Origin of the sequence: Streptomyces griseiscabiei, assembly GCF_020010925.1 — a bacterium.
GTDB lineage: Bacteria > Actinomycetota > Actinomycetes > Streptomycetales > Streptomycetaceae > Streptomyces > Streptomyces griseiscabiei.
Window position 1 is genome coordinate 1,318,462 of sequence record NZ_JAGJBZ010000002.1, and the last position, 57,671, is coordinate 1,376,132.

At 69.1% G+C, this 57,671-nt stretch carries 45 protein-coding genes (2 of these 45 only partly in view); 26 read left to right on the top strand and 19 right to left on the bottom strand.

The genetic code is table 11. The features are described 5' to 3' along the window. The 11 genes from J8M51_RS23285 to J8M51_RS23335 all read right to left on the bottom strand — a co-directional run. Positions 1 to 743: the 5' portion of an aminoglycoside phosphotransferase/kinase family protein gene (locus tag J8M51_RS23285; protein WP_086755114.1), read on the bottom strand. It extends 94 nt beyond the left edge of the window; 743 of the gene's 837 nt are visible here — the first part of the coding sequence; the start codon lies at positions 741 to 743; its stop codon lies beyond the left edge, outside the window. After that, positions 740 to 1,396: a histidine phosphatase family protein gene (locus J8M51_RS23290; protein WP_086755115.1), complete on the bottom strand. Its 657-nt coding sequence runs from the start codon at positions 1,394 to 1,396 to the stop codon at positions 740 to 742. Before J8M51_RS23290 ends, J8M51_RS23285 begins: the two co-directional genes overlap by 4 nt. Before the next feature lie 2 nt (positions 1,397 to 1,398). Next, positions 1,399 to 2,157, bottom strand: coding sequence for a phosphotransferase (locus J8M51_RS23295; RefSeq protein ID WP_086755116.1), 759 nt, complete (start codon positions 2,155 to 2,157; stop codon positions 1,399 to 1,401). Beyond that, entirely contained in the window at positions 2,154 to 2,999 is an 846-nt protein-coding gene (locus tag J8M51_RS23300; RefSeq protein WP_086755117.1) for a class I SAM-dependent methyltransferase, read from the bottom strand. The genes J8M51_RS23295 and J8M51_RS23300 overlap by 4 nt, the downstream gene beginning before the upstream one ends. 31 nt (positions 3,000 to 3,030) lie before the next feature. Further along, positions 3,031 to 3,543, bottom strand: coding sequence for a P-loop NTPase family protein (locus J8M51_RS23305; protein WP_086755118.1), 513 nt, complete (start codon positions 3,541 to 3,543; stop codon positions 3,031 to 3,033). A 96-nt stretch (positions 3,544 to 3,639) separates the two neighbouring features. Further along, positions 3,640 to 4,689, bottom strand: a complete 1,050-nt coding sequence (locus J8M51_RS23310; RefSeq protein WP_179203036.1) for a glycosyltransferase family protein — start codon at positions 4,687 to 4,689, stop codon at positions 3,640 to 3,642. Next, complete coding sequence (locus J8M51_RS23315; protein ID WP_086755120.1) at positions 4,686 to 6,404, bottom strand: carbamoyltransferase family protein; 1,719 nt, start codon at positions 6,402 to 6,404, stop codon at positions 4,686 to 4,688. The genes J8M51_RS23310 and J8M51_RS23315 overlap by 4 nt, the downstream gene beginning before the upstream one ends. Positions 6,405 to 6,412: 8 nt before the next feature. Continuing rightward, positions 6,413 to 7,363 carry a thymidylate synthase gene (locus J8M51_RS23320; RefSeq protein ID WP_086755121.1) on the bottom strand — a complete coding sequence of 317 codons (951 nt, stop codon included), beginning with the start codon at positions 7,361 to 7,363 and terminating at the stop codon, positions 6,413 to 6,415. Further along, positions 7,360 to 9,111, bottom strand: a complete 1,752-nt coding sequence (locus J8M51_RS23325) for a hypothetical protein (protein ID WP_256964384.1) — start codon at positions 9,109 to 9,111, stop codon at positions 7,360 to 7,362. Before J8M51_RS23325 ends, J8M51_RS23320 begins: the two co-directional genes overlap by 4 nt. Positions 9,112 to 9,203: 92 nt before the next feature. Continuing rightward, positions 9,204 to 9,938 carry an HAD family hydrolase gene (locus tag J8M51_RS23330; protein ID WP_256964385.1) on the bottom strand — a complete coding sequence of 245 codons (735 nt, stop codon included), beginning with the start codon at positions 9,936 to 9,938 and terminating at the stop codon, positions 9,204 to 9,206. A 23-nt stretch (positions 9,939 to 9,961) separates the two neighbouring features. After that, the gene (locus J8M51_RS23335; protein ID WP_086755123.1) at positions 9,962 to 10,453 is read right to left on the bottom strand and encodes an ATP-binding protein; all 492 of its coding nucleotides are present in this window, start codon (positions 10,451 to 10,453) and stop codon (positions 9,962 to 9,964) included. 275 nt (positions 10,454 to 10,728) lie between these two features. On the opposite strand from J8M51_RS23335, the gene J8M51_RS23340 reads away from it, so the two are divergent. From J8M51_RS23340 to J8M51_RS23350, 3 genes are all read left to right on the top strand, one after another. Further along, a complete protein-coding gene (locus J8M51_RS23340) occupies positions 10,729 to 12,114 on the top strand; it encodes a Tat pathway signal protein (protein ID WP_179203037.1) in 1,386 nt (461 codons plus the stop codon). 75 nt (positions 12,115 to 12,189) lie between these two features. After that, the gene (locus tag J8M51_RS23345) at positions 12,190 to 12,675 is read left to right on the top strand and encodes a TrmO family methyltransferase domain-containing protein (protein WP_086755141.1); all 486 of its coding nucleotides are present in this window, start codon (positions 12,190 to 12,192) and stop codon (positions 12,673 to 12,675) included. Positions 12,676 to 13,109: 434 nt separating this feature from the next. Then, positions 13,110 to 14,351: a helix-turn-helix transcriptional regulator gene (locus tag J8M51_RS23350; RefSeq protein WP_086755125.1), complete on the top strand. Its 1,242-nt coding sequence runs from the start codon at positions 13,110 to 13,112 to the stop codon at positions 14,349 to 14,351. Between the two features lie 69 nt (positions 14,352 to 14,420). On the opposite strand, the gene cutA is transcribed toward J8M51_RS23350, so the two are convergent. Beyond that, on the bottom strand, positions 14,421 to 14,744 hold the full coding sequence (gene cutA, locus J8M51_RS23355) for a divalent-cation tolerance protein CutA (RefSeq protein ID WP_086755126.1): 324 nt from the start codon (positions 14,742 to 14,744) through the stop codon (positions 14,421 to 14,423). Between the two features lie 1,062 nt (positions 14,745 to 15,806). On the opposite strand from cutA, the gene J8M51_RS23360 reads away from it, so the two are divergent. The 5 genes from J8M51_RS23360 to J8M51_RS23380 all read left to right on the top strand — a co-directional run bounded on the left by J8M51_RS23360 (position 15,807) and on the right by J8M51_RS23380 (position 20,455). Beyond that, positions 15,807 to 16,004 (top strand): helix-turn-helix transcriptional regulator, encoded by a 198-nt coding sequence (locus J8M51_RS23360; protein ID WP_086755127.1) that lies wholly within the window; start codon positions 15,807 to 15,809, stop codon positions 16,002 to 16,004. Next, complete coding sequence (locus tag J8M51_RS23365) at positions 16,001 to 17,395, top strand: tyrosine-type recombinase/integrase (RefSeq protein ID WP_267299439.1); 1,395 nt, start codon at positions 16,001 to 16,003, stop codon at positions 17,393 to 17,395. Before J8M51_RS23360 ends, J8M51_RS23365 begins: the two co-directional genes overlap by 4 nt. Before the next feature lie 628 nt (positions 17,396 to 18,023). Beyond that, on the top strand, positions 18,024 to 18,728 hold the full coding sequence (locus tag J8M51_RS23370) for a site-specific integrase (protein WP_086755128.1): 705 nt from the start codon (positions 18,024 to 18,026) through the stop codon (positions 18,726 to 18,728). Positions 18,729 to 18,851: 123 nt separating this feature from the next. Continuing rightward, the gene (locus J8M51_RS23375; RefSeq protein ID WP_086755129.1) at positions 18,852 to 19,154 is read left to right on the top strand and encodes a helix-turn-helix transcriptional regulator; all 303 of its coding nucleotides are present in this window, start codon (positions 18,852 to 18,854) and stop codon (positions 19,152 to 19,154) included. 80 nt (positions 19,155 to 19,234) lie between these two features. Then, positions 19,235 to 20,455, top strand: a complete 1,221-nt coding sequence (locus J8M51_RS23380; RefSeq protein WP_086755130.1) for a tyrosine-type recombinase/integrase — start codon at positions 19,235 to 19,237, stop codon at positions 20,453 to 20,455. Between the two features lie 143 nt (positions 20,456 to 20,598). Here J8M51_RS23380 and J8M51_RS23385 read toward each other — a convergent pair whose 3' ends face one another. From J8M51_RS23385 to J8M51_RS23395, 3 genes are all read right to left on the bottom strand, one after another. Beyond that, the gene (locus J8M51_RS23385; RefSeq protein ID WP_086755131.1) at positions 20,599 to 22,128 is read right to left on the bottom strand and encodes a helix-turn-helix domain-containing protein; all 1,530 of its coding nucleotides are present in this window, start codon (positions 22,126 to 22,128) and stop codon (positions 20,599 to 20,601) included. A 108-nt stretch (positions 22,129 to 22,236) separates the two neighbouring features. Further along, entirely contained in the window at positions 22,237 to 22,434 is a 198-nt protein-coding gene (locus J8M51_RS23390) for a DUF4236 domain-containing protein (RefSeq protein WP_086755132.1), read from the bottom strand. An 85-nt stretch (positions 22,435 to 22,519) separates the two neighbouring features. After that, the gene (locus tag J8M51_RS23395; RefSeq protein ID WP_086755133.1) at positions 22,520 to 23,251 is read right to left on the bottom strand and encodes a VOC family protein; all 732 of its coding nucleotides are present in this window, start codon (positions 23,249 to 23,251) and stop codon (positions 22,520 to 22,522) included. Between the two features lie 379 nt (positions 23,252 to 23,630). On the opposite strand from J8M51_RS23395, the gene acnA reads away from it, so the two are divergent. Next, the gene (acnA, locus tag J8M51_RS23400) at positions 23,631 to 26,348 is read left to right on the top strand and encodes an aconitate hydratase AcnA (protein WP_086755143.1); all 2,718 of its coding nucleotides are present in this window, start codon (positions 23,631 to 23,633) and stop codon (positions 26,346 to 26,348) included. 241 nt (positions 26,349 to 26,589) lie between these two features. Here the strand turns inward: acnA and J8M51_RS23405 are convergent, their stop codons facing one another. Next, entirely contained in the window at positions 26,590 to 27,330 is a 741-nt protein-coding gene (locus tag J8M51_RS23405; RefSeq protein ID WP_086755134.1) for a VOC family protein, read from the bottom strand. A 181-nt stretch (positions 27,331 to 27,511) separates the two neighbouring features. Between J8M51_RS23405 and J8M51_RS23410 the strand changes: the two genes are divergently transcribed. From J8M51_RS23410 to J8M51_RS23420, 3 genes are all read left to right on the top strand, one after another. After that, positions 27,512 to 28,018 (top strand): hypothetical protein, encoded by a 507-nt coding sequence (locus J8M51_RS23410; protein WP_398856714.1) that lies wholly within the window; start codon positions 27,512 to 27,514, stop codon positions 28,016 to 28,018. Further along, positions 28,015 to 29,598: a PQQ-binding-like beta-propeller repeat protein gene (locus J8M51_RS23415; protein ID WP_086755136.1), complete on the top strand. Its 1,584-nt coding sequence runs from the start codon at positions 28,015 to 28,017 to the stop codon at positions 29,596 to 29,598. The genes J8M51_RS23410 and J8M51_RS23415 overlap by 4 nt, the downstream gene beginning before the upstream one ends. 336 nt (positions 29,599 to 29,934) lie before the next feature. Then, complete coding sequence (locus J8M51_RS23420; RefSeq protein WP_179203144.1) at positions 29,935 to 30,981, top strand: lytic polysaccharide monooxygenase auxiliary activity family 9 protein; 1,047 nt, start codon at positions 29,935 to 29,937, stop codon at positions 30,979 to 30,981. 284 nt (positions 30,982 to 31,265) lie between these two features. Here J8M51_RS23420 and J8M51_RS23425 read toward each other — a convergent pair whose 3' ends face one another. Further along, the gene (locus tag J8M51_RS23425) at positions 31,266 to 35,063 is read right to left on the bottom strand and encodes a GH92 family glycosyl hydrolase (RefSeq protein WP_086756661.1); all 3,798 of its coding nucleotides are present in this window, start codon (positions 35,061 to 35,063) and stop codon (positions 31,266 to 31,268) included. A gap of 480 nt (positions 35,064 to 35,543) precedes the next feature. On the opposite strand from J8M51_RS23425, the gene ngcE reads away from it, so the two are divergent. The 9 genes from ngcE to J8M51_RS23470 all read left to right on the top strand — a co-directional run bounded on the left by ngcE (position 35,544) and on the right by J8M51_RS23470 (position 47,896). Continuing rightward, positions 35,544 to 37,016 (top strand): N-acetylglucosamine/diacetylchitobiose ABC transporter substrate-binding protein, encoded by a 1,473-nt coding sequence (gene ngcE, locus J8M51_RS23430; protein ID WP_086756659.1) that lies wholly within the window; start codon positions 35,544 to 35,546, stop codon positions 37,014 to 37,016. Between the two features lie 137 nt (positions 37,017 to 37,153). Then, entirely contained in the window at positions 37,154 to 38,083 is a 930-nt protein-coding gene (locus J8M51_RS23435; protein ID WP_086756658.1) for a carbohydrate ABC transporter permease, read from the top strand. A 19-nt stretch (positions 38,084 to 38,102) separates the two neighbouring features. Beyond that, on the top strand, positions 38,103 to 39,035 hold the full coding sequence (locus J8M51_RS23440) for a carbohydrate ABC transporter permease (RefSeq protein WP_086756656.1): 933 nt from the start codon (positions 38,103 to 38,105) through the stop codon (positions 39,033 to 39,035). A gap of 201 nt (positions 39,036 to 39,236) precedes the next feature. After that, entirely contained in the window at positions 39,237 to 40,436 is a 1,200-nt protein-coding gene (locus J8M51_RS23445) for an ROK family transcriptional regulator (RefSeq protein ID WP_086756654.1), read from the top strand. A 136-nt stretch (positions 40,437 to 40,572) separates the two neighbouring features. Beyond that, the gene (locus tag J8M51_RS23450) at positions 40,573 to 41,664 is read left to right on the top strand and encodes a sugar ABC transporter substrate-binding protein (protein WP_086756652.1); all 1,092 of its coding nucleotides are present in this window, start codon (positions 40,573 to 40,575) and stop codon (positions 41,662 to 41,664) included. A gap of 304 nt (positions 41,665 to 41,968) precedes the next feature. Continuing rightward, positions 41,969 to 42,760 (top strand): ATP-binding cassette domain-containing protein, encoded by a 792-nt coding sequence (locus J8M51_RS23455; protein ID WP_086756651.1) that lies wholly within the window; start codon positions 41,969 to 41,971, stop codon positions 42,758 to 42,760. Next, complete coding sequence (locus J8M51_RS23460) at positions 42,757 to 44,091, top strand: sugar ABC transporter permease (RefSeq protein WP_086756649.1); 1,335 nt, start codon at positions 42,757 to 42,759, stop codon at positions 44,089 to 44,091. Before J8M51_RS23455 ends, J8M51_RS23460 begins: the two co-directional genes overlap by 4 nt. Before the next feature lie 213 nt (positions 44,092 to 44,304). After that, positions 44,305 to 46,224 carry a 1-deoxy-D-xylulose-5-phosphate synthase gene (dxs, locus tag J8M51_RS23465; protein ID WP_086756648.1) on the top strand — a complete coding sequence of 640 codons (1,920 nt, stop codon included), beginning with the start codon at positions 44,305 to 44,307 and terminating at the stop codon, positions 46,222 to 46,224. Positions 46,225 to 46,369: 145 nt separating this feature from the next. Continuing rightward, on the top strand, positions 46,370 to 47,896 hold the full coding sequence (locus tag J8M51_RS23470) for an amino acid permease (RefSeq protein ID WP_086756646.1): 1,527 nt from the start codon (positions 46,370 to 46,372) through the stop codon (positions 47,894 to 47,896). A gap of 6 nt (positions 47,897 to 47,902) precedes the next feature. Here the strand turns inward: J8M51_RS23470 and J8M51_RS23475 are convergent, their stop codons facing one another. After that, a complete protein-coding gene (locus tag J8M51_RS23475; RefSeq protein WP_086756644.1) occupies positions 47,903 to 48,277 on the bottom strand; it encodes a PIN domain-containing protein in 375 nt (124 codons plus the stop codon). A gap of 143 nt (positions 48,278 to 48,420) precedes the next feature. Here J8M51_RS23475 and J8M51_RS23480 point away from each other — a divergent pair, with 143 nt between their 5' ends. After that, positions 48,421 to 49,536: a hypothetical protein gene (locus J8M51_RS23480; RefSeq protein WP_267299440.1), complete on the top strand. Its 1,116-nt coding sequence runs from the start codon at positions 48,421 to 48,423 to the stop codon at positions 49,534 to 49,536. Positions 49,537 to 49,722: 186 nt separating this feature from the next. Here the strand turns inward: J8M51_RS23480 and J8M51_RS23485 are convergent, their stop codons facing one another. Further along, positions 49,723 to 50,820 (bottom strand): LCP family protein, encoded by a 1,098-nt coding sequence (locus tag J8M51_RS23485; protein ID WP_267299441.1) that lies wholly within the window; start codon positions 50,818 to 50,820, stop codon positions 49,723 to 49,725. A gap of 455 nt (positions 50,821 to 51,275) precedes the next feature. On the opposite strand from J8M51_RS23485, the gene J8M51_RS23490 reads away from it, so the two are divergent. The 4 genes from J8M51_RS23490 to J8M51_RS23505 form a co-directional block, all read left to right on the top strand. Then, positions 51,276 to 52,823 (top strand): stealth family protein, encoded by a 1,548-nt coding sequence (locus J8M51_RS23490; RefSeq protein ID WP_398857391.1) that lies wholly within the window; start codon positions 51,276 to 51,278, stop codon positions 52,821 to 52,823. Positions 52,824 to 52,952: 129 nt separating this feature from the next. Continuing rightward, complete coding sequence (locus J8M51_RS23495; RefSeq protein ID WP_086763474.1) at positions 52,953 to 54,566, top strand: sugar phosphotransferase; 1,614 nt, start codon at positions 52,953 to 52,955, stop codon at positions 54,564 to 54,566. Continuing rightward, positions 54,563 to 56,326, top strand: coding sequence for a stealth family protein (locus tag J8M51_RS23500; RefSeq protein WP_086763476.1), 1,764 nt, complete (start codon positions 54,563 to 54,565; stop codon positions 56,324 to 56,326). The genes J8M51_RS23495 and J8M51_RS23500 overlap by 4 nt, the downstream gene beginning before the upstream one ends. Then, positions 56,323 to 57,671, top strand: partial view of a glycosyltransferase family 4 protein gene (locus J8M51_RS23505; protein ID WP_086763478.1) — the 5' portion only. It continues 748 nt past the right edge of the window; the window shows 1,349 of its 2,097 coding nt (coding positions 1–1,349); it begins with the start codon at positions 56,323 to 56,325; its stop codon lies off the right edge, out of view. Before J8M51_RS23500 ends, J8M51_RS23505 begins: the two co-directional genes overlap by 4 nt.

A 57,671-nucleotide genomic window follows, 5' to 3' on the forward strand; every position in this document is an offset into this window, starting at 1 on the left:
GCACCGAAGGATTCGAGGAGGCGTTGCTCGGTGTCGTTGGGGCGGCGGCCGTATCCGGCGTAGAACGCCTCCCTGAGGCGGGGAGCCGCCTGCCAGCGGCGGAATTCGAGACGGGCGAAGTCCCGGATGCGGGCATCACGGCGCATGTGTTCCAGGTCGTACACCCCGAAGGACTCGCCGATGTTCCAGTTCCGCGGCTGGTAGTCGAGGTGGCAGGCCGCGCTGTCCATGAGCGTGCCCGCCAGGACGTCCTGGTGGACGGCCAGCAGTCCGCGTTCGTCGGCGGAAATGAGGCCGGCCTCATCCGCCCGCTGGATCCAGCGGGCGAGGCGGTCTGCCAGGTCGGGGCCGACGGCTCCGGAGCGCGGGATGAGGGTGGCCTGGTGGAGCAGTCGCAGGATACGGCCCGCCTCGTGGTGGACCAGATCTTCCTCGGGCGATCCCGGGGGGACGGTGTCGGCGGGCGTGCCGGACAGCGCGGTCACCAGGAACGTGTGCGTGCTGTCGTGATACCCGACCAGATCGGGCACATGCGCGTTGAGGTGCGGGGCCCAGGTCCGGTATGCATGGACCTCCTGGACATACCGGGCCCGGCCGCCGTGCTGCTTGGCGAAGTATCTGCGTCCCCGGCCGTCGGCCAGCAGGAGCAGGCGGGGCGGAAGGGACGGGTCCGGTATGACGCGGACGGCGCCGATGCGGTCACGGGCCAGGTCCAGGCGCGGATCGACGCGGGACGTGATCATGAGGTGGCCTCCTGCATGGGGAGGGCCTGGTGGGAGGTGTCGTTGTGCCGGTCGAGGATCCATCTCGTCTGGTCGAGCCGGTTGCGGTGGTGCTGCCAGCAGGTGACGGACGCGTGGGTGTGGGTGAAGCCTGCCGGGGAGCCGGGCGGGAGGCCCAGGAGCAGGGTGTGGGCGGCGATCACGGTCTCGCCGTGCGCGGCGAACAGGACGCGGTCGCCCTCGTGTTCGGCGATGAGCTGTGCCAGGTGGGCGCCGGCCCGTTCCAGGTATCCGTTCCAGGTGTCGGAGCCCAGCGCCCAGGGAGTGTCGGGGTGCGCGTGAGGCCCGCCGTCGGCGGCGGTCTTCACCTCGGCCCAGGGTTTGCCGTCGGCGTCGCCGTGGACGGGACCGTCGAGCCGTACGTCCGTGGTGAGCGGGACGCGAAGGGCCTGGCTGATGATCTCGCCGGTCTGGAGCAGGCGCAGGCGCGGCCCGGCGTACAGGGCGTCGAAGGGCTGGTGGCGGTGTTCGTTGGCGAGCCGCCGGGTGACCTGTTCCACCTGGGTGTAGCCGCGGTTGGTCAGTCCGGTGCAGGTCCGAGGTCCGCCCACCAGTCCGTCGGCGTTGCACTGTGCCTCGCCGTGGCGGACGAAGACGAGTTCGGTGGTGATCATGTTCAACCTCGGAGTCTGGGGTAGGCGGGGGGCCAGCCGTAGCTGTAGCCGTTGCGCCCGATGTAGGGGGCGGTCAAAACGGCGTGCAGGGCGAGGAAGTCGTCGAGGCGAGGGCGGTCCGTGGAACCGAGGCGGATGTCGTGGTGCCCGGCGGCCTCGTTGTATGCGCTCAGCGCCGTGCCGATGGCGTCATCGGGGAGCGGTCCGTACGTCAGCAGCAGCGTCGCGATCAGCTTCGCGAGGTCGTACGCCATCGGCGCGAGCGTGAGGTCGTCGGTGTCGACGGTCACGACGGCCCCGGCAGGAGTGATGAGGAAGTTGCGGGGGTTGCTGTCCTTGTAGAAGGAGACGGGCCCCTCCGCCGTCTTCTCCAACAGCGCCAACACCGCGTACAGGGCGGCCTTGTTGGGTAAGTAGCCCTGCTCCAGGCGGCGTTGGAGCGCGACTCGGCGGGGGCCGAGGTAGTCGGCGAAGGCAGTGCCGTCCTGGAAGCGGTGCGGTGTGGCCAGATCGGCGGCCTGAAGGTCGCTGGCCCAGGCGCCGCCGTGGGCATGGCCCAGCAGCGTGGCCAGCGCGGTCAGGTCCTCGGGCTGGACTGGGCGTCCTTCGATCCACCGGTACGTCAGGCTGGCATGCCTGATCACCACGAACGCCGGCAGTCGCATGGGGTGCGCGTGCTCGGTGAGCCACCAGTGGTGACGGACGGCTGCGGAGACCTGATCGGGTGTCTCGTAGAACTTGGTGAAGTGGGCGCTCGTCATGATCGGCCCTCCGGGGGCCGGGCCACGACGAACGTGATGACGGACCGGGCGGTCAGCGGCTGGTCCGGCACGAACTCGTGCAGTACGGCGGCCAGGGCGCCCGGCTGGCCGTACAGCCCCGGGGCGAGGTCGTACTTCGGGTTGGTGGCCAGGTATTCGGCGATGTGGTCGTGGCCGTCGAAGGTGAAGACGTGTTCCTCGTTCTCGACGGTCACGACGTCGAGCGATGTCGCGGCCAGCGCGGCGAGGTTGCCGCTGTGCGCCGAGACGTACAGGCTCTCGTGCTGCTCGGCGAGAGGGTCGAGGCCCGCGGTGGCGGCCAGCTGGTCCAGCTCCCGGTAGCTGTCGAGGCTCTTGGTGACCAGCACGGCTAGCCCGCCGGGGGCGAGGACGCGGTTGATCTCCGCGACGACCGCCTGCGGGCGCGTTGAGTGGTACAGGCAGAACGCGGCCACCGCCAGGTCGCACGAGGCTGTGGGCAGGGGCAGTTGGTGGAAGTCGCCCTGGAGGAAGCTCACCTGCACGCCCGGCAGATGGCGGGTCCGCTCGCGGGCCTGGTCGATCAGGGCCGGGGCCGCGTCGAATCCCACGACCCGCTCCGGGTTCAGCAGGCTGGCCAGCATCGCGCTGCTCGTGCCGCGACCGCAGCCGATGTCCAGGACGACACCGAGACGGTCCGCTCGCGCGTGGTGCGCCCACACCAGCTCGACGATCGTGTCCGGCACGGGTCGGCCTGCGGTCTTGGCCCGCATCAGGGCGTTGGACCGGCCGGCGAGGCGAGACGGATCGCCGTAGAGGTCCGCCTGCCGCACGGGGTCGAGGAAGGGATTGACCTCGGTCATGCCGCGCCCTCCCCTCGCGGGCGCGGATGGCTCAGCTGTGCTGGGCGGCCACCTGTTGCAGCCAGCGGCGCGTCTGTCGCCGGTTGGCCAGCAGCACGAGGTCGGATCGGCTGGAGGCGAACTCGTCGATCTTGGCCATGACGCGCGGGCGCATCTTGCGGCGGTACGTCGCCACGTACTTGATCACGCCCCAGTGGATCCGGTTGTGCACCCCGTTGCCCTTGTGCCCGGCCCCGTGCCGCAGCTGCCGGGAGAAGATCCCGTACAGCGCGGAGATCGTGGACACGTCCATGAGGACCACGGTGTCGCAGGACTCCAGCCGGATCTGGAGCGTCGAGTTGTAGTTGCCGTCGATCACCCACCGCGGTTCGGCAACGAGCTCCCGCTGCAGCTCGGCGAACTTGTCCATCGGCAACGCGTTCCAGTCGTCGTCGTAGAACGCGGCGTCCAGATGCGTCACCGGGGCGTCGAGGATCTTCCCCAGCTCGCGGGCCAGGTACGACTTGCCGCTGCCTCCGCAGCCGACAATGGCAACCTTCATCATGGTGCTCCAGCTTAGAGTCGCTTGCGTGCCCGGGCGGACCGGCCGCCGGGACACATCCGGATGATCCAGGCAGGCCGGCCTGGAAGGTCTGTCGCATCAGGCCGCTCCTCGCTCGTCCGCGCCACAAACGAGCGTGGCCAGCACGCTCTCCAGGGCGTCGACCTGCCGGCTCAGGCGGAACAGGTCCAGGCGGTCCAGACAGGCCCGTATCAGGTCCGCGTGCTGCTGGCTCCCGGCGATCTTCCGGAGATGGGCAAGCCGTTCGATCACCTCGTGACCGGAGGCCACGATCAGCTCGGCGGGCACGAACTCCTCGACGTGGCGGATGTCGGCCGGCGCCAGCGGCAGGCAGCCGGCGAGCACCGCCTCGAAGATCCGTTGGGTCATCTGCCCGACCGCGGCATACCGCTCGGGCAGCATGAGAACGGTGGCCAGGGACCTGCCATACAGTGCGTGAGCCTGCTGGAACGGGACCCGTCCGAGGAAGCGGACATGCGGCCAACGGTCGGTCCGGGCCCACTTGCCGCCGACGAGGTGCGCCACGTGTGCGGCGGCAGGGGCGAAGTAGCGATCGAAGTGGGCGTCGCGGTCGTACTGGTTGCCGACGTAGCCGAGCACCAGGTCACGCGGCTGCGCGGTGAGTGCGACGGGGTCGGCTTGGGCCAGGAGCTGGTCGTCGACGGGGAAGAGCAGGCGGTGGGCGCCCGGTGAGGGTTCGAGGGCCGCTTCACATACCGCGGTCTGCAGGGTGCCGCGCCAGATGCTCTCGTGCCGCAGTGTGCGGTCCTTGTCCCAGATCACGGTTGGCGCGCCGCGCCGCGCGGTGTAGTGGGTGATGAGTTCGGCCTGGCGGTGCAGGTCACAGGTGTGGCCCTCGGTGCCGCACGGGGTCGTGTTGCGTCCGTCGATCGCCCAGCGCCATTCGAGGAACAGCGCATCGATCTTCGGGATGCCGGTGTCGAAGGCGTAGGTGCCGCCGAGGTCGTCGTCGGCTTCCAACAGGTCGCGGTTGGCCTGGAGGAAGACGATCTCGTGCCCGCGGGCGATGAGGGCGTCGATGAACGGGCGGCGGTGGCTGCGGCCCCCGTCCGGGGTGTTGGTGATGCCGTTGCCGAGGAAGCCCCAGAAGCTGTATCCGATCTTCATTTGGTGATCCACCGGTCTTCCAGCAGCAGAGCGTCGAGGCCGGAGTCGGCCAGGCAATCCAGGGCCATGGCCGGTGTCCCGCAGATGGGCTTGCCCTTGACGTTGAGCGAGGTGTTGATGAGGACCGGGACTCCGGTGCGGCGGGCGAAGGCGGTCAGGACCGCGTGCATGAACGGGTTCTGTGCGGCAGTGACGGTCTGCAGGCGGGAGGTGCCGTTGGCGTGGATGATGGCCGGCACCCGCTCGCGTGCGGTCTCCGTCACGCCGGAGGCCATGGACATGTAGGGCGCCTCTTGTCTGAGCGTGAAGAACTCCCGGGCGCGCTCGGCCAGGACCATGGGAGCGAAGGGCCGGAAGTGCTCGCGGTATTTCACGGTGGCGTTGAGTCGTTCCACGACGCCGGATTCCAGGGGCGACGCGAGGATCGAGCGGTTTCCCAGGGCGCGGGGTCCGGCTTCCACCCGGCCTTGGAACAGGCCAGCGATCACGCCGTGGGCGAGCTGGTCGGCGAGGAACTCGGCGGTCTCGATGCCCAGCATTTTCTGCTGCAGCCCGGGCCACGGGGTGAGGTCGAGGGTGAGGTCGTGGAAGGACGGACCGAGGTAGCAGGCGCGGGCGACGCCCGAGACGGGGCGTCGGCTTCCCGCGCCCATGTGCAGGGCGACCGCGGCGCCGAGCGCGGTGCCGGCATCACCCGGGGCGGGGGGCACGAAGACCTCGTCGAAGATGCCAGCCTCGATGATGCGCCCGATGCTCACGCAGTTCGTGGCGACTCCGCCGCCGACGCACAGGCGGCGAGAGCCGGTGATCATTCTGGCTCGCCGGGCCAGGTGCAGCATGACCTGCTCGGTGCGCTCCTGGAGCGCCGCGGCCAGGTCCTGGTGGACGTCCACGAGCGGCTCGTCCGAGTGTCGCGCGGGGCATGTCTCGGAGGTGAAGCGACGTGAGGTCCGGGGGTAGCCGGAGGACAGCGTGCGCGGGGGGAAGTAGGCCGGGTCGACGAAGAAGCCGGCCGCCGTGGTGCGGACGGCGCGCGCGAACAGGTGCCGGAACCGCTTGGGATCGCCGAGAGCGGCGAGGGCCATCACGGTGCCTTCCTCGTCCCCGCGGCGCCACCCCAGGTGTTCGGTGACTGCGCCGTACACGTAGCCCAACGACGCCGGGTCGTGGAGTGCCTCGACGATGCGGGTGCGCGGTCGCAGCGCTTCGTGACCGTGGCCGATGGTGGTGGTCTGCCGTTCGCCGAGGCTGTCGACGACGAGCACTGCGGATTCGGCCCACCCCGACGCGGCGAAGGCGGCCATCTGATGGGCCCGGTGGTGCTGGACCGGTGTGACGCGGGCGGAGGGGAACAGCCGGCCGAGGGTGCGGACGCGGTGCTGGGTGCGCAAGGCCACCTTGGCGAAGCCGTGGGCCCTGGGTAGCGCCCGCTCGCGTGTCGTCGCCGACAGGGTCAGGCGCAGTGCGGCCGGGGACTCGACGAGGTAGCGGGCGGGCTGGAAGTTGTAGGCGACCGCGTCGACATCGCCGGCGGTGATCCCGGCCTCCTTCAGCAGCCATTCGACCGCCTGGCGTGGATATGCCTTGGTGTGCTTGGCCTCGGACAGCCGCTCTTCCTCGACGAATCCGATCAGGTCCCCGTCGACCAGCAGCGCGGCGGCCGAGTCGTGGGTGTAGGAGCACAGGCCGAGAATGACGGACGGAATGTGGTCCATGGCGGCCGTCACCTGACCCCTGCCACAGTGCGGGCGGACGCGGCGCGGCGGTTCAGCTCGCTGTACCAGGACGCCAGCGCCGGGCCGAGTGGGCCGTTGATCCGGTGGGCCCGTTGCCGTGCCGGATCGCGAAGGTTGTCCTTCCACAGCCGGTAGCTGTGCATCGTTTCGGTCATGGCGTCCCAGCCCGGATGTCCCGTCAGTTCCCCGGCCTGGACGTGCCGGAGTAGCTCGTCGAAGCCGTCCCACGGGGTGCGGAGGTCGGGCATGATCTCGCTCGCGCTGAGCGAGGTGAGGTGCGCGGCCTGGTCGAGATGGTGCTCGTAGATGTGCAAGGACCCCACGTGGTGGTGGAAGTCGCCGAGCTCGGCACCGAGCCACCCGGCAACCAGCTCGTGCAGGACTGTGTAGAAGAACAGGTCGTACGGCAGGCCGATCCACACGTCCTGGCCGCGCATGGTGGTCGTCATGTGGAGGCGGCCGGCGCGCAGGTGGAAGGCGAAGCCGAGCGTGCAGGGCACGTCCTTGTGCCCGGCGGCGTCCAGGGCCGGGTCGTACAGCTGTATCAGGGCCCTGCGGGAGTCGGCGTCCTCTGTGAGGATTTCGACGACGCGGCGCAACTGGTCAACCTTCCCAGCCCAGTTCCGCATCCGTGGCCCGTACGCGCCTCGCAGTACGCCGTCATCGGCGTACTGCCTCAACCGGGCGTTGTAATCAAAGATCCAGTCGGCGTCCGAGCCGGAGAGGTGCCAGACGGTCTCGGCTACCGCGAACGCCGGATTGAGGATCCGCGCCGGCGGTGCGGACAGCAGCCTGGCTCGGGGCTGGGTCAGCAGCATGTGGACGTCGAGGACCTCGCGGGTCGCCATGCTGCGGGGCGCGACCTTCTCGCCGCTCTTCGCCAGGGTGACGGCCCCGGCGAAGAGTTCGGCGACGCTGTCGCCGGTCAACTGGGTCATCGGGCACGGACTCCTTCGCCCCGCGCCTGTGTGCGATCAGCGCCGGGGGCATCGTGGTGGACGGGGTCGGGGTATGCGGCAGTGCCGTCGGCACGGCTGAGGATGAGGTGCGCGATGTCGGCAGCGCTGCTGCCGCGCCACCGGCACACCGCATCCGGCATCGTCTGGACGGCGGGCTGGTCGGGACGGGCCAGCGCGGAGAGTGCGTCGGCGACCTCGTCGGCACTGGTGCAGCGCGAGGCGAGGCCGTGGTCGGCCAGCCCGAGCGTGCGCTCGCCTGCCGGACCGCATTCAAGGACGGGCACGTTCAGGAGAGCCGCCTCGATACCGCAGGTCGAGTACGCACTCGCCAGAGCATCGGCACCGGCAAAGCACCCCCGTGCCCCGATGCGCGGGTCGGACACGGCTACGAGGGGTCCGTCCTTGCGGCGGGTCAGGCTGGAGAACGCGTCGGCGCTCTGGGCGGGGTGAGGGGCGATGACAAGTCCCCAGTCACCGTCGGCTCGACGGAGCCCGTCCATGAGCAGGTTCGCCTGGGCGCGGAGCCGGTCAGGGCCGAAGGGCTGGCAGGCCCACACCGCGATCCGGGCGGGCTCACGTCCCGCGGCTCCAGCCATCAGCTGTGCCAGAAAACGGCGTTGGGCCTCACGGTCGAGATGAACCAGGCCGTCGAAGCGAGGCTGGCCCAGGACGTGGACCTCGGCGTCGGGATGCCGCGTCCAGGCGTTCGCGAGAGCGGCGTCGCGTTCGCCCATGACCACGATGTGACGGCTGTGGAGAGCAGGCCACGCGACCGACTCGGCTGTCCACGCCCCGTGCTGAACGTGCACCGTATTGATTTCATGGCGATCGGCCACATGTACGGCGAGTGCTCCCAGCGGGCTGGTGTCGTTGCTGACCAGCAGGGTGTGCGGCCGGGCCGCGGCAAGGACGTCGTCCAGCCAGGCTTCCGCTTCCACAACGGATCGCCACGACGGCTGGGTGCATCCCCCGCTCGTCTCCAGCAGCACGGACAGGAGCCGGACCAGCCGGCCCAGCAGCACTGTGTGCTCCTCCACCCGAACGACGGCGCTGCCCTCTTGCGGCCGGAGCCCTTCCACAGCGCCCCGGAGCCCGAACAAACCAGCGGACGGCGAGCGCAGTCCCACTTCTCCGGAATCTGGAGCCGGACAGCGTTCCTCCGCATCGGTGGCGAGGTCGATCAGCAGGCTCCGCCGCCCGCCACGCGCGAGGACGTCGAGAACGGGGAGCAGCGTGGCCGCGTGACGAGACGACCAGGACAACGCCACCACATCACTGCTCAAGTCCCCGGAAACAGACGTGGCCGCAGCGGCTACCTGAGGCGCGGGAAAGGTGCGTAATGGCGCCGAGCGCAGCGGGTTGTGCGGGGCTGCCGCGCCCAGTACGAAGGCAACACCGGACCAGCTGACGGTGTAGGACCGGTACTCCCGCGAACTGCTCGACCGCACCCCGACGAGTCCCTCGTACGGAGCGAGCGTCATTGGGCCGGGGGCCTTCGCGAACGGCTCCCAGGCAGTGAGCGCCATCAGCCTGCGCACCATTTGCGCCACCAGACGCCGGACCGGCACATGCTGCACGTAGAGCCATCCCGCGCCGCCCGGTGTCGCCGCGAGGTGCGCGCCGTACGTCTCAAGGGCACCCATGATCCGGTCGACGTGCTCATCCACCTCGCCCGAGTCGAGCGGCAGGGCCTCCAGGTCGCGTGTGGTGATCTGCTCCGCGCGCATGTTGGCGAGAGCGCCCTCTCCCACCAAGGCCCACAACGGCTGCCCAGCGGCACCGGTCCGGACCAGGCCGAGGGCGCTGTGCCCGACTTCCCTCACAACAGGCCCCCTTCGATGAACGGGGCCGGAGGGGTGGTGACGCCGAGGAGGTGTAAGAGCTCTCTGGGTGATTCGGCGACCACGGGAGACGGGCCATTCGGACGGCCGTATCCCCAACCCGCATGGATATAGGGGACGCCGGCCCGGCGGGCAGCCTCCTGGTCGACCGCCATGTCGCCCACGAATTTCGCGTCGGCCGGATCAGTGCCGAGGTCGATCAAGGCGAGCAGGAGCGGGTCCGGCGCCGGCTTACCCCGCCCCGGCCCGCCGGGTCCGCGAACCGTCGCGAATGGGCAGCCCAGTTCCGCGAGAAGAGGGGCTGCCCGGAGCAGCGGCTTGGACGTGACGACCCCGAGCGACCAGCCGGCGGCAGCGACCGCGAGAAGCACGTCCGTGATGCCATCGAACGCTCGGGCCAGGTGGGCCGCAGCCGCAGACGCTTCCGTGTATGTCCGGTGGATCTCCTGGGCGTTGGGCAGGCCGAGACGTTCCATGATGTCGTCGAAGGGGCGGCCGAGGTGTTCTTGGTACGCCGAGAAGGGCACCACGAGGCCGTGTGCCTCCTGGACTGCGCGCCAGGCACTCTCCATCACCGGAAGCGTGTCGACCAGGACACCGTCCAGGTCGAGGAGGAGGCCAGGCCCGGCCTCGGAGCCGGAGTCGGCCTTGCTCCCCGTGACGGAGGACGAAGTGGAGAGACATGGTTGGGGAGGCATGGCGAAGGTCTCCAAAGAGGACAAGGGGATGACAAGGTTCAGGAAGTGGGGGTCGGATCCGGGCGCTTGATGAAGGCGAGCACCCGCTTGCCGGCTCCGTCCTCGGTGGGGCAACTGGACCAGCTCTCGGCCATCGCCGACACGAGCTGCAGGCCGCGTCCGCTGATCGCGTCTTGATCGGGAACCCGCTCAACTGGGGCGTGAGGCGAGTTGTCTTCCACCTCGATCGTCACGACATCGGCTTGGACCACGAGCGTCAGCGTGATCTCCTCGTTGCATACGCCCTGTTCTGTGGACCGATCCCTCTCCACAGCCTCGGAGGAAACTCGGCCATATCGCTCGGCGTTGGTGGTGAGTTCACTGACGATCAGCACCGCATCGTCCAAGAGGTCGTCCAGCCCCCAGGCACTGAGCGCATCGCGGGTGAAGGACCGAGCCACCCGAGGGGCACTGTCATTTGCCGCCAGCGTCAGACTCTTCTGATGCTCGGGGGCGTCGGCGTAGTCGTCCTGGGCCTGTGGCCGATTCATGCCCGGCTCCTGACGGCTCGTACCTGGGCGGACTGCGGCTCCCAGTCCTCTTCCGCCCCCGAGACAGCGGTAGCGGCAGTTGAGCCGCCGGGAAAGGTCCTGGCGTCGGCACCAGACGAGTGGCTGGTCTTCACCGGATTTCCTCCCAGGCAAAGGCAGATGGTGGTTTCGTTGACCTTGAGCGAACCGTGAATGACGACGGGTTGGTATCCCCGGCCAGTCCGTGAGGCCGTCAAACCCGTCAAAGATCGTTCTCTTGTGAACGGGGACGCGTGATGGCACGCAGGAACGAACAACTTGCCGCTGTGATTGCGGAGACCGGCTGGTCGCAGCCCAAGGTTGCTGCGGCGGTGGTCAGGGTTGCCGCGGAGGTTGGCGCGGACGAGCTGTTCAGCACGAGCCGTTCGCACATCGCGATGTGGATCTCCGGGACACGCCCCGCCGGCAGGGCACCCCGTATCTTGTGCGAGACGCTGTCCCGGCGGCTGCAGCGCCCGGTCACCCTGGCGGAAATCGGGCTCGCGGCATCGACTCTCGAGGCCGCCCCGGCATCCGAATGGCGCGTCGATACGCTGACCGCGCTGGTGGATCTGGGGAGGAGCGACGTGGACTTGGAACGCCGCCAACTGCTGGCTGGTGCCGCCTACTCGGTAGGTGGCCTGGTGCTGCCCGCCCAGCAGTGGTGGGACGACGCCCCAGAGCGAGCCAGGTCCCGTCCAGCAGCAACAAGTCGTCGGATCGGTGCCGGCGAGGTCGCCGCCGTCCGCGAGATGACCGAGTTCTTCTCCAAGCGAGACCAACGGCACGGCGGGATGGACGGCCGCACAGCCCTGCGGCAGTACATCCTCGATGATGTCGCTGGATACGTGGGTGGGGACTTCAAAAGCGAGGAGACTCGTCGCGACCTTCTTGCTGCCGCATCCGAAGCTGTGTACGTGGCCGCCTGGATGAGCTTCGACGCCTCTCAACACGAAGCAGCACGCCGCTACTTCACACTGGCCCTGAAGCTCGCAGCCGAAGCCGACGAAGCCCCGCTGGCGGGTCACATTCTGCGCGCCATGGCCCATCAGGCAACCGATTTGGGGCATCCCCGCGCAGGGGTGAGACTTGCGGCAGCGTCCGTGGACCGAAAGCGGTACACCCTGGCAACACCTCGGGAGCGCGCGCTGCTCGGTGTCGTACAGGCGCGCAGCCTCGCGACCGACGGGCAGAAGCGTGAGGCGATTGCAGCCCTTCTCCGGGCCGAGGACGACCTCGCTGCGGCCCGACCCGGTGACGAAGATCCCCACCGGGTGTGGTTCTTCCAACAAGCCTCGCTGGCTCACGAGACGGCACGCACCCTGTGGACCCTCGGCGACCTTGAAGGGGCGCTTCGCGAGTTCAACAACAGCGTGCTGACACGGAAGGCCGTCACGTTCAGCCGGACCCACGCCGTGACACTGGGCTACATGGGCACGGTGCAGGCCAAACAGGGCAACGTCGAGGCGGCCTGCCACACGTGGGCACAGGCACTTGACGCAATGGAAGGCGTCCAGTCGGGAAGAGCCCGGGAGGCCGTCGTGAACATGCGCAGGGTGTTGTCTCCCTTCCGAAACCGCGGGATCCACGCGGCAGCGGAGATCGACGAGCGAGCCAAGGCCGTACTCGAACGAGTAGCCTGACGGCGCCGTGGTGGCGAGGACGAACACGGTGCAGCCGTGCGTCCCGCCCTGCTCGAAATCGAGAAGGGGAAAATCGTGTCCGCACAGTCCATCGAAGTGCCTGTGATCGCCACTGTTGTGGGAGGCCACACCGGGCGGCTCGACGACTTCAAGGGCGGTGTGGAATCGATCATTCGATTGCGGCCAGACTACCCCGTGGAGACCCTGCAGGGCATCGAGGAGTTCTCGCACCTCCAGGTCACCTGGTTCTTCAACCTCGGGGCGCCTGATGACGTAGCCCTGCATGCCCGCAGCCCACGCGACAATCCGGCGTGGCCGGCGACCGGGACCTTCGTACACCACAACCACCGCCGGCCCGCCCGGCTGGCGACCTCCTTTCCTCGGCTTCTCCGCGTTGACGGGCGCGATCTGCACGTGACCGATCTCGACGCAGATGACGGAACGGAGGTGGTGGATCTGGTGGCCGTGTTCGAGGAGATGCTCCCTCGCGGCCCCATGACTCAGCCCTCTTGGCCGAGCGAGATGCTGATGGACTACTGGCGAGACGCTGCCGAACGCTGAGACGGCGGCATCGCTGAAACCCGAGTTGATCAATCGTATGAGGCAGTGTCCGCTAGGCATACCTCGCGAGCAGGCGTGTACCGAACAGGTCATCACCATGCTCCCTTGGGACGTCTGGAACCGATCGGCGGCTCTCACGCTCGGTAGCGCCAGAGACTCGCTCCCCGACGGTGCGTAAAGAGCCAGCCGCGACCTGACGGCTTGACTGCGTTGCAGGGGAGCCCACTTCTGGGGCCAAGTTCTGCCCGCCAGGTTGATCCCCATCGCGAGCGGGAGCGGTGCCACCCTGCGGAACATCGTCATGGGCTCATCGCATCGTGTGCCCCGGCCTCGGACCAGGGGAATTGAGAGGGGGAAAAACTTGTCAAGGGGGGAAACTGGAGGGGGGAATTGAGGCCATGATTGGATTCCGCCCACCAACAGAGGTCAGACTCATGCCAGATCCGTTCGCCGACCTGCTCCTCCGGCTGCGGCAGGATGCGGGCAGGACGCAGGAGCAGCAGGCAGAGGCGATCAACGTTGTCTCCGGCCGGGACACCATGACCCGCAGAGAGATCAGCCGCTACGAGAACTTTGAAACCATTCCCACCAGCCACACGATCGGTCACATTGCGGCGGCCTGCGGTGTTCCTTCCGAGGTGTTGCAGCGGGAGGCCAAGGCAGCACGCGCTCGGAAGAGAAGGGGGCATGCCGATGCAGGGGAGGACCAGGACGCCGTGAAGCGCCGCACATTACTGGGTGGCGCTGCGATCGGCGTGAGCACAGCGGCCGAGCCCTGGGGGCGCCTCGCATTCGCCCTCCGCCAAGGGGCCAAGATCGATAGGGTCGCCGCTATCGCGCTCATCGACCGGGCTGCTGATCTGCACGTTCAGGAACTCAGCCTCAGCGCCCGGCGCTTGCAGAGCACTGTCGAGTCGCATCTTGACGCGATCACCGCGGCCTTGCCTCACGCCGGTGAGCACGAACGCGCACTCACCATCGCGGCCGGGGAGACCGCCGCCCTGGCCGGATGGGTGGCCTGGGATCTGGGGGAGCTTGACAAAGCCGACGCCTACTACAAGGTCACGTCGCAGTGTGCGACGACCGCCGGACACCCACCACTCCGAGCTCTGGCTTTGACCTACGCCAGCTACGCCACCTCGACGCCGAGGGCGAAGGTTGAACTCCTCTCTCAAGCGGCCAGGGACGTGCGAGGCCATGGCAACGCAACAGCTGCTGCCTGGGTCCTCGGCAGGCATGCCGAGGAGGCTGCGGCGGCCGGCGATGAGACGGGGGCGCTCCGGGCGTTGGAGCGTGCACGGTTCGTCTACGACTTCGCGGATCACGCCAGCGAGCAGGCATGGGTTCGGTTTGTGACCCCATACCGCATGGACTCGTTGGCCCTTTCCGTGTACGGCCAGCTGGGGCGCCCCGAACTCGCGTCCACAGCTGACACTGCACTCGGCCGCCTTGGAAGGGAGCTTCCGGACGGGGGCGTCGTGGTTCTCGGCGATCTGGCTTCGGCCCTCCTGCGCGGGGGCGACGTTGACCAAGGCGTTTACGTGTCACGTCAATTCGCGGCAGCAGCTCAGGCTAAGCCCAACACAATGGGCAAGGAGCGCGCACAAGCCATCGCTGCGTCCCTTCCAGCCAGCGAGCAAGAACTAGCCCTGCACCTTGCGCAGTTCGCAGCATGAGCACCCTTGTATGGGCGACGCGGGCAAACGCGGGGGCGACGAAGCCGCCGAACCCTGGCTCAGCGTTTCTCAGCCCGATGTCGTTTCCTCGGCAACCCAGGAGAGGTACGCCTCCGACCCCCCAGTCACGGGCAGTGTGATCCACTGGGGGACGTCGTACGGGTGCTTCTCGTGGAGCCAGGCTTCCAGTGCTGGGAGACGGTCTGATGTTGTCATGTACGAGATCCGCCACTCCTGAGCTGCCTCGACCTTGCCTTCCCACCAGTAGTGGGCGGTGATCGGCCCATCGATGTGAACGCCGGCTGCCAGCTTGCTCTCGACCGCGCCTCGGGCCAGCGCCTTCGCCAGGTCCTCGCTGTCGCTGGTCGTCTGCGCGATCACAATGTCGGTCATGCCGCTGCCTCTCAAGCCGGGAGTAACCCGACCCTATCCAGCGGCGCCCCGGGGGCACGCAGGTACCAGGACATGAGACGACCAGAATGGGCGCGGCCCTGATCCAGCCCTCCTTGGGGAGACGAGGATGAGTCGTGCTGTCTCGACCTCAACGTTGAACGCGCCTTAAGGCAGCATGCCCGCACCAAGGGACCGTGACTATCTACAGCTAGGGATTCGCCCACGGCAGACAAGAAATAGCTCCTAAAGACTGGAAAGGTGCGCCGGGACCATGTCAACGTACAACGTCCCGCAAAACACCAGGTCAACGGTGCTGCTACTCGGTGCGATCAGGTTCCCGAAACCGCTCGAAATGACGCGCCGCATAAGTTGGCCCGCTGGCGTGGCTCCGACTTGGGAGGCCCGTCTGTCTGAATCCGCTATCCGATCTGCCCGCTTCACTTCACCCGCGCTGACTGTCCTTGGCGGACTGAGGATCTATTGCAACGGGGATACCGCGGTAATCGTGTTGTCCTCGCGTATGTCGCGGGGCATCCCGGTGCCCCAAGTGGCAAGTGGAAGCGGCCTGCTGGGTTCCCGAGCGTCGCGCCACGGCGAATCTCGACTGGCTCGTGGACGACGGCCTGCTGACGGTCGCCTCGGACGGCGCGCCCCGAGCCCTGCGTTCGTATCTAATCCCTTCGCCGACGGCGAGCCCAAGAAGACGCCAGGTATGTGATGCGGCGCGCAACATAGCCGACGATCGCCGGTTAGCCAAACCGGCGATCGTCGCGACTATTGAGGTGTTCGCATTCGGCTGCGCTTGGCGGTGGAGTCGTGGCGATGCAGGCAGCTTCGCGTTGGCAAGAGGAGGCGCGGGGCAACTCTGCTGCGGCGCTTCCCGCCGTAGGCAGCGCGGGTCGCCGGCAGGCGGCCGTCCTTGCGTAGACCGCGCGAGGTGTTGCTGTCGCATCCCCTGTCGCTCCTCGTTCCTCAGCAAGGAAACCCTGCCATGCGCCGATCCGCGATACCCCCTGCTGAGATGACGCCGAGTCCTGTCCTCGACGCCTGCGAGGCGGCGGCGTGGCAGTAGCAGCTCGGCCCGGGGCAAAGCTGACGGTCGATGACGTGTGCGACGAGCTGGGGATTGCTCGATCCACCTTCTACGACTGGCGACAGAAGGGGCGAGGACCACGCTGCATCCGCCTTCCCAACGGAAGCCTCCGGATACGGCGTAGCGATTTCGAAAACTGGCTTAGTGATTGTGAGGACGCATCTTGATCGATGGCACGTTTGACGTACGGATCTACAACATCGAGCGCCGGACCCGAGCGAACGGATACACCTACAAGGTGGTCTGGAAGGTCGGCACCAAGAAGCACAGCAAGACCTACCCGACCAAAGCACTCGCGGATGCCCGACGCTCCGATCTGTTGACCGCAGTCAAGCGTGGCGAGCCCTTCAGCACCGAGACCGGCATGCCGATCTCGTACTCCAGCAAGGCCGCGGACACCAACTGGTACGACTTCGCGGTCGAGTTCGTCGACAAGTCCTGGCCGCACTTCTCCGCCAACCAGCGGAAGAACGTGGCCAAGGCGATGACCCCCGCGACCATCGCCTTGCTCCGGACGCCTCCGAAGCAGTTCGACCCGGTCAAGGTGCGGACCGCGCTGCGCGAGTGGGCCTTCAACTCCAAGCGCCGGACCAACCCCGAAGAGTCGATGCCCGACGAGGTTCGCGTCATCCTCGACTGGGTCCAGCGCAATACGCTGTCGATGGCAGCGTGGGAGCAGTCGGACCGAATCGACACGGTCGTCTCCGCTCTCGGAACGCTGCTGGACGGCACTGCCGCAGCGGCCAGCTCCGTGTCCCGCAACCGGCGGATCATGAACCTGGCGATGGAGTACGCCGTCCGCCACGGCATCCTCCGCCAGAACCCCCTGCCGAAGGGCAAGGGTAGTGGAGGGGGTGCACCCAAGGTCGCTCAGGCCATCGACAAACGCTCTCTGCTGAACCCTGAGCAGGTCACCGCGCTCCTCGATTGGATCGGCAAGCGGCCCCTGCGGCGGGGGCCTCTCTATCGGGCCTTCTTCGCGACCCTCTGCTACGCAGGTCTCCGCCCGGAGGAAGCCGTCGCGCTTCATGTGAGCGACGCCATACTGCCCGAAACGGGCTGGGGTGAATTCATCGTCCACAGCGCCCGGCCGGAGGTCGGCAGCCAATGGACCGACAGCGGAGAGCCTCACGATGACCGTGACCTGAAGGGGCGAGCGGAGGGCGACACCCGCACTGTGCCCATCCACCCCGACCTTGTCGCCTTCCTTCGCGAGGTCATCGTCCAGTACAAGCTCAAGCCGACCGACCTCCTCTTCCCCGGAGAGTTTGGCGGCAGGCTGTCCGGCTCGGTGTTCCGACGGGTCTGGGACAAGGCCCGAGCGGAGGTCCTCCAGCCCCACGAGTACAAGTCGCCGGCGGGTAAGCGCGTGTACGACTGCCGCCACACCTGCCTCACCGCGTGGCTCAATAAGGGCATACCTCCGGCCCAGGTCGCCGAGTGGGCCGGGAACAGCGTGCCCGTGCTCCTGGCCATCTATGCGCGGTGCATCGTCGGTCAGCGGGACAACTACCTGAAGCAGATCTACGACGTCAGGTATGTCGGCAAGGCAGAGTAAGCCCGGATGCGAGAAGGGCGGTGTGGGACCTCCATGGATGGGGTCCCACACCGCCCTTCGGCGTTGCTCGGCAGACGTTCTTTTGGTGTATCTGAGTGGTGGAGGCTGGGGGACGCATGGGGGACAGACACCCGTAGAAACCCAGTTTCAGCCGGTGTCAGCCGGACTCCCACGCCTTTCGGCGAACCGGCGTAGGCTGGAAATGTACGGAGGTCAGACACAGTCTGACCAGGCAAAATGCGGTCCGCCTGACGCGAGGTCAGTGGCGCCCCCGGCAGGACTCGAACCTGCGGCCAAGCGCTTAGAAGGCGCCTGCTCTATTCCCGCGTTTGGCACGTTCAGATCGACCGCTCAGTGGCCGGGAGTCAGCGATTCTGGGTCAGCATGGTGATTCGCTCACGGCAGACGCATTGAGCCCGGAAGGGACTGGAATTGTGCGGCGAAGCAAGTGAACCTAGAGCAGCTCACGGAAGATCATCTGCGTGGTCGGCGGAACATAGCACGGGATCGCCGGTTACCCAAACCGGCGATCCTCCGGACTATTGGAGTGGTCCGGTCGCCGTGCGATTCACAGGCGGTGCCCGGACTGCCGTGCCTACCCCCACGCCTCACCCCAAGGAGCTCACACATGGCCGCAGTTGTTGGTGCCAAGACGTTTCATCTGACCGATCGGCAGTGCTTTTCGATCCTGGACTGGGCCGCCGAGCAGCCGCAGAACGGTCTCGTACTGCGAGCCTTCCTGGCGTCCATCGCCCTCGCGGCGCTGCAGCCGAAGGAGGCCCTGGTGCTGCGTGTCCGAGACGTGGAACTCGCGGACGACGGCAGTGGTTGGCTGCTGATCCACCCTCAGGGACAAGAGCGCCGCGAGACGGATTCGGAGTGCGCGGGCGCCGAACGGCGTGTTCCCGCCTGCCGGGAGTTGGTGGCGCTCCTGAAGGCGGAGATCACCCGGCGCGACCTCCGCCCCGATGACGCGATATTCGTTCTCGACGACGGGCGACCGCTGACCGCCCCGGTCTACCGGAAGATCTGGCAGCAAGCGCGGGCGGCGGTTCTGGAAGCGCACGAGGCCGACTCGTCGCTCGGCAGGAATATCTTTGCTCTGCGTGACGCGTGCATCGCGGCGTGGCTGAAGAACGGTGACCAAAGCGCGGCGCACATCTTCGTGGTGGCCGAGTGCGCCGGAATGAGCGCTCCTCGCCTCGCCGAACGCTTCGCGCACTGCCTTCGTAAGCCGACACGGGATGAAATCCCTTGGGACCGGCTCGAAGCTGCCCTCGCCCTTCCTGACCTGTCGAGTGAGCCTGCCCCGACCGCCGTGCGCCGTCCGTAGCGCTGTTCCGCGTTGTGGATCGTCTGCGATTCCCTTCCTGCCGCATGACAAGGCGACGGGTGGGCGGAATTGGATTTCCGCCCACCCGGGCTCACTCCGCCCCTACCTCACAGAGAACCACCGATGCCTGGACGATCTTCGCTTGCCGCTACAGCTTCCTCAGGCGCCACATCCGCCGCCTTCCTGACCGTGAAGAACGCCGCCGACTATCTCGGCCTCTCACCCCACACGCTCTACGTCTGGCGCCACCGTCGCCAGGGACCCCCGAGCTTCCGTATGGGACCCCGCGGTCGCGTCATGTACCGGCTCGAAGCGCTCGACGCCTGGGTCCGCGAACAGGAACAGGCCGACTCCCGCTCCAACCCGGCCCTCAACCCGCTCAACACCCCTCTGCAGGAGCGGTCGAGCCGCTTCCTCAGCGCCTGAAACCCCAAGCGCCGTAGAGCGTTGCCTCCATCCCCATCACCAAGGAGTTCCACCTGGCCGGCTACATAGAAGACCGATGGCTGAGGAAGCGCCCCAACCCGAAGACCGGCAAACGTGACCGTACCGCCATGTACGGCAAGTGCACCCGCTATCGCGTCAAGGGCATCCCCGGTGTCAAGGACCGTTCCTTCGACGCCCTCCAGGACGCCAAGACCTGGCTCGCCCAGGCTCAGACCGACGCTCGCCGTGGCGAGTTCGTCGATCCGCGCGATGGGGCCATCTCCCTCAAGGACTACATCGCGACCCACTGGTGGCCCACCCAGAGCGGTGACCCGTCCACGATCGAACGGATCGAGCAGAGGGTACGCCGGCACATCGTTCCCCACCTGGGCGCTCAGCCGCTCAACGCTATCGGCACAGAAGTCCTGCGCCACTGGAAGAAGCGGCTGGAGAAGGACCTCGGTCCGACCTCGATCCGTCTCGTCTGGGCGACGCTCTCCAGCATCCTCCAGGCCGCCGTCGAGGATCGCCGCCTCGGACGTAACCCATGCCGGTCCAGCACGGTCGGCCCTCCGGCCGCCGCACCCGGCAGGGTCGAAGCGTGGCCGCCCGAACGGGTCCTGGCGGTACGGGAGGCCCTGCCGGATCGCTACCGACTCCTCCTCGTGATCGGAGCAGGTCTCGGGCTCCGCCAAGGGGAGGCGCTCGGTCTCTCGACGGACGACATCGACTTCGAGAAGGAAGTCGTGCACGTCCGGCGGCAGGTCAAGATGGTGCGGGCGAAACTGTGCTTCGCGCTTCCCAAGGGCCGCAAGGTCCGCGACGTGCCGCTGCCGGCCAGCGTCGCCCGGGCCATCCGGCAGCACATTGTGCAGTTCGCGCCGGTACCGGTCACGCTGCCGTGGGACGACCCGACTCCGGCCAAGACGCCGGTGGAAGCCAAACACCGGCGGCCGAGGACCTACAACCTCCTGGTGACAGGACGCGAGCGGAAGGCCATCAACCGGAACTACCTCAACTCCTACGTGTGGAAGCCCGCTCTGGCCACGGCGGGCGTGATCGCACCGCTGGACGAGGGCAGCACCGACGGTGCTCGCGTGTGGGAGCCGTCCCGGGAGCACGGCTTCCACGCCCTGCGCCACTTCTACGCCTCCGAGGAACTGGAGGCTGGCGAATCGGTCGTCTCCCTGGCACGCTGGCTGGGGCACTCCGACCCCGGGTTCACGCTGCGGAAGTACTCCCACTTCCTGCCCCGCGCTGGTGCACGGGGCAGCGCCGCCATCGACGCGATCTTCGCGTAGCCACGGCCGGTCGGCAGAGCCTTTGGAGCGTGGCCCGTAGCCCGCCGCGGGCTCAAAGTCCCAGAGAAGTCCCAGAGGTGCCGCCGCACCCCCTCCTGGCCCACTAAGTAGCAGGTCAGGCAGGGTGTGGCGGCATTCGCGTATCAAATGTCCCGGAAGATCTCGATCTGCGCCCCCACCGAGTTCAGCCGCTCCGCCAGGTCCTCGTAACCGCGGTTGATGACATAGACGTTGCGGAGCACGGACGTGCCGTCGGCGGCCATCATCGCGAGGAGGACGACCACGGCGGGGCGGAGGGCCGGTGGGCACATCATCTCGGCGGCGCGCCAGCGGGTGGGGCCCTCGACCAGGACGCGGTGGGGGTCGAGGAGTTGGAGGCGGCCGCCCAGGCGGTTGAGGTCGGTGAGGTAGATCGCGCGGTTGTCGTAGACCCAGTCGTGGATGAGGGTCTGGCCCTGCGCGGCGGCGGCGATGGCCGCGAAGAACGGGACGTTGTCGATGTTCAGGCCGGGGAACGGCATGGGGTGGATCTTGTCGATCGGGGCCTGGAGTTTGGAGGGGCGGACGGTGAGGTCCACCAGGCGCGTACGGCCGTTGTCGGCGAAGTACTCCGGTGTGCGGTCGTGGTCGAGGCCCATCTCCTCCAGGACCGCCAGTTCGATCTCCAGGAACTCGATCGGCACCCGGCGCACGGTCAGTTCGGACTCGGTGACGACCGCGGCGGCGAGCAGGCTCATCGCCTCGACCGGGTCCTCGGAGGGCGAGTAGTCGACGTCCACGTCGAGGCGCGGGACCCCGTGCACGGTGAGCGTGGTGGTGCCGATGCCCTCCACCCGTACGCCGAGGGCCTCCAGGAAGAAGCAGAGGTCCTGGACCATGTAGTTGGACGAGGCGTTGCGGATGACGGTCACGCCGTCGTGGCGGGCGGCGGCGAGGAGTGCGTTCTCGGTCACCGTGTCGCCGCGCTCGGTCAGTACGATCGGACGGCCGGGGGTGACGGAGCGGTCCACCTCGGCGTGGTAGAGGCCCTCGGTGGCCGTGATGTCGAGCCCGAACCGGCGCAGCGCGATCATGTGCGGTTCGATGGTGCGTGTGCCGAGGTCGCAGCCGCCGGCGTACGGCAGTTTGAAGTGGTCCATACGGTGCAGCAGCGGGCCCAGGAACATGATGATCGAGCGGGTGCGGCGGGCCGCCTCCGCGTCGATCGCGTCGAGGTCCAGTTCGGCCGGCGGCGCGATCTCCAGGTCGACACCGCCGTTGATCCACCGGGTGCGGACGCCGATGGAGCCGAGCACCTCCAGAAGGCGGTACACCTCCTCGATGCGGGCCACCCTGCGCAGCACTGTGCGCCCCCGGTTCAGCAGGGAGGCGCACAGCAGCGCGACGCACGCGTTCTTGCTGGTCTTCACATCGATGGAACCCGACAGCCGACGTCCTCCGACCACCCGTAGATGCATCGGGCCCGCGTATCCCAGCGAGACGATCTCACTGTCCAGGGCTTCACCGATTCGAGCGATCATCTCAAGGCTGATGTTTTGATTACCGCGCTCGATTCGATTCACCGCGCTCTGACTCGTGCCGAGCGCCTCCGCCAACTGTGATTGCGTCCAGCCGCGGTGCTGCCGTGCGTCACGGATGAGCTTGCCGATGCGTTCGAGGTAGTCGTCTGCCATGGGGCAGAGGTTATCTCAGATATGAGATGGCGCTTCCTGGGGGGTCTGTTGGGGTGGTGGCACGGGTCCGTTCAGGTGACTGGGCAGGTGACGGGAGGTCAACCGTGCTCAGCGACGCCGCGCGTTGCGGGTGCGGCGCCAGCCGAAGGGGCCGGGCAGGTCCATCGACGTCGTGCGGCGCCCCGTGCTGCTGTGCGTGTGGCGCGGACCGTTGCGGCCGCCGGTGGTGAGGGACCAGGAGCGCTTGTTGATGTTCAGTCGCACACCCGGCAGGATGCGGAAACTCTTGCGGAACGTGAGTGGCATGTCTGCCTCCTTCCCGATGTGTGCCGGGTACCCCACTCCGTGTCCCGCATCCCTGCCGATCGTCGTCAGTGCCCGCAACCGCGGTTCACGGCAGGGGTATTGGCGGCAGTACGCAGAACTCGTGGCCGTCGGGGTCGATCAGGACCGCCCAGTCGACCTCGCCCTGGCCGATGTCGACGGGGGTCGCGCCGAGGGAGACGAGGCGGTCGATCTCGCTCCGCTGGTCGCTGTCGTCGGCCGGGACGAGGTCGAAGTGGAGGCGGTACTTCCCGGCCTTCGGGGCCAGCGGAGGGCCGCCCCAGGTGATCTTCGTGCCGCCCCGCGGTGACTGGATCGCGGTCTCCTCGTCCTGGTCCCAGACCAGGGGCCAGTCCAGCGCCCGGCTCCAGAAGTACCCGACCTCCTGCGAGCCGTCGCTCGCGAGCGCGCCGATGAAGCCGCAGCCGGCGAGGAAGCCGTTGCCCGCCTCGATCACACAGAACTCGTTGCCCTCGGGGTCGGCGAGGACCACGTGCTTCTCCTCCGGGAGCTGGCCGATGTCGATGTGGCGTCCGCCGAGCTCCAGCGCACGCTCCACGACCCGCCGCTGGTCGTCGGGGGAGGCGCTGGTCAGGTCGAAGTGCATCTGGTTGGGGACGGTCTTCTTCTCCTGGCTGGGCGAAAAGCGCAGCCGGAGCGCGGTCTCGCCGTCCGGTGCGAGCGCGATGCCGCCGTAGGGGTCCTCGGTCGTCTCCCGGTCCAGGAGGCCGGCCCAGAAGCGTGCGAGACCCTCGGGGTCGTTCGCGTCGAAGCTGAGCGCGTGGAGGTGGGAAGTCATCGCGTGGGATCTCCGATCCGCCGGCACGGCCGCGGACAGGGCTCGCTCCCCGCCCATGAGGAACAACCGTGCGAGGAGCGACCATGCTAGGAAGCCCGGGAAGCGCCCCGCAACGCATTTGAAGGGCCCGCGCGCGTCCGGCCTGTCGGCCCGGAGACTGGCGCACGCCACATCGGCTTGGCGCACGCCACATCGGCCCGGGCATGACCAGCCCGCGCCCATGTACTACTGTTATCTCGACATCGAGATATCTGCCGAGGCGCACTGCGACCGCCACCCCGGTAAGGCATACCTAACTTAGCCTGACCTTAGCGGATCGGCCAAGGGGACGTGGCGGCAGGATGCGGTGGTACGCGCACATGGAATGAAGGAGACTGTCGTGTCGGCGAACAGCTTCGACGCCCGCAGCACGCTGCAGGTGGGCGACGAGTCGTACGAGATCTTCCGGCTGGACAAGGTGGAGGGCTCGGCTCGCCTGCCCTACAGCCTCAAGGTCCTGCTGGAGAACCTGCTCCGCACGGAGGACGGCGCGAACATCACCGCCGACCACATCCGTGCCCTCGGCGGCTGGGACTCGCAGGCCCAGCCCAGCCAGGAGATCCAGTTCACCCCGGCCCGCGTGATCATGCAGGACTTCACGGGTGTGCCCTGTGTGGTGGACCTCGCGACCATGCGTGAGGCCGTCAAGGCGCTCGGCGGCGACCCGTCGAAGGTCAACCCGCTCTCCCCGGCCGAGATGGTCATCGACCACTCCGTGATCGCCGACAAGTTCGGCACGCACGACGCCTTCGCGCAGAACGTCGAGCTGGAGTACGGCCGCAACCGCGAGCGCTACCAGTTCCTGCGCTGGGGCCAGACCGCGTTCGACGACTTCAAGGTCGTCCCCCCGGGCACCGGCATCGTCCACCAGGTGAACATCGAGCACCTCGCGCGTACGGTCATGGTCCGTAACGGCCAGGCGTACCCCGACACCCTCGTCGGCACCGACTCGCACACCACCATGGTCAACGGCCTCGGTGTGCTCGGCTGGGGCGTCGGCGGCATCGAGGCCGAGGCCGCGATGCTCGGCCAGCCGGTCTCCATGCTCATCCCGCGCGTCGTCGGCTTCAAGCTGACCGGTGAGCTGACCCCCGGCACCACCGCCACCGACCTCGTGCTGACCATCACCGAGATGCTCCGCAAGCACGGTGTCGTCGGCAAGTTCGTCGAGTTCTACGGTGAGGGCGTGGCCGCCACCTCCCTCGCCAACCGCGCCACCATCGGCAACATGTCGCCGGAGTTCGGCTCCACCGCCGCGACCTTCCCGATCGACGGCGAGACCATCAAGTACCTGAAGCTCACCGGCCGCTCCGAGCAGCAGCTCGCGCTCGTCGAGGCGTACGCCAAGGAGCAGGGTCTCTGGCTGGACCCGCAGGCCGAGCCCGACTTCTCCGAGAAGCTGGAGCTGGACCTCGCAACGGTCGTCCCCTCCATCGCCGGCCCGAAGCGCCCGCAGGACCGCATCGTCCTCGCGAACGCCGCCGAGCAGTTCAAGACGGACGTCCTCAACTACGTCGACGTCGTGGACGAGGCGGGCAAGGAGTCCTTCCCGGCCTCCGACTCCCCGGCCGTCACCCCGAACGGCGCCCCGTCCAACCCGGTCACGGTGACCGCCCCCGACGGCTCGACGTACGAGATCGACCACGGCGCGGTGACGGTCGCGGCCATCACCTCCTGCACCAACACCTCGAACCCGTACGTCATGGTCGCCGCCGCGCTCGTCGCGAAGAAGGCCGTCGAGAAGGGCCTGACCCGCAAGCCGTGGGTCAAGACCACCCTCGCCCCGGGCTCCAAGGTCGTCACCGACTACTTCGACAAGGCGGGGCTCACCCCCTACCTCGACAAGGTCGGCTTCAACCTCGTCGGCTACGGCTGCACCACCTGCATCGGCAACTCCGGCCCGCTGCCGGAGGAGGTCTCCAAGGCCGTCAACGACCATGACCTGGCCGTGACTTCGGTGCTCTCCGGCAACCGCAACTTCGAGGGCCGGATCAACCCCGACGTCAAGATGAACTACCTGGCCTCCCCGCCGCTGGTCGTCGCGTACGCCCTCGCGGGCTCCATGAAGGTGGACATCACGCGCGACGCGCTGGGTGTGGACCAGGAGGGCAAGCCGGTCTTCCTGTCCGACATCTGGCCCTCCGAGGCCGAGGTCAACGACGTCGTGGCGAACGCCATCGGCGAGGACATGTTCTCCAAGTCCTACTCCGACGTCTTCGCGGGCGACGCCCAGTGGCAGGCGCTGTCGATCCCCGAGGGCGACACCTTCGAGTGGGACCCGCAGTCGACGTACGTGCGCAAGCCCCCTTACTTCGAGGGCATGACGATGGAGACCACCCCGGTCTCGGACATCGCCGGCGCCCGTGTCCTCGCCAAGCTGGGCGACTCGGTCACCACCGACCACATCTCCCCGGCCGGCGCGATCAAGGCCGACACCCCCGGAGGCAAGTACCTCACGGAGCACGGTGTCGAGCGCCGTGACTTCAACAGCTACGGCTCGCGCCGCGGCAACCACGAGGTCATGATCCGCGGCACGTTCGCCAACATCCGCCTGCGCAACCAGATCGCGCCGGGCACGGAAGGCGGCTACACCCGCGACTTCACCGTCGACGGCGGACCGGTCTCCTTCATCTACGACGCCTCGCGCAACTACATCGAGCAGGGCATCCCGCTGGTCATCCTGGCCGGCAAGGAGTACGGCTCCGGCTCGTCCCGTGACTGGGCGGCCAAGGGCACGGCCCTCCTCGGCGTCAAGGCCGTCATCGCCGAGTCGTACGAGCGCATCCACCGCTCGAACCTCATCGGCATGGGCGTCCTCCCGCTGCAGTTCCCCGAGGGTGCCTCGGCCGCCTCGCTCGGCCTGACCGGCGAGGAGACCTTCTCCTTCACCGGCGTCGAGGAGCTGAACAACGGCACCACCCCGCGCACGGTCAAGGTGACCACCGACAGCGGCGTCGAGTTCGACGCGGTCGTCCGCATCGACACCCCCGGTGAGGCCGACTACTACCGCAACGGCGGCATCATGCAGTACGTGCTGCGCAGCCTGATCCGCAAGTAAGCGGCTCGGTACGGCAGTACGGCAGTACGGCGGTTGAGGGCCGCATCCCCGGTGACGGGGGTGCGGCCCTCCGCCGTCCCCCGGCGCCACGGTCAGGACATGACCGCCACCTCCGCGCCCCGAGTCACCGAGGCGGGCCGGCGCGCCTGCCCGGCGGCCGGCGGGCACACCACCCCGTGCGGGCTGTCCGCCCGGTGCGCGTGGCGCCGCCGATCCGCGGGGGCAGCGCGACCCGGCAGGCTCAGGGCAGGGCGAGGACGCAGAACTCGTGGCCCTCCGGGTCGGTCAGGCACGTCCACGGCACCTCGCCCTGACCGACATCGAGGTCGGTGGCGCCGAGGGCCCGCAACCGGGCCACCTCCGCCGCCCGGTCGTCACCGGGGTGGGGCAGCAGGTCGAGATGGACACGGTCCGGCACGGTCTTCCCGCCCGGCGTACGGAGGAACTCCAGATACGGGCCGACCCCCTCGGCGGAGCGCAGCGCCGCCTGCTCGTCGGTGACCTCGCGCGGGACCCAGCCCAGCGCCTCGCCCCAGAACCGGGCCATGGCACGGGGATCGGTGCAGTCGACCACCACCGCGGCGACGGGCCCGGTGTCCCGGTAGACCTCCCGGGGCTCCAGCACACAGAACACGTTGCCCTCCGGATCGGCGAGCACCGTCCAGGGCACCTCCCCCTGGCCCACGTCAGCGGCTGTCGCCCCGAGCTCATTCAACCGCGCGACCAGCTCCGCCTGATGGGCCGCCGAGGTGGTGGCGAGGTCGAGATGCGTCCGGTTCTTCACCGCCGCCCTGGGCTCCGCGACCGGAACGACGTCGATACCGATGACGACCGGATCGGGCCAGACCAGTTCCTCGCCGGGCCCGACATACGTGGTCACCCCGGGGCTGTGGGCCGTCCAGCCGAGCGCCTCCGCCCAGAACCGGCCGACCGCCGAGGCGTCCAGAGCCTTGATGATCAGGTGAGCGGGTCGCAGTGCCATGGCGGCGATCCTATGACCCCGCCCACCGGCAGCGACGCGACAGCCGGACACCTCCAACACCTGCGGAATGCATGGGGCACATGGAATGCATGAGACACACGGGACACGCCGGGCCCGGTGTCACGCGCCGTACCGAACAATCCCCTGGCGCCGGGCCCACCGACAGCGAAGACTCCTCCCCATGGATGCTCCACCGGCCGCACCGATGCGCCGCCCCGCCCGCCCCCTGCCCTTCGTCGACGAGCACACGATCCTCGTCGCGGCGGACGCCGAGGACGTGTGGTGGGCCCTGGCCGAGACGCTCGACTGGGCCTTCTCCCGCCCCTCCGCGGTCCGTTACGCCAGGATCGTCGGCTGCGCCGACCACACGGCGGCCGGGCCCCGCCCGCCCGTCGAGGGCGAGACGACCTTCCCCGGCTTCCGCACGGCGACCGCCGTCCCGCCCCGGGAGCTGACCCTCCTGGGCCGCCACCGCTTCTCCTCGTACACCTGGACCTTCCGCCTGGACGAGGCGGAGCCGGGCGGGGTCCGCCTCCGCGCCGAGACCCGTGCCACCTTCCCGGGCCCGGCCGGCGGCCTCTACCGGCTGCTCGCCCTGGGCACCGGCACCCACGCGAAGCTGACCCGCCGCCTCCTGACCACCGTCCGCCTCCGCGCCGAACGCCCCTGGAGACAATCACCGGCATGACCACCACCGGCAGGACCACTACCGGCATGACAACCCCCTCCCACGTGACCCGCTTCCGCCTCGACCGCGTCCTCGGCGACCGCCCGTTCGCCGAGATCGGCGACCCCGCCCTGACCGTCGAGGACGAGGGCCGTCGGCTGCTGGCGGTGGCGGGTGCGTCCGGAATGCTCGCGGGCCTGCACGGGTACGGCAGGATCACGCCGGTCGGTGTCTACGGCACCGACGACCTGGCGTGCCGCGCCCTTCTCCGCGCCCGCCACCCCGTCCACGCGCTGGCCTTCCACCCCCGCCTCCCGCTCCTCGCGGTGGGCACGGGGCACTATGACGGCGGCTACTTCTTCGAGGGCGAACTGCTCCTGCTGGACCTGGAGTCGGGCACGGCCACCTCCCTCATCGAGCACGCGCTGGGCCGTCAGGTCCTGGGCCTGGAGTGGCTCGACGACCAGCGGCTGCGCGTGCTGATGGCACCGCCCGACGACTGGGACGACGAGGACGCGTGGGCCGAGGGGCATGTCGCCGTGGTGTGCCGCCCCGACTGGAGGGCCGTACCGCCGAGATCGGTGACGGACGAGGAACTGGCCGGCCCACGGGTGGCGGCCCCGCGCCCCGACGGCCAGGAGCACGCCCGCCGCACCCTCTCGGCGCTCACCGCGGACTGGGATCCGCGCCGCAACGTCCGCGCGGCGGAGGAACTCTCCGACGGCAGGATCCTGACGACGCTCGACGGGGTCGGGCTGGAGTCGTGGTCGCCCGGGGGCAGCCGGCAGTGGACGGTCCCGGACGACGGCCCCGCCGGGGGGCGTGACCTCGTCGTGGCCGCCGACGAGCGGTCGGTCTGGGTCGGACTGAAGCGGCCCGCGTGGGAGAGCCGTCCGCAGTCCGTGCTCCGGCTCGCGCTCGACGACGGGACACAGCTCGACCACCTCACTCCCTCCGCCCCGGTGTCCGTGCTGCGCGGCGCCGACGGCCGGCCGGCCCTCGCGCCCGCCGGGCTCCACGGGGAGACGAGCGCCCTTCGCATCCGCCGCGGCAGCCGGATCTACTTCCGGGAGACCGTGCGGGCGAAGGGCGAGGAAGGGCCGGACCCGGGGGAAGCGTGGCTCTACGCCGCCGACCCGGCCGCGGCTCCGGCGGCCGACCGCCCGCGCGAGCCCGCCCCCGAGGAGATCAGGAAGCTGTTCCCGTACTCCTGGGTGCCGGGCGAGACGCACTACGCCGGCCCCGGCATCGAGACCGGCGAGGGCGATCTGATCCACGCCGGGACCGTGTACCACGGTCATGGGCTGCGGCCCGGCGGCTCGTTCGTCGTACGCCGCTCGGCGACCACGGGGGAGCCGGCCTGGGTGTTCCGGACGGACCGGAGGGCCACCGCCCTCGACGCCGATCCGGAGACCGTGTACATCGCCTACGACGACGGTGAGATCGTCGCGCTCGATCCGCGCGACGGCACGGTGCGCGAACGCCGTCGTCCGACGGTCGGGGCGGTGTCCGTCCTGCCGACCGCGCTGACCGTGACGGCCTCCGGCCGCCTGCTGATCGGCACCGGCGACGGGCGGATCCTGGTCTGCTCGCCCGGCTGACCACGACGGCGGGGCGGGTCCGCGCCCGGTCGCCGCGTCCGGCCGCCGGACCCGTCCGCGCGTCCGTGAGCACGAGCCGTACCCGCCGGCCGTACGCGCAGTCGTACGCGCCGGCCGTTTACAAGCGCCGCGCTCCGCGCTAGCTTCCGAAGCAGGTGGGGGTGGGAGCGCTCCCATAATCGGGGTGGCGGACCGGAACCCGTCGCCTCCCGGGTCCGCTCCCGCCCCACACCACCCCTCCGCACCCCCGCACAGCGGCACCCGCACGTTCCCCCCACCTCCAAGCCGTACACGCAAGGAGTATTTGTCATGCACGTGACAGGTTTGCGATTAAGGATGCCCCGGCGCCACCAGGCGCTCCTGCTCGTCCTGCTCGCCCTCGTGACCACGATCCCGGCGCTCGGCCTGGTCGTCACGGCCGGCAGCGGGAAGGCCGAGGCGCACGGCACCCCGATGAAGCCCGGCAGCCGTACCTTCCTGTGCTGGCAGGACGGGCTGACCGACACCGGGGAGATCAAACCGATCAACCCGGCCTGCCGTTCCGCGCAGCAGGTCAGCGGGACGACCCCGTTCTACAACTGGTTCTCGGTGCTCCGCTCGGACGGCGCCGGCCGTACCCGGGGCTTCGTGCCGGACGGTCAGCTGTGCAGCGGCGGCAACACCAACTTCACCGGGTTCAACACCCCCAGCGCCGACTGGCCGTTGACCCACCTCACCTCCGGCGCGACCGTCGACTTCTCGTACAACGCGTGGGCGGCGCACCCGGGTTGGTTCTACGTCTACATCACCAAGGACGGCTTCGACCCGACGAAGACGCTCACCTGGAACGACATGGAGGCCCAGCCGTTCCTGAGCGTCGACCACCCGCCGCTGAACGGCAGTCCGGGCACGGTCGAGGCCAACTACTCCTGGCGGGGCCAGCTGCCCGCCAACAAGTCGGGCCGCCACCTCGTCTACATGGTCTGGCAGCGCTCCGACAGCCAGGAGACCTTCTACTCCTGCTCCGACGTCGTCTTCGACGGCGGCAACGGCGAGGTGACCGGCATCAAGGAGCCCGGCAACCCCACCGAGCCGGTGCCGGGCCAGTGCGCCGCGACCCGTCGTACGACAGGGAGTTGGACCGGTGGCTATCAGTCCGAGGTCGTCGTCACCAACACCGGCGACGTGCCGATGCTCGGCTGGATGGTCAACTGGACGCTGCCCGCAGGACAGAAGGTCGACAGTCTCTGGAGCGGCAGCGCGACGTACACCGGGCAGAACGTGATGGTGCACAACGCGGACTGGAACGGCTCGCTGGATCCCGGCGAGACCGCGACGTTCGGGTACGTGGTGCAGGGGTCGGGAGGTGATCCCGCGACCACGCTGCCCTGCCGGGTGGGCTGAACCCGGCGGTCCGACCGACGTCACCCGCCCTGTGCGGGGGCGGGAACGTGACGACGACGCTCGGAGCGGACCGGGTGGGCGGGCGGTGCGTGCCCACCCGGTCCGCGAGCCGCGACCCGGTACGGGGGAGACCGGGCGCGGTGGGAGTGCGGCTGTTGGGCCCCTCGACAGGACAACGTTGTCGAGTGGTCTGGACAAGACTCTATCGTTTCAACAGGCAACCAAGTCAAGCCGGTTGGGTCCGGACCGGGGTCGGGTGGGTCACACCACCCGACCCCGGACGGTCAGGCCAGCAGCTCCACCTCCGCGAGCGTCGCCGTGCCGTCGAGGACGAGCCGGTAGTGGTCGTACCTCCTCGGGGCCGGGATCGAGAAGGCCCGCGTCTGGCGGTCCCAGGCGAAGGATTGCCCGGAGCGTTCGTCGAGGGTCTTCCAGGTGGTGCCGTCCCTGGAGCCCTGGAGGGTCCAGCCGGTCGGCGCCTCGGCGCGGTCGGCGGAGGTCAGCGTGTACTGAACCGCCCTGGTCCGGGCCGGGGCCGGGAGCGCGGCGGTCTCCACCGAGGCCTTCGTCGACGACGTGTCGTCGAAGAGCGCGCCGTCGCCCTCGATCGCGTCCGAGCGAGGGGTCGGCGCCCGCCCGCCCTCGGTGATCGACACCGGGGCCGCCTTCTCGCCGGTGCCCCAGCGGGACGGCTTCGGACCCATGTCGAACTTCAGCACGCCGCCACGGGAGATGAGGGAGTGCGGCAGTGAAGTCGACGTCCAGCGCTTGCCGTTGACCTTCAGGCCCTGCACGTACACGTTCTTCGCGCTGTTCCTCGGCGCCTCGACCACCAGGTCCCTGCCGTTCTCCAGGTGGACGGTCGCCTTGGTGAACAGCGGGGAGCCGACGGCGTATTCGCCGCTGCCCATCACCAGCGGATAGAAGCCGAGCGCGGAGAAGAGGTACCAGGCGGACTGCTCGCCGTTGTCCTCGTCACCGTGGTAGCCCTGCCCGATGGCGCTGCCGGTGTAGAGGCGGGAGAGCGCCTCGCGGACCTTCTCCTGTGCCTTCCAGGGCTGCCCGGCGGCGTCGTACATGTAGATCGCGTGGTGGGCGACCTGGTTGGAGTGGCCGTACATGCCCATCCGTACGTCACGGGCTTCGGTCATCTCGTGGATGACCCCGCCGTAGGAGCCGACGAACTCGGGGGAGGCCGTCTCCGGGGTGGAGAAGTAGGTGTCCAGCTTCTCCGCCAGCCCGCTCCGGCCGCCGTACAGGTTGGCCAGGCCCTTGCTGTCCTGCGGCGCGGTGAAGGCGTAGCCCCAGCCGTTGGTCTCCGTGTAGTCGTGGCCCCAGACGCGCGGGTCGTACTTCGCGGAGTCGACCCGCCAGGCACCGTTGCCGTCCCGGCCCTGGAAGAACCCGGCCTTCTCGTCGAACAACCGCACATAGTCCTGGGCCCGGTTGAGGAAGTAGGCGGCCTCCTCCTCGTACCGCTTCTCGCCCGTCTTCCGGTACAGCGCCTGCCCCATCCGGGCGATGCCGTAGTCGTTGAGATAGCCCTCCAGCGCCCAGGACAGGCCCTCGTGGGTGTCGGTGCTGGTGTAGCCGAGGAAGGGCGAGGTGGCCATGCCCTTGCGGCCGACGCCCGCCGAGGGCGGGACGACCGTGGCGTTCTTGAGGGCGGCCTCGTACGCCGACTTCGCGTCGAAGTCGACTCCCTTGACGTACGCGTCCGCGAACGCCACGTCCGAGGAGGTGCCGGTCATCAGGTCCGCGTAGCCGGGGGAGGACCAGCGGGAGGTCCAGCCGCCGTCCTTGTACTGCTGCACGAACCCGTTGACCATCTCGCCCGCCTGACCGGGTGTCAGGAGTGAGTACGCGGGCCAGGTCGTCCGATAGGTGTCCCAGAAGCCGTTGTTGACGTACACCTTGCCGTCGACGATCTTCGCGCCGGTGTGCGTCGGGGTGTCCGGGCCGGTCATCGGCGAGAACGGCGAGGCGTACTTGTAGGCCGAACCGACCTTCTCGAAACCGGAGTTGGGGTACAGGTACAGCCGGTAGAGGTTCGAGTACAGCGTGGTCAGCTGGTCGGAGGTCGCGCCCTCGACCTCCACCTTCCCGAGTACACGATCCCACTGCGCCCGCGCCCGGTCCTTCACCGTCTCGAAGGAGGTGCCGTCGGGGATCTCCTGGCGCAGGTTGTCCTTCGCCTGGTCGAGGCTGATGAGGGAGGTGGCGAGGCGGAGCGTCACCGCGCGGTCGTCGCCCGCGTCGAAGCGGAGGTGGCCCTTCACGCCGGTCGAGGAGCCGTCCGTGACCGGAGCGTCGAAGACCCCGTACACGAAGAGCCGGGTCGCGCCCGTCGACAGCCCGGACTTCACATCCGAGAACCCGGTGACGACCCCGGCCTCCTTGTCCAGGGTCAGCCCCGCCTGGTCGGTCACATTGTCGAAGAGCACGCTCGCGTCGTCGCCGGGATAGGTGAAGCGCAGCGCCGCCGCGTGGTCCGTCGGCGCCAGCTCGGCCTCGACGCCGTTCTCGAAGCGCACCCCGTAGTAGTACGGCCGGGCCGTCTCGTTCTCGTGCCGGAAGGGCAACGCCCGTGCCGTACGGCTCAGTTCGGGGGTACCGGAGGCGGCCGAGGGCATCACCTGGAAGGTCTGCCGGTCGCCCATCCAGGGGCTCGGCTCATGGCTCGCGCTGAACGCCTGGATGGTCGGCAGGTTGTCCGCGTTGTTGGCCCGCGCGTAGTCGTACAGCCAGCTCAGTGAGCCCGCGTTGGTGACCGGCGTCCAGAAGTTGAAGCCATGGGGCACCGCGGTCGCCGGGAAGTTGTTGCCGCGGGAGAAACCGCCGCTGGAATTCGTTCCCCTGGTGGTCACCGCGTAGTCGGACAGATGTGCCTTCGGCCGCTCCGGCGCGCGGACGCGCAGCGTCACGTCGTCGAGCCAGCCGCGGAACCTCGCCGGGCCCTTCGGGGAGTCGTACGCCACCACGATCCGGTCCACGGTCCGCCCGGCCGCGACCGGCCCGATCCGCGCCACCACGTCGTTCCACTGGTCGACGTACAGCACCTTCGCCGCGCCCTGGCCGCGCGGCGACAGCGGGAAGCCGTGCTGGTCGGCGGCGCCCAGCTCGCTCAGCGAGGTGCCGTCGGTGAAGACCAGGTCGACCGAGACGTTCGTGGCGTCGTAGTCCAGATCGCCGTCCGCCATCGAGGGGAAGATGCGGTACGCCAGCTCGGTGTCCCGCTCGACGGCCACGTTCACGTCGAAGACCTTGTTGTACGAGTGGGCCGGGCCGTCCGCCGTGTGCCGGCCCGCGTAGCGCAGGGCCCGCTTGCCGGTGAAGCCCGCCCCGGCCTTCGCGGTCGCCGAGCCGCTCGGGCCCCGGTCGACCAGCGACAGCATCTCCTTCGGCGCCGGTGCCTGCCCGCCGCCCGTGGAGAACTGCACATCGGCGAGCTGGGTGATCATCGAGGCGCCGTTGTTCCTCGTGATGTCCAGCCGGTAGTGCCGGTACTCGGCCGCCGCGTCACCGGGAATGTCGTACGACTTCGTCCGGAACCGTTCCTCGAAGCTCTCCCCGGTGCGGGTGTCGAGGGTCTTCCACTCCTTGCCGTCGGTGGAGCCCTTGAGGGTCCAGTCCTTGGGGTCGCGGGTCTCGAAGTCGTTCGCCGAGGTCAGCGCGTAGGTGACCACCTTGGCGGGCCGGTCGAGGTCGAACTCGGCCCAGCCGGTGGGCTGGAAGGTGAGCCACTTGGTGGCGGACTCCCCGTCGACGAGATTCTCCTTCACCTCCCCGCTGCCCGTGTTCTCCCCGCTGGCCCGGACGTCGGTGACCCGGTCGGTGATACCGCCAGGGATGCCGGTGGTGTAGCCGCCGTCGACGCCGGAGGCGCGGGGGGAGCCGTCGGGCGCGGTGTCGACCGTGCTGACCCAGTCCGGTGCCGGGTCGTCCGGCTCGAAGGAGGAACTGAACTCCCGTTCCCCGGCCGCCGGTCGGTCCGGTAACGCGACGGCCGCGCCCTGCGAGGCCACCACCAGAGCGAAAGCGGCGGCGCCGAGCACCGCCGTGGAACCCCGTCTGTGCCGCATCGGCGAGCACTCTCCCTACGTCCAGCAACTGTTTCCGATCAAGAAACGACCGAAAGAGGACAACGTTGTCGAGCGTGTGACGCAGGGACCAGTAGGGGTTGAAGTGACGGGCGATGTCAAGGGTGTTGAGTGCGCCATCCGGGCCGAATGGCGGGGATTTTCCGGTCAGGTGGCGCAAGGCCGCTCATATTTCCGAGAGGTCTCAACTCGGAAAAGACCGATGGTGAACCTTGCATTCGATCTTGCCCCCCTGGCGGGAAATGGACTATACCTGTCGGCGTCCGCATAGTGGTCGCACAGGTCGCACATCCGTGGACAGGCACTACCTGGGGGGAATTACCGGTGGTCGCGGACGTGTCCGCGCGCCGACCGCCGTCTTGCCCCTGTTGAATCCTCACGCACGACCCCAGCTTGAACCGACCGCGGTGCCGGGAGGATCCGGTTCACCGCCTGAGTCCTGGAGAAGGCGAGGACTTGAGCATGGGATCCACTACCGCCGAGAACGACCACGGCCCCGAGGGCGCCGGCACCACCGACCTCGAAGGCGTGGGCCGCCGCGATCTGATCAAGCGTTCCGCCGCGCTCGGCCTGATCACCGTCCCGACGATGAGCTTCCTGTCCGCGTGTGCCAGCGGGGGCGGCGGGGACGACACCTCCGAGGACACCCAGGGCGAGACCTCCGAGTCGAACCCCTTCGGCGTCAAGAAGGGCAGCAAGCTCGACGTCGTCATCTTCAAGGGCGGCTACGGAGACGCGTACGCCAAGGCCTGGGAGGCCGCGTTCCAGAAGAAGTGGGGGGTCACCTCCACCCACACCGGGACCCAGGAGATCACCGGCAAGCTCCAGCCGCGGTTCAACGCGGGCAACCCGCCGGACATCGTCGACGACTCCGGCGCCCAGCAGATCCCGATCGACGTCCTCTACAAGAACGACCAGCTGCTCGACCTCGCCGAGGTGCTGGACTCGCCCTCGATCGACGACCCGGGCAAGAAGGTCCGCGACACGCTGATCCCCGGCACCCTCGACGCCGGCATGCAGGAGGACAAGGTCGTCGCCCTCAACTACATCTACACGGTGTGGGGCCTGTGGTACTCCGGCAAGCTCTTCAAGGAGAACGGCTGGGAGGAGCCCAAGACCTGGGCCGACTTCCTCACCATCTGCAAGGAGGCCAAGGCCAAGGAGATCGGAGGCCTCGCCCACCAGGGCAAGTACCCGTACTACATCAACGTCGCCATCATGGACCTGATCGCCAAGACGGGCGGCCTGGACGCCATGAAGGCCATCGACAACCTCGACCCCAAGGCGTTCGTCGGCTCCGACGCCGCGAAGGCCGGTGTGGAGGCGATCTACGAGGTCGTCGAGAAGGGCTATCTGATGCCCGGCACGAACGGCCTGACGCACACCGAGTCCCAGGCCCGCTGGAACCAGTACAAGGCCGTGTTCATCACCTCCGGCTCCTGGCTGGAGAACGAGCAGCTGAAGCAGACGCCGGACGACTTCGAGATGACGTTCATGCCGATGCCGGTCCTCCCCGGCAGCGTGATGCCGTTCGAGGCGATCCGGGCCGGCTCCGGGGAGCCGTTCATCATCCCGGCCAAGGCGAAGAACCTGCCGGCGGCCAAGGAGTTCATGCGGATGATGCTCTCCAAGGAGTGGTCGACGCTGTTCGCGAAGGAGGCGAACTCCCTGACGATCGTGAAGGACGGCGTCGACACCGGGGTCTCGCTGCGGCCGGGAACGCAGTCCACGGTGGAGGTCTCCAAGGCAGCCGGTGACAATACGTTCCGTTACCTGTACACCGAGTGGTACAGCGAGATGGACACGGCGATCCAGAACGCGTCGAACGAACTGATGGCGAAGCGGATCCAGCCCGCCGAGTGGCTCAAGCGGGCACAGGCCGCGGTGGACAAGCAGGCGAAGGACCCGGAATCCAAGAAGAACCGTCGGGACTAGAGGGGCGTCGGAGCGCCGTGGGAGCTGCGCACTGTGGTGAGCTGCGGGTTCGTCGTGGCTCGCCGCGCAGTTCCCCGCGCCCCTGAAAAGCCGGGGCGCGCTTTTCGACTCATCGAACCGGAGGCAGGGAAACGCCAATGCGTAAAGGGCAGAACCGGTTCGTCGCGGGATTTCTCCTGGTCCCCGTGGCGCTCTATCTGATCTTTGTGATCTGGCCTTACATCCAGACGTTCGGCTATTCGCTGACGGACTGGAAAGGACAGTCCCAGACGTTCTCGTTCATCGGCCTGGACAACTACACGGCGCTGTTCGAGGACGACATCTTCCTCCAGGCGATCTGGCACAACATCCTGTTCCTGATCTTCATCCCGGTGATCACCATCCTGCTCGCCCTGTTCTTCGCGTTCATGCTGAACGCGGGCGGGCGCGGCCGGGCCGGCGGGGTCTCGGGGGTCGCCGGCTCGGGGTTCTACAAGATCGTCTACTTCTTCCCGCAGGTGCTGTCGCTGGCGATCCTCGCGGTGCTGTTCGGGGCCGTGTACCGCAGCGACAGCGGCGGCATGCTCAACGGCTTCCTGATGAAGCTGGGCCTGGTCGACGAGAGCGGCCCGGTGGAGTGGCTGAACGAGCCGAACATGGTGCTCTGGGCGCTCATCCTGGTCGTCGTCTGGCACGGCGTCGGCTTCTACCTGGTGCTGTTCTCCGCCGCGATGCAGGCCATCCCGCGGGACATCTACGAGGCCGCGCTGATCGACGGCGCCGGCCGCGCCCACACCTTCTTCCGCATCACCCTGCCGCTGCTGTGGGACTCCGTGCAGACCGCCTGGGTCTATCTCGGCATCGCGGCGATGGACATGTTCATCCTGGTCTCGACCATGACCGCGGGCGAGTACGGGGGCGGCCCCGACCACCACAGCGAGGTCATGGCGACCGTGATGATGCGGAACTTCCTGCTGTACGGCAGGAGCGGCTACGCCTGTGCGATGGGCGTCGTGATGCTGCTCCTCACCCTGATCGTGTCGGTGGTCATGCTGCGCGCCACCCGTCGCGAGCGCGTCGAGTTCTGAGCGGGAGAGACGACACAAGATGAGTGCACCCCTCAAGACCGCCTCGCGCGGCGACTCGGTCCCCACCGGCCCGACGGTGGACAAGGCCCGCACGGGTCCCGGCGACGAGCGCGGCGAAGGCGTCGTCCTGAACGTCTTCTCGCACGGCTTCCTCGCCCTGTGGGCCCTGCTGATCGTGCTGCCGCTGCTGTGGCTGGTGCTCAGTTCCTTCAAGACGGACGCCCAGATCGGCGGCTCGGCCTTCGGCTGGCCCGAGAACTGGTCCCTGGACGTCTTCTCCCGCGCCTGGGACAAGGGCATCGGCGACTACTTCGTCAACACGGTCATCGTGCTGGTCTTCTCCGTCCCGCTGACCATGCTGTTCGGCTCGATGGCCGCGTACGTCCTGGCCCGCTACCCGTTCCGGGGCAACCGGCTGCTCTACTACTTCTTCGTCGCCGGCGCGATGTTCCCGGTGTTCCTGGCCCTGGTGCCGCTGTTCTTCATGGTCAAACGGCTGGACATGCTGAACACCTACCAGGGGCTGATCCTGGTGTACGTCGCCTACTCGCTGCCGTTCACGGTGTTCTTCATGCACGCGTTCTTCCGGACGCTGCCCAACGCCGTCTTCGAGGCGGCCATCCTCGACGGGGCCTCGCACACCCGCACGTTCTTCCAGGTCATGCTGCCGATGGCCAAGCCGGGCCTGATCAGTGTCGGGATCTTCAACACCCTCGGCCAGTGGAACCAGTTCATCCTGCCCACGGTCCTGATGCAGCCACAGAGCGGCGACGATCCCGAGCGGTACGTCCTCACCCAGGGCCTCATCCAGCTTCAGCAGCAACAGGGTTACGCCTCCGACCTGCCCGTCCTGTTCGCCGGTGTCACCATCGCCATGATCCCCATGCTCGTGGTCTACCTCTCCTTCCAGCGTCAGGTGCAGGCGGGCCTCACCTCGGCCACGCTCAAGTAGCCACTCCCGGGACCCCAAGTAGCCGCAGAGTGACATTTAGTGGTCATTCGGCGACCCCAGTTTCCGTCAAGGACTTGACTGCGGTAACCCGTTCAGCGGAGCTTGGAGTTCACAACTTGTAAGTGACCCGGGTCCCGTGGCTGTGACCTGGGTCACGGGCGGCGTGCGGGCCGCCCGTCCTGGACGGGAGTGGATGAGTCGATGGAGACTCCGGGGTCGCAGTCGTCGCTGCACCGAGCAAATCTCGAACGCGTCGTACGGGCGGTGCGGCTCGCCGGGTCGCTGACGCAGGCGGAGATCGCCAGGACTACCGGCCTCTCCGCGGCCACGGTCTCCAACATCGTGCGCGAACTGAAGGACGGGGGAACCGTCGAGGTCACGCCCACGTCGGCGGGCGGCAGACGGGCGCGCGCGGTCTCGCTCAGCGGGGACGCCGGGATCGTGATCGGCGTGGACTTCGGGCATACGCATTTGCGCGTCGCGATAGGGAACCTCGCCCATCAGGTGCTCGCCGAGGAGGCCGAGCCGCTGGATGTGGACGCCTCCTCGACGCAGGGCTTCGACCGGGCGGAACAGCTGGTCACGCGGCTGATCGAGGCCACGGGTGTGGACCGTACGAAGATCGCGGGCGTGGGCCTCGGGGTGCCCGGCCCGATCGACGTGGAGTCCGGGACGCTCGGCTCCACCGCCATCCTGCCGGGCTGGACCGGCACCAAGCCCGCCGCCGAGATGCAGGGCCGCCTCGGGGTCGTGGTGCACGTGGACAACGACGCCAACCTCGGCGCCCTCGGTGAGCTGGTCTGGGGCAGTGGCCGGGGGGTGCGGGACCTGGCGTACATCAAGGTGTCCAGCGGTGTTGGTGCCGGACTGGTGATCGATGGCAAGATCTACAGAGGTCCGGGTGGCACGGCGGGAGAAATCGGGCATATTACTCTTGATGAATCCGGCCCGGTCTGCCGCTGCGGCAACCGGGGCTGTCTGGAGACCTTCGCCGCCGCGCGCTATGTGCTGCCGCTCCTCCAGTCCAGCCACGGCACCGATCTGACCATGGAAGGGGTCGTACGGTTGGCGAGGGACGGGGACCCGGGCTGCCGTCGGGTGATCGCCGACGTCGGCCGACACATCGGAAGTGGAGTCGCCAATCTCTGCAATCTGTTGAACCCGAGCCGCGTGGTTCTCGGTGGCGATCTCGCCGAGGCCGGAGAGCTGGTTCTCGGACCCATAAGGGAGTCGGTCGGCCGGTACGCGATCCCGAGTGCCGCACGTCAACTCTCGGTGCTGCCAGGGGCACTTGGCGGCCGAGCCGAGGTCCTCGGGGCCTTGGCCCTGGCCCTCAGTGAGATGGGTGATTCGACCCTTTTGGACGGGACCCTCACCGCAGCGACCCCTGCCTTCACTTAGAGAACGAAACACGCCGTTGCCAACCCGTTAAGGATTTACTTCTTGACGTCGCACGTGTGGCCGAGTTGACTTCCAGCCACCTCGGCCGCAGTGCTGCGGCCCGTGTCAGGGAGGCACAACCCAAATGAACGCAACGATGCGTAGAGTCGCGATCGGCGCCACGGCGATCTCGCTGGCGCTGTCCGTAGCCGCCTGTGGCAAGGCCGGTGACGACAAGGACTCGGACAGCGGCAGCACCGGCGGTTCGGACAACAAGTCGATCGGCCTGCTCCTGCCCGACTCGGTCACCGCGCGCTACGAGAAGTTCGACAAGCCTTACTTCGAGGCCAAGGTCAAGGAACTCTGCGACGACTGCGACGTCCAGTACGCGAACGCCGCTGCCGACCCGAACAAGCAGGCTCAGCAGATGAGCACCATGGTGACCAAGGGCGTCAAGGTCATCGTCGTCTCCGCCCAGGACTCCGCCGCCATCAAGTCCTCCATCCAGGCCGCGGTGGACAAGGGCGTCAAGGTCGTCGCCTACGACCGTCTCGCCCAGGGCCCGGTCTCGGCCTACGTCTCCTTCGACAACGTCAAGGTCGGCGAGCTCCAGGGCCAGGCCCTCCTCGACGCCCTCGGCGACAAGGCCACTCCCAAGGCCAAGGTCGTCATGATCAACGGCGACGACGCCGACCCGAACGCCGGCCAGTTCAAGGAGGGCGCGCACAAGGCCCTCGACGGCAAGGTCGACATCGCCTACGAGCAGTCCGGCCTCTGGAAGGACACCGTCGCCGCCGAGAAGATGTCCGCGGCGATCACCCAGCTGGGCGCCAAGAACATCGCCGGCGTCTACGCGGCCAACGACGGCATGGCCGGTGGCATCGCCAACACCCTCAAGGGTGCGAAGATCAGCAGCATCCCGCTGACCGGTCAGGACGCCGAACTCGCCGCCATCCAGCGGATCGTGGCCGGCACGCAGTCCTCCACGGTCTACAAGGCCTACAAGCCGGAGGCCGACACGGCCGCCGAGCTGGCGGTCAACCTGCTGGAGGGCAAGGACATCAAGTCCCTGGCCGACACCACGGTGACCAGCGGCTCCGGTGACAAGGTCCAGGCGAAGCTGCTGACGCCGGTCTCCGTGACCAAGGAGAACATCAAGGACACGGTGGTGAAGGACGGCCTGTACACGGTCGCCGACATCTGCACCGCCGAGTACGCCAAGGCGTGCAAGTCCGCCGGCCTGGAGTAGTCACTCCGGCCCACTGAGCCTGTCCGGCGCCCGCCCCACCTTCAGACCCCGCTTCCGGGGCGGGCGCCGGACGGAATCACAACGCTCCGCTCCGCGGGAATCGCCACGAGGGACCGTCGCTCGCCGACCGCGCCGTCGTGGCCGGTCGTGCGGTTCCCCGCGCCCCCGCAGGGCTCGGGGGGCGTGGCGACTCCCCCCATGTTCCCCTTGTAAGCCTTGTGCACGGTTCCCATGTCGAAGGAGCCGGCACATTTCCGCGCCTGATTCCGGGCGCGGCATCCCCGCCGGTCAGGCGGCGAAGGAGATGGTTCACGTGTCCGCTACGCCCGTGCTGGCGTTGCGCGGAGTCTCCAAGCGATTCGGTGCGGTGCAGGCACTCACCGACGTCGATCTGGAGGTCCACGCCGGAGAAGTGGTCGCCCTGGTGGGCGACAACGGCGCAGGAAAGTCCACCCTGGTCAAGACGATCGCGGGTGTCCACCCCATCGATGAGGGCGTCATCGAGTGGCAGGGCGACCCGGTCCGGATCAACAAGCCGCACGACGCCCAGGGACTCGGCGTCGCGACGGTCTACCAGGACCTCGCCCTCTGCGACAACCTCGATGTCGTCGGCAACCTCTACCTCGGGCGCGAGCTGCTGCGCCGCGGCGTCATCGACGAGGTGTCGATGGAGAAGAACTCCCGCGAACTGCTGTCCACGCTCTCGATCCGCATCCCGAGCGTCCGCATCCCGATCGCGAGCCTCTCGGGCGGTCAGCGCCAGGTCGTCGCCATCGCCCGCGCCCTCATCGGCGACCCCAAGCTCGTCATCCTGGACGAGCCCACCGCCGCCCTCGGCGTCGAGCAGACCGCGCAGGTCCTCGACCTGGTCGAACGGCTGCGCGAGCGCAACCTCGCCGTCATCCTCATCAGCCACAACATGGCCGATGTCAAGGCGGTCGCGGACACCGTCGCCGTGCTGCGCCTGGGCAAGAACAACGGTTCCTTCTCCGTGAAGGACACCAGCCATGAAGAGATCATCGCCGCGATCACGGGTGCCACGGACAACGCCGTGACCCGTCGTGCGGGGCGGCGCACCACGGAGGCGGCAAAGTGAGCGACACGTCCAAGACCGTGAAGAGCGACTCCGCGCCGGACACCGGGGACGAGGGCCAGACCACGGTCGCCCCCGCCGACGACCCCACGGCCGCGCCGGTCACCGTCGTCGACCCGCGACTGCTGGTCCGCGAAGAGGGCCTCAAGGGCTACGTCACCGAGTTCAAGCGCAAGGTGAGGGGCGGCGAGCTGGGCTCGCTGCCGGTGGTCATCGGCCTGATCGTCATCTGGACGATCTTCCAGCTGCAGAACGACCTCTTCCTGAGCGCCGACAACCTCTCGGACATCAGCTACTTCCTCTCGGCCACCGGCATGCTCGCCATCGGCCTGGTGTTCGTGCTGCTGCTCGGTGAGATCGACCTGTCCGTGGGTTCGGTCAGCGGTCTGGCCTCCACCCTGTTCGCCGTGCTCGCGGTGAACCACGGCATGAACTCCTGGTTGGCACTGATCCTCGCGATCGTCACCGGTCTCGCCATCGGCGCGCTGCACGGCTGGTTCTTCGCCAGGGTCGGCGTCCCCGCGTTCGTCGTCACCCTGGCCGGCTTCCTCGGCTGGAACGGCGTGATGCTGTGGATGCTGGGTGACAGCGGCACGATCAACATCCCGTCCGACACGGGCCCGGTCCATCTGCTCGGCAAGAGCTCCTTCTTCATGGACCAGGCCATCATCGGCGCGTACATCCTGGCCGGCCTCGGTGTGCTGCTCTCCCTCGTCGGCAACCTGGGCGAGCAGCGCCGCCGTCGGGCCGCGAACGTGCCGTTCCGGCCGACCAGCGAGATCGTGCTGCGGGTCGGCGCGCTCGCCGTCGTGTCCTTCGCCGCCGCCGCCGTGCTCAACGACGCGTCCGGTGTCTCCAACGCGCTGGTGGTCTTCCTGGCGGCGCTGGTGATCGTGGACTTCGTGCTGCGCCGGACGACCTACGGCCGTCAGGTGTTCGCGGTCGGCGGCGGCATCGAGGCGGCCCGCCGCGCGGGTATCAACGTGCCGATGGTCCGGATCACCGTCTTCGCCATCTCCGGCGGGTTCGCGGCGATCGGCGGCATGTTCTTCGCCGGTCAGACCGCGAGCGCGACGCTGTCCGCCGGTGGCGGCAACGTCCTGATGCTCGCGATCGCCGCGGCCGTCATCGGTGGCACCAGCCTCTTCGGCGGGCGGGGATCGGTGTGGTCCGCGCTGCTGGGCATGCTCGTCATCCAGTCGATCACCACGGGCCTCAACCTGCTGAACATGAACACCTCGATCCAGTACATGATCACGGGTGCGGTGCTGCTGGGCGCGGTCGTCATCGACTCCGTCTCCCGTCGCAGCCAGAAGGCGGCCGGTCGCGCCTAGACGCTGTCCGGGGGCGAATGTGCCCGGCGCCTTCAAGGCGCCGGGCACTTCTGTTTGTTGTCGGACGTTTCGTACGGGTACGTCTGCGCAGGATGGTTTACGGCCGTTCGTGTGACGTGGGAGTCGACCGCCCGGCGGTCGGCCGTGCGCGCGGAAGATTAGACTTCGACGAGCCCGGTAACGCTCGAACAGCACTATCGCAAGGAGGCACGGGTGCCGCTGCTGACCCGCATCAGGGGACCGCGCGATCTGGACCGGCTCAGCCTGGAGGAGTTGGACCAGCTGGCGGACGAGATCCGGACCTTCCTCGTCGAGGCGGTGTCGAAGACCGGCGGTCACCTCGGCCCGAACCTCGGCGTGGTGGAGCTGACCATCGCGATGCACCGGGTCTTCGACTCGCCCAAGGACAAGGTGCTCTGGGACACGGGCCACCAGTCCTACGTCCACAAGCTCCTCACCGGGCGCCAGGACTTCTCCCGGCTGAAGATGAAGGGCGGCCTCTCCGGCTACCCCTCGCAAGGAGAGTCCGAGCACGACGTCATCGAGAACAGCCACGCCTCCACGGTGCTCGGCTGGGCCGACGGCCTCGCCAAGGCCAACCAGGTGCTGAAACGCGACGACCACGTGGTCGCCGTCATCGGCGACGGCGCCCTCACCGGCGGTATGGCCTGGGAGGCGCTCAACAACATCGCCGACGCCAAGGACCGCCCCCTCGTCATCGTCGTCAACGACAACGAGCGGTCGTACGCGCCGACCATCGGCGGCCTCGCCAACCACCTGGCCACCCTGCGGACGACGGACGGCTACGAGCGGTTCCTCGCCCGCGGCAAGGACCTGCTGGAGCGCACCCCGGTCGTCGGCCGGCCGCTGTACGAGACGCTGCACGGCGCCAAGAAGGGGCTGAAGGACTTCATCGCCCCGCAGGGCATGTTCGAGGACCTCGGCCTCAAGTACGTCGGCCCGATCGACGGCCACGACATCGAGGCCCTGGAGTCCGCGCTGTCCCGTGCCAAGCGGTTCGGCGGACCGGTCATCGTGCACTGCCTCACCGAGAAGGGCCGCGGCTACCAGCCCGCCCTCCAGGACGAGGCGGACCGCTTCCACGCCGTCGGCAAGATCCACCCGGACACCGGGCTGCCGATCGCCTCCTCCGGCGCCGACTGGACCTCCGTCTTCGGCGAGGAGATGGTCAAGCTCGGCAAGGAGCGCGAGGACATCGTCGCCATCACGGCGGCCATGCTCCAGCCGGTCGGCCTCGACAAGTTCGCCAAGGCCTTCCCCGACCGTGTGTACGACGTCGGTATCGCCGAGCAGCACGGCGCCGTGTCCGCGGCCGGCCTCGCCACCGGGGGACTGCACCCCGTCTTCGCGGTCTACGCGACCTTCCTCAACCGCGCCTTCGACCAGGTCCTGATGGATGTCGCCCTGCACAAGTGCGGTGTGACGTTCGTCCTGGACCGGGCCGGTGTCACCGGCACCGACGGCGCCTCGCACAACGGCATGTGGGACATGTCGATCCTCCAGGTCGTCCCGGGGCTCAGGCTCGCCGCGCCGCGCGACGCCGACCAGGTCCGCGCCCAGCTGCGCGAGGCCGTCGAGGTCACCGACGCGCCGACCGTGGTCCGCTTCTCCAAGGGCGCCGTCGGTCCCGCCGTACCCGCCCTGCGCCGCGTCGGCGGCATGGACGTGCTGCGTGAGCCGGGCACCGACACCCCCGATGTGCTCCTTGTCTCGGTCGGTGCCCTCGCCCCGATGTGCCTGGAGATCGCCGGCCTGCTCGACAAGCAGGGCATCACCACGACCGTCGTCGACCCGCGCTGGGTCAAGCCGGTCGACGAGCACATGGCGCCGCTCGCCGACAAGCACCGTGTGGTCGTCACCGTCGAGGACAACTCCCGCGTCGGCGGCGTCGGTTCGGCCGTCGCCCAGGCACTGCGCGACGCCGGGGTGGACATCCCGCTGCGGGACTTCGGCATCCCGCCGCGCTTCCTGGACCACGCCACCCGTGCCGAGGTGCTGGCCGAGATCGGGCTCACCGCGCCCGACATCGCCCGCCAGGTCACCGGACTGGTCTCCAAGATCGACGGCCGCTTCGGCGACACCGCCGCCGAGGTGGAGTCCGCCCGCGACTGACGTACCCGGTTGAGCTGTTCGGGCCGGTCCCGCCATCCTTTACGGTGGCGAGACCGGCCCATTCGCGTGAAACCGCCCGCGCCGGGGCATACGCTCCACGCCCCCTCTCGATCATGTCGAGGACGACAAGCGTGGGAGGTCCCCTGTGAGCAGCACACTCTTCCGGACGAAGAAGGTCGAGCAGTCCATCCTCGATACCGAGGAACCAGAACACGCGCTCAAGAAATCCTTGTCCGCGCTGGATCTGACGGTCTTCGGCGTCGGTGTCATCATCGGCACCGGCATCTTCGTCCTCACCGGCACGGTGGCCAAGAACAACGCCGGCCCCGCCGTGGCCCTCGCCTTCGTCGTGGCCGGCGTCGTCTGCGCGCTCGCCGCCCTCTGCTACGCGGAGTTCGCCTCCACGGTCCCGGTCGCCGGATCCGCGTACACCTTCAGTTACGCCTCACTCGGGGAACTGCCCGCCTGGATCATCGGCTGGGACCTCGTACTGGAGTTCGCACTGGGGACGGCGGTGGTGGCGGTCGGCTGGTCCGGCTACATCCATTCGCTGCTGGCCAACGCGGGCTGGGAGCTGCCGGCCGCGCTCGGTACCAGAGACGGGGCGGACGGCTTCGGCTTCGACATCCTCGCCGCCGCGCTCGTCCTCGTCCTCACCGCCATCCTGGTGGTCGGCACCAAGCTCTCCGCGCGCGTCACCTCCGTCGTCGTCGCCATCAAGGTGACGGTCGTCCTCACCGTGATCGTCGCGGGCGCCTTCTTCATCAGCGCTGACAATTACGACCCCTTCATCCCGAAGGCGCAGGAGGTCCCGGCGGGGGACAGCCTCCAGTCCCCGCTGATCCAGCTGATGTTCGGCTGGGCGCCCGCCAACTTCGGTGTGATGGGCATCTTCACGGCCGCTTCCGTCGTCTTCTTCGCGTTCATCGGCTTCGACGTCGTCGCCACGGCGGCCGAGGAGACCAGGAACCCGCAGCGGGACATGCCCCGGGGCATCATCGGCTCCCTCGTCATCTGCACCACGCTGTACGTGGCGGTGTCGATCGTCGTCACCGGCATGCAGCACTACACCGATCTGTCGGTGACCGCGCCGCTCGCCGACGCCTTCAAGGCCACCGGGCATCCGTGGTTCGCGGGCTTCATCAGCTTCGGCGCCGCCGTCGGTCTGACGACCGTGTGCATGATCCTGCTGCTCGGCCAGACCCGGGTGTTCTTCGCGATGAGCCGCGACGGACTGCTGCCGCGCTTCTTCTCCCACGTCCACCCCCGGTTCAAGACCCCGCACCGGCCGACCGTCCTGCTCGGTGTGATCATCGCGATCGTCGCCGGCTTCACCCCGCTGAGCGAGCTGGCCGAGCTGGTGAACATCGGCACACTGTTCGCCTTCGTGGTCGTCGCGATCGGCGTCGTCATCCTCCGCCGGACCCGCCCCGACCTGCACCGGTCGTTCCGCACCCCCTGGGTGCCGTTCGTCCCGGTCCTGTCGGTGCTCGCCTCGCTGTGGCTGATGCTCAACCTGCCCACCGAGACCTGGCTCCGCTTCGCCGGCTGGATGGCGCTCGGCTTCGCCGTCTACTTCGTGTACGGCCGGTCGCACAGCCGCCTCGGGCGCGAAGCGGAGACCACCGTGGACGAGGTCGGCGGGAGGCCGCCGGGGAACGGCGCCTCGTAGGCGCGTTCAGGAGTTCCCGCGCACCGTCCGGGGCCCGGTCACCTCGGCGCCCAACTCGCCTACCCTGCGCCGTAGTTCACGGTCGGCGGTGACGACGAGGCAGGGGCGGTCGCGGGCCTCCTCGGCGACCAGTTCCACGATGCGGTCGTCACCGCTGCGGGACGCCGCCTCGACCCGTACCCCGGGGACCGGTTCCACCTCGCGGGCGGCGCCCTCGACGACCAGGACGAGTTCCACGGGCTCGTCGCGACCGGGGACGCCGTCCCGGGCGAGCCGGTCGCGCAGGCGCTCCGCCGCGCCCCGCCGGTCGCGCCACCAGCCGTCCGGCACGGAGCCGACGACATTGGCCGCGTCGACGATCACAAGCAGAGGGTCGTCCATGGGGACAGGGTCGCACGCCCGGCCGCCGCTCCCGGTAGGTGAAACGTTCATCCTATGATGGGGGCCGCTCGGCCTTCCGCGTACGTGTGCGAGAAGGCGGCCGGGGAGCCGCGCCGAGCGTCATCGAAAGGGCAGGTCACGTCATGCGGACCAGATCCGGGCGCGCCGCTGCCCAGGGGGCGGCGGCCGACACCTCGGCGAACGGCGGGGCGGGGCGGCACCGGGCCGAGGCCACCCTCACCGGTTCCTGGCTCGTCCTCGGCAAGGACGGCAGGCTCACCGCGTACGCCCGCGCGCGTACGGGACTGCTGCGCTGGACGCAGAGCCGGCCGGGCGGCGCGGAGTGGACCGGCCCGGAGCTGTTCCCGGTGGCGGGGCTGACCGACCTCCACATCGTGCAGGGCGCGGACACCTATGTGCACTTCCTCGGGCGGCGGGAGACCGCCAAGGGCGACGGTCCGGCCGCCGTGGACATCGTGCACGCCATCCAGTACCAGACGGGGCGGCCGGTCACCGAGTGGCGTTCGCTGGGCAATCCGCACAAGGACGCGGCGAAGGCGGCACGCTTCGGGATACCGACCGGGGCCGTGAGCGCGGGCGGCAACGTCCATGTCCTCGTGCGCAACGCGGGCGGCGGTGTGATGCTGCGCCGGGAGCTGGCGGGCGGCAAGTGGAGCCCGTGGACCGACCTCAAGGGCAGCGGGGTGCGGGAGCCGGTGGCCGTGGTCGCGTACGCCTCCGGGCGGGTCGAGGCGATGGCCGGGGGCCAGGACCTCATCATGCGCTGGACCCAGGACAAGCCCGACGGGGCCTTCGGCCAGGCGCCGAACATCGCGCTCCCGGTGCTGGCCGGCAGCGTGGTCGGGCTGGAGACGGGGCCCGACCGGGCGACGTACTACTGGATCGACCCGGCGACCGGGGGCGTCGTCGCGCACCGGCCGGGCGGGTGGGTGATTCCGCTGGGCGGGGCGCCGGACGCGGGGCCGGTGGCCGTGGCTCGGGTGCCGCTCGACGGGTACGACTGTGTGGTGCTGGCCCATCGGGATGCCGGGGGGCAGGTTCTGCTGGCGGCGTGCGGGACGGAGAACGAGCAGGCGGGGGTGTGGTGGGCGCCCACGGGGGAGCGGGGGGCGCCCGCGTTGGCGCGGGACGCGTATGGGCGGGTGGTGTTGGGGGTGCTCGGGGTGGATGGGGCGCTGCGGGTCGCTGTGCAGCGGGATGAGGGTGGGTTGGCTCTGGCGCCGTCTGTTGTTGTGTGACGGGGCCCAGGCGTCTGCCGGGTGCGGTGGGACGGCGGGTGCGGCTCCGGTGGGGCTTCTCGCGCAGTTCCCCGCGCCCCTGAAAGGCAGGGGCTGCGCCCCGTGTCTTTCAGGCCCGCAGTCCGTCGTGTCTTTCGGGACCGCAGCCCCGTCAGGCGTTGCTGACCCGTGGCCTCGTCGTCCTTTTCAGGACCCCTGCCCCGTCGCCGGGGACTTCTTCGCCGACTCCGGGATCTCCTTGTCGGCGCGGAGTGCCTTCCACAGGGTCGTCGCCTGGGGTTCCGCGGCTACGACGCGGTTGGGGTCGGTCTTGTCGTAGGTGACCGGGAGCATGATCGTTTCCATGGTGGCGGGGTCGACGCCGTTCATGCTGCGGGCGAAGTCGGACAGGGCCGTGAGGGAGTCGAGGTCGGAGTCGGTGGTGAGGGACTCGGTGAGGCTGTCGGCGATCCGGTAGGCCTTGGTGGGGCTGCCGAGGAGGTCCTGCTTCTTGATCTCGCCCAGCAGGGCGATCATGAACTGCTGCTGGAGGCCGATGCGTCCGAGGTCGCTGCCGTCGCCGACGCCGTGCCGGGTGCGGACGAAGGCGAGGGACTGGGTGCCGTCCAGCCGGTGGGTGCCCGCCTCCAGGTCGAGGCCGCTGGACTTGTCGTGGATGGCCTTGTCGACGGTGACCGTCACTCCGCCGATCGCGTCGACGAGCCCCTTGAAGCCGGCGAAGTCGATCTCCATGAAGTGGTCCATGCGGATGCCGGACATCTGCTCCACGGTCTTCACCACACAGGCCGGACCGGCGAGCGAGTAGACCGAGTTGAACATCACACGCTTCGCGGAGGCGAGCGTGGAGCCGTCGGACCTGGTGCACTCGGGACGGGTCACCAGGGTGTCGCGGGGGATGCTGATCGCCACGGCCTCGCTGCGGCCCTCGGGTATGTGCATCACCAGCGCGGTGTCCGAGCGGGCGCCGGCGACGTCGCCCGTGCCGAGGTCGGCGTTCTTCCCGGAGCGTGAGTCGGAGCCGAGGACCAGGATGTTCTGGCCCGAGGTCGGCAGCTTCTCGGGGCGGTCGTCGCCGATCGCCCGGTCGAGGTCGACGCCGTCGATGTTGCCGTCGAGGTCGCTGTAGAGCCAGTAGCCGGTGCCGCCGGCCGCCAGGACGAGGACGGCGAGGCCGAGCGCGATCCAGCGCCACACCCGGCGCCTGCGCTGAGGCTTGGCGCGGCGGCTCGACGGCGCACGCCTGGATCTCGGGCTCTGGTCCGGCTCCGTCAGGGCGTGCGTCATGGCGCCTCGGCGTCCTCTCGTTGTGTGGCTTGAAGCGATCGATGCCGACCCTGGGACACAGGCATACGAATGTTCGACAAATCGCGACGAGTCCGAACTATAAACCGACCGTCAGGGCAGGTCGGGTGGCCCCCCGTTCACCCCTCGGTTACCGAGAGTTCGGTCACGATGTCACTTGCTGTGTGTTTTCTGTCATTTTTGCCTGCTGTTGACAGTTGGCTGATTTGGTCGTGATGATGTGCCAGACCTGTGCAAGGTTAAAGTTTTTATGTGAATGAATCCGACAGTGTCGTCGGTGTGCAAGTGGTCACGTTTCGAGCCCGGGGGCGCGAAGGCAGGTGGCCGACGGGGGCTAAGGGGCAGTAGGCGTGACAACTGTTTTTGAACCCGGCGTCCAACGGGCGACGGGTGAATCCAGCCATGTCCCCCAGGCTGCTGCCGCTCCTCCACCGCAGATTTCCGGCCACGCGCCGAACCCCGCCGTCGCCGCCGAGCGCGGCGATGTGTACGTCGAGCCCGGCCTGACCCCGCTGGCGGCCCGCGAGGCCAACCGATGCGCCCTCACCTCCCTGCTCGACGCGGCCGGTGTCCCGTACTTCGCCGTGCGCGGCACCTCGGACCACGGCACCGTCGTCGCCGTCGCCGAGCAGGACCGCGAGCGGGTGCTCGGCGCGGTCTTCCGGGGACTCGGCCGGTACCCCGGCCATCTGAGCGTGATCGACCCCGACGCGCCCCGGCCCGCCCGCCCCGTCTCCTCGCGCGATCCGAAGGCCTGGCGCGGAGTCTCCACGGCCCGGGTCGTGCAGGTCAGCTGGTACCGCACCGACCCCGGCCGGCATCTGCTGCTCGGCCACGAGTACGGCTGCGCTGTCGAGTTCTGGCAGCCGCACGGCGACCACCTCGTCGCACCGCGCGCCAACCGCGCCACCTGGGCCGTCCTCGCGCGGGACGCGAACGTGCACGGTGCCGCCCGGCTGTTCAGTCGCTTCGTGTCGGACTGGACGCCGCGGCACCTCGCGCCGGCGCTCGCCACCCGCCCGGAGTTCCTGGTCGACTGCGCGGACGACATCGGCTTCCCCGTCGACGCCGTCTACACCTGGGTCGACGGCGACGACCCGGCGTGGCAGCGGCGCAAGGCGACGGCCAAGGGCGAGGTCTACCACGCCGAGTCGGCGAGCGACGCGCGCTTCATCAGCCGCGACGAACTGCGCTACTCGGTGCGGTCGCTGCATCTGTTCGCGCCGTGGATCCGCAACGTGTACATCGTCACCGACGACCAGGTCCCGGACTGGCTGCGCGAGGACCTGCCCGGACTGCGGATCGCGAGCCACCGCGAGATCTTCCGCGACCCGGCGGACCTGCCGACGTTCAACTCGCACTCGATCGAGAGCCAGCTGCACCACATCGAGGGCCTCGCCGAGCACTTCCTGTACTTCAACGACGACATGTTCATGGGCCGCCCGGTCGCCCCGCACGCCTTCTTCACCCCGTCCGGCACCGCCCGCTACTTCCCCTCCCGCAACCGCATCCCGCAGGGCCCGGTCGCCGAGACCGACACCCCGGTCGACGCGGCCTGCAAGAACAACCGGGCGCTCCTGAAGGAACGTTTCGGCAAGGTGATCACCCAGCCCATGGAGCACATCCCTTACGCCCTGCGCCGCTCGGCGATGGAGGAGGCCGAGCGGGACTTCCCGGAGGCCTGGGCGCGTACGTCGGCCAGCCGGTTCCGCGCGATGACGGACCTGTCGCCGACCTCGTCGTTCGCGCTCTACTACGCGGCGCTCACCGGCCGGGCCCAGCCCGGATCGATGCCCTTCACCTATCTCCAGCTGTCCGTCCCCGACCTCGCGGACCGGCTGAACCGGCTGCTCGACGGCCGGAACCAGGACACCTTCTGCCTCAACGACGCCTTCTCCACCCCCGAGGACATCGAGGCCCAGCAGGAACTCCTCGACGGCTTCCTCAACGCGTACTTCCCCACCCCGAGCCCCTACGAGCGATGAACGGCGCCCCACGGGGCCCGCTCGACCGCCGAGCGGACCTCCCCCCCGATGCATGGCCCCTACAAGGGTCCCCGCGCGCATGCCCCCCGCGCAGCTGCCCCCCGCCGACGACGAGACGGAGTTCCTGACGTGTCCGACCAGACGTCGCTCAGCTCCGCCGCCCACGTCTACCAGCGCCTCGTCCCGCAGCCGGTCCGTACCGTCGCCGCCACCACCGTCCCCGGACGCGTCCGGCGCAAGGCCAAGCGGTCGCTCGCCCGTGCCCTCGGCCGCCGCGAGGCCCGGCTGCACCTGCGCGCCCTGAAGCGGGTCCGCAAGGCGGAGTTCGGGCACTCCGAACGCCGCACCGAGGCGCACGACGGCCGGATCGGGCATGTGCACACCGGACTGACCGTCGACCTCGCCCGCCGCCTCGACCACAACCTGGTCACCCACGCCCTCGACGCCGCCGACATCCCCTGGTTCGCGGTGCCCGCCCTCGACGACCGGCGGATCTGCCTCGCCGTGGAGCAGCGGGACAAGGGCGCCGTCCGCCGGGCACTACGCGCGTTGCTGGAGGAACACACCGGCTACGTGGTGTCCGTCTCGCCCGCCGACAGCGAGACCCAGGACATCCCCGGCAGCCATGTGAAGGCGTGGAAGCACTACGGGAAGGCCCGGGTGATCCGCCTCACCTGGCTGCGCACCGACCCCACCGAGAACCTGTGGGTCGGCGAGGACCAGGGCGTCGAGATCGAGTTCTGGACCGTCAACACCGACCTGCCCCGGGAACGGGTCGTCGGCCCGCGCCCCAACCGGGTCCAGCGGGCCGTGCCCAGCGACGCCCTCGGCATCGAGATCGGCCTCGACCGGCTCTCCGGCTATCTCGACATCGACGGCGCCATGGAACCGACGATCACCCTGGAGAACTTCGACATCGCCCGGCTGGAGGAGATCACCTTCTCCGTCGACGCGGTCCTGCTGCACCAGTACGCCACCGACTGGGGCGAGGAACTGCTGCGCGCCGCCCTGCGCTCACTGCACCAGTACGCGCCCTGGACCGACGTCGTCCACGTCGTCGCCCAGGCCCCCGTCCCCGACTGGCTGCGGGCCGACGAACGGCTCAGCATCGTGCCCGCCCGGCCCGGCGCCGAATGGCGGCTGCACCAACTGCCCGACATCGCCGACCACTTCCTGCTGCTGCGCCCCGGCGCACTGCTCGGCCGCCCCGTCCGGGCCTTCGACTACTTCACCCCGCACGGCGTGACCCGCCCCCGCCGGGGCCCCTGGACCGCCGAGGAGTCCTTCGCGCCCTGGACCCGCTCCGCGTACGCGGCGACCGGCCGTGTCACCGCGCACGGCTACGCCGAGGGCCCCCAGCCCCACAGCCGCGCGACCCTCTCCCGCCTCGCCGAGTCGAACGCCCCGCTCCTGCCCCTGCCCGACGTCCAGCGGGCCCCGGCGGCGACCGGCACCCACCCCATGGACGGGCTGATCCACCACGTCGGCGCCGTCGCCGGACTCGCCGACCCCTCCGGTGAGGCGACCGTCACCCTGCACGCCGCCCTCCCCGGCCTCACCCACCACCTGGAGCGGCTGCTCGTCCGCAGGGACAGCCAGCAGATCCAGCTCGTCGGCCTGGGGGAGCCGCAGGCCCTGGCCCAGGGCGGCACCGACGCCGTCCTGCACTTCCTGCGCCGCTACTTCCCCGTGCCCAGCGTCTTCGAGCACGAGGACTCCGAGGAGTCGGACAACCCGTCGTGAGCACCGCCAACCCCGAGGCGTCCGCCCTGGTCGGGGCGTACCGCGCCCTCGTCCCGACCGGCCTGCGCCGCCGTGTCGCGCGCCGCGTACCACCGCGCCTGCGCATGGCGCTCAAGCAACTGCTGCGCCACCTCCAGTCGGTCACCCTGGGCTCCCGGCTGCTCCGCGCGGCCCGCGCCCGCCGCCGCTGGCCGCAGCTGTTCCGCGCCGGGGAGCGGCTCGCCGCGCTGGCCGGACCCGGGGCGCAGATCGCCCTCGTCCGCCCCACCGTGTCGCCGCTCGGGCTGCGCGAGGCCAACCTCGAACTGGTGGTGACCCTGTTGGAGGAGGCGGGCGTCGACTACTTCGCGATCCGCGGCAACTCCGACTTCCGCTCCTGCCTCGCCGTCGCCGAGACCGACCGCGACCGGGTACGCGCGGCCCTGGACCGCGGCTCCGCGAGCGGGCCCGTGTACGTCACGGCCTGCCGGGGCGACGTCGCCACCGGCCGGACCGCGCTCTGCGGCTCCAGGACCGGCCGGCGGATCGCGGGGGAGGCCCGGGTGCTGCGCGTCGGCATGGTGTGGAGCGACCCCGCGGGCTCCCTGGTCCTCGGCCCGCAGCACGGCTGCGACATCGAGTTCTGGCGGCCCGAGGACGGCCGCCTGGTCGCCCCGCGCCCCAACCGCGTCACCGAGGACGTCTCACCCGCCGAGCCCCGGGTCACCGTCCCCGTCAGCAGGCTCACCGGCTTCGCCGCCCTGCACACCCGCCGCACCCGCGCGGTCCGCACCATCGCGCCCTGCGCCGACGCCCTGCCCGAGGACGTCCGCTTCCCCGTCGACGTCGTCTACACCTGGGTCGACGGCAACGACCCGGCCTGGCAGCACCGCCGCGCCGACTACGGGCACAGCGGCTACCACACCGAGTCCGCCAACGCCGCCCGCTACATCAGCCGCGACGAGCTGCGCTACTCGCTGCGCGCCCTGGAGCAGAACGCCCCCTGGGTCCGCCATGTCTACGTCGTCACCGACCGGCAGCGCCCCGCCTGGCTCCTGGACCGCCACCCCCGCCTCACGGTCGTCGACCACTCCGAGATCTTCGCCGACCCGAGCGCCCTGCCCACCTTCAACTCCCACGCCATCGAGAGCCGCCTGCACCACATCCCCGGCCTCGCCGAGCACTTCCTCTACTTCAACGACGACATGTTCCTGGGCCGCCCGGTCACCCCGCAGGACTTCTTCCTCTCCAACGGCATGACCCGTACGTTCTTCTCGCCCTCCCAGGTCCCCCGGTGGGAGCGCACCCAGGGCGACCGCCCGGTCGACGCCGCCGGCAAGAACAACCGCCGGCTGCTGCTGGACAACTTCGGCTCGGCCATCGTGCAGAAGGTCCGGCACGCGCCGTACGCCCTGCGCCGCAGTGTGCTGCACGAGATCGAGCAGGAGTTCGCCGACGCGCACCGGGCCACCTCGCACAGCCGGTTCCGCAGCCCGGACGACATCTCGATCCCGTCGTCGCTGTACCACTACTACGCGTACTTCACCGGCCGGGCCGTGCCCTCCGACATCAGCTTCGCCTACCTGGACCTGGCCCGCCCCGAGATCCAGCGGCGGCTCGGCATCCTGCTGGCCCGCCGCGACCGGCAGGCGTTCTGTATCAACGACACCCTCTCCGACGGCCACGACACCGACCGCCAGACGGCGATGCTCGGCCGCTTCCTCGACTCCTACTACCCGGTGCCGAGTCCCTTCGAGCGGAAGGAGCGTGAGGTCCGGTGAAGATCTCCTTCCTGATCAACAACATCTACGGCATCGGCGGCACCAACCGCACGGTCATCAACCTCGCCGAGGCGCTCGCCGTCCACCACGAGGTCGAGATCGTCTCGGTGTTCCGGCGCTCGACCGCGACGAAGTTCGAGATCTCCCCGAGGATCACCGTCCGCGCCCTGGTCGACCTGCGGCCGGGTTCCGGTGACCGCGGGGCCGCCGGGAGCGACGAACCCAGCGAAGTGGTGCCGCGCCAGGAGGAGTTCTTCGCGCAGTACAGCCGCTTCACCGACCAGCGCATCATCCGCGAGCTGAGGAGGACGGACGCCGACGTCGTCGTCGGCACCCGCCCGAGCCTCAACCTCTTCGTCGCCGCCCACACCCGCGACGGCGCCCTGCGCGTGGCCCAGGAACACATGACCCACCTGGCCATCCCGCCCGCCGTCCGCGCCGAGATGGCCCGCGTCTACCCCCGGCTCGACGGCATCACCACGGTCACCGAGGCCGACGCCCGCTCCTTCATGGAGCACACCCCGATCCCCGGCCTCACCGTCGTCGGCATCCCCAACAGCGTGCCCCAGCCCGCCGTACCGCCCTCCGACTGCACCCACAAGGTCGTCGTCAGCGCCGGCCGTATGCACCACATCAAGCGGTACGACCTGCTGATCCGCGCCTTCGGGATGCTCGCCGAGGAGTTCCCCGACTGGCAGCTGCGGATCTACGGCGACGGCGGCGAGGCCGGGAAACTCCGCGCCCTGGTCACCGAACTCGGCCTCGCGGGACGGGCGTTGCTCATGGGCGGCTTCTCGCCCATCGAGTCGGAGTGGGCCAAGGGCTCCATCGCCGCCGTGACGTCGAGCGCCGAGTCCTTCGGCATGACCCTGGTCGAGGCCATGCGCTGCGGCCTGCCCGTGGTCTCCACCGACTGCCCCGTGGGCCCCCGCGAGATCCTGGCCGACGGCGAGGACGGCCTTCTCGTCACCAACGGCGACGTGGACGCCATCGCCTGGGGCCTGCGGCGCCTGATGGCCGACGAGCACCTGCGCCGGGACATGGGCGCCGCCGCCCTGCGCAACGCCGCCCGCTACGACCCCGCCGCCGTCGCCGCCCGCTATGCCGAGCTGTTCGAGGACGCGGCCCGGCGCCGCGCCGCCCGGACGAAGGGGTACCGGGCGCCCGCCGGACCCCGGAAGAAGGCCGAGGCCCTCGCCGCCGTACCCCCGACCTCCCTCCGCGCCGCCACCGTGGACGTCACGGCGGACGACGCGGGCTGGCTGCGCCTGGCCACCGACGGCCCCGCCGAGGGCCGCCACCGCTGGCAGTTCGTCCTCCGCCACAAGCCCTCCGACGGCGACCG

Excerpts from the sequence above, each read along its gene's own strand:
- J8M51_RS23290 (WP_086755115.1), bottom strand. The coding sequence starts at position 1,396 with ATGATCACCACCGAACTCGTCTTCGTCCGCCACGGCGAGGCACAGTGC.
- J8M51_RS23295 (WP_086755116.1), bottom strand. The coding sequence starts at position 2,157 with ATGACGAGCGCCCACTTCACCAAGTTCTACGAGACACCCGATCAGGTC.
- J8M51_RS23300 (WP_086755117.1), bottom strand. The coding sequence starts at position 2,999 with ATGACCGAGGTCAATCCCTTCCTCGACCCCGTGCGGCAGGCGGACCTC.
- J8M51_RS23305 (WP_086755118.1), bottom strand. The coding sequence starts at position 3,543 with ATGATGAAGGTTGCCATTGTCGGCTGCGGAGGCAGCGGCAAGTCGTAC.
- J8M51_RS23310 (WP_179203036.1), bottom strand. The coding sequence starts at position 4,689 with ATGAAGATCGGATACAGCTTCTGGGGCTTCCTCGGCAACGGCATCACC.
- J8M51_RS23315 (WP_086755120.1), bottom strand. The coding sequence starts at position 6,404 with ATGGACCACATTCCGTCCGTCATTCTCGGCCTGTGCTCCTACACCCAC.
- J8M51_RS23320 (WP_086755121.1), bottom strand. The coding sequence starts at position 7,363 with ATGACCCAGTTGACCGGCGACAGCGTCGCCGAACTCTTCGCCGGGGCC.
- J8M51_RS23325 (WP_256964384.1), bottom strand. The coding sequence starts at position 9,111 with ATGCGCGCGGAGCAGATCACCACACGCGACCTGGAGGCCCTGCCGCTC.
- J8M51_RS23335 (WP_086755123.1), bottom strand. The coding sequence starts at position 10,453 with ATGAATCGGCCACAGGCCCAGGACGACTACGCCGACGCCCCCGAGCAT.
- J8M51_RS23340 (WP_179203037.1), top strand. The coding sequence starts at position 10,729 with ATGGCACGCAGGAACGAACAACTTGCCGCTGTGATTGCGGAGACCGGC.
- J8M51_RS23350 (WP_086755125.1), top strand. The coding sequence starts at position 13,110 with ATGCCAGATCCGTTCGCCGACCTGCTCCTCCGGCTGCGGCAGGATGCG.
- cutA (WP_086755126.1), bottom strand. The coding sequence starts at position 14,744 with ATGACCGACATTGTGATCGCGCAGACGACCAGCGACAGCGAGGACCTG.
- J8M51_RS23370 (WP_086755128.1), top strand. The coding sequence starts at position 18,024 with ATGGCCGCAGTTGTTGGTGCCAAGACGTTTCATCTGACCGATCGGCAG.
- J8M51_RS23375 (WP_086755129.1), top strand. The coding sequence starts at position 18,852 with ATGCCTGGACGATCTTCGCTTGCCGCTACAGCTTCCTCAGGCGCCACA.
- J8M51_RS23385 (WP_086755131.1), bottom strand. The coding sequence starts at position 22,128 with ATGGCAGACGACTACCTCGAACGCATCGGCAAGCTCATCCGTGACGCA.
- J8M51_RS23390 (WP_086755132.1), bottom strand. The coding sequence starts at position 22,434 with ATGCCACTCACGTTCCGCAAGAGTTTCCGCATCCTGCCGGGTGTGCGA.
- J8M51_RS23395 (WP_086755133.1), bottom strand. The coding sequence starts at position 23,251 with ATGACTTCCCACCTCCACGCGCTCAGCTTCGACGCGAACGACCCCGAG.
- J8M51_RS23405 (WP_086755134.1), bottom strand. The coding sequence starts at position 27,330 with ATGGCACTGCGACCCGCTCACCTGATCATCAAGGCTCTGGACGCCTCG.
- J8M51_RS23410 (WP_398856714.1), top strand. The coding sequence starts at position 27,512 with ATGGATGCTCCACCGGCCGCACCGATGCGCCGCCCCGCCCGCCCCCTG.
- J8M51_RS23415 (WP_086755136.1), top strand. The coding sequence starts at position 28,015 with ATGACCACCACCGGCAGGACCACTACCGGCATGACAACCCCCTCCCAC.
- J8M51_RS23420 (WP_179203144.1), top strand. The coding sequence starts at position 29,935 with ATGCCCCGGCGCCACCAGGCGCTCCTGCTCGTCCTGCTCGCCCTCGTG.
- J8M51_RS23425 (WP_086756661.1), bottom strand. The coding sequence starts at position 35,063 with ATGCGGCACAGACGGGGTTCCACGGCGGTGCTCGGCGCCGCCGCTTTC.
- ngcE (WP_086756659.1), top strand. The coding sequence starts at position 35,544 with ATGGGATCCACTACCGCCGAGAACGACCACGGCCCCGAGGGCGCCGGC.
- J8M51_RS23435 (WP_086756658.1), top strand. The coding sequence starts at position 37,154 with ATGCGTAAAGGGCAGAACCGGTTCGTCGCGGGATTTCTCCTGGTCCCC.
- J8M51_RS23440 (WP_086756656.1), top strand. The coding sequence starts at position 38,103 with ATGAGTGCACCCCTCAAGACCGCCTCGCGCGGCGACTCGGTCCCCACC.
- J8M51_RS23445 (WP_086756654.1), top strand. The coding sequence starts at position 39,237 with ATGGAGACTCCGGGGTCGCAGTCGTCGCTGCACCGAGCAAATCTCGAA.
- J8M51_RS23450 (WP_086756652.1), top strand. The coding sequence starts at position 40,573 with ATGCGTAGAGTCGCGATCGGCGCCACGGCGATCTCGCTGGCGCTGTCC.
- J8M51_RS23455 (WP_086756651.1), top strand. The coding sequence starts at position 41,969 with ATGGTTCACGTGTCCGCTACGCCCGTGCTGGCGTTGCGCGGAGTCTCC.
- J8M51_RS23475 (WP_086756644.1), bottom strand. The coding sequence starts at position 48,277 with ATGGACGACCCTCTGCTTGTGATCGTCGACGCGGCCAATGTCGTCGGC.
- J8M51_RS23480 (WP_267299440.1), top strand. The coding sequence starts at position 48,421 with ATGCGGACCAGATCCGGGCGCGCCGCTGCCCAGGGGGCGGCGGCCGAC.
- J8M51_RS23485 (WP_267299441.1), bottom strand. The coding sequence starts at position 50,820 with ATGACGCACGCCCTGACGGAGCCGGACCAGAGCCCGAGATCCAGGCGT.